Below are 48,234 nucleotides of genomic sequence, written 5' to 3'. Positions count from 1 at the left end.
AGGGCCGCTTTCGCTACCTTTAAAAGGATTGGTAGCGAAAGCGGCCGCATATTCTTGGCATATTGTCAAGTGATAATCTGAAAATAAAAAAAAGACCCACACCACGTATTTGTGATGCAAGTCTTTTCTTAACTTAATGACATTGGGCAATAGCCTTGGTACTTTTTCTTTTGAAAAATATCATAAAAAACTCAGTGAGTATATAATTAGAATGCTATAGACATATAATACAAAAGCTTTAAAATAAGAAGGAAAGTTAAAAATATAGTATTAATAGTACTTTGTACAAAATAAATATGGTGGTGATAATATCGATAATCATTTATTTAAAATAGTACCAGTTCGGTATATGATAGACTAAAAAGAAAAAATGAACTTCACTCTATAGGGCTTATAAACACCCTTAAGTTAGAAAAATATGATGAAGCTAATATTAGTTCCTTATCTGCGGTAGTAACTTCAAATAACAGAGATGCAAAAAGGTTCATAAATATGATTCTTGTAAAAGTCACAAGAGAGGAAGATATATCAAAGCTAAAGGAACATAATACATCTATAACTCCTGAGTGTATGGTATATAAAAATCATGTGGCAAGAGCAATTGATCCAGAGGTTTATAAAAGGCCTTATATAGGGGCAGAGGCTTATATATTACTACATGAAAAGGTGGAAGCTACAGCACTTAAAGCGTTGCTAAAGGAAAAAGAATCTTTGAGTAACGATAACACCTTTATTGAACTTAATATGAGACTAGGAGAGCTTAAAGAGCTACAATTTCATATAATAGAGATTATGAATTTGGTGATTCTGTAGGAGAAGAATGTATAAACACCTTTTTATCAGAATTGGAAAAGCTAAGAAAAAGTAGTATTGTAGACTACGAGGACAATGTAAAGAAAGCCAAATAAAGAGATGAGTCTGAATTTAGAGAATACTTTATATCAAAGACAAGTGGAAATATAAGTGGTGCAAGGAAAAAAGCGGAGGAGAAAACTTCTATAAAGAAATAACTAGATGTAGAAAATCTGGAGGAATGTAACCATATATTTTTAGCTATTAAAAATCTATTGATTGAAGAAGAAGAGATATTTATTTAAAAGAAACTTTTCGGAGCTTCAAAAAGATTTGAAACTATAGAAGGAGAAGCACTAAGGATTCTACCCTAACCTTAGAGGAATTTAATGTAGTAAGCAATCCAAGTTATGTATACTTTAAAGGAAATGCAGTGATTAAACTAAAATCAGCAGCCTTAGACAGATCAGAACTAAAATACCGCATAGGAATAAGCTCCAAGGAGTTAAGTGATATCGAAAGCATTGAGATAAATGCAGCTAAGATAATAAGTATAGAGAACTTAACTACCTTCAACACCTTTAATGAGACAGGTTTTCTCTATATATTTAGGAGGCTTTCATAATAATACCAGAAGAGAACTGCTACAAAAACTGAAGAAAAGCAAGCACTCAAAAGAATTTTATTACTTTGGAGATATAGACTATGGAGGTTTTAAGATACTTAGAAACCTAGTAGAGAAAACAGGCATAAACTTTGTTGCCTACAACATGAACCTAGAAACCTTAAAGCAAGGAAGAAACTACTGCGAGTCACTAACCTTAATTTATAGAAAAACCTTAGAGGAAATGTTAGAAGATGATTTACTGAATTTGGTGGCTATATTACTTCGATATACTATCATTAATAATGAGAAAGATTAGACAAACATAAACAATTAATACTTACATTTGGAATTAATACTATTTACAGTGAACTATAATAAATCGAGTGATTAGGAGAAATTAAATGATTAATGAATATACCATAAAGCATTCTAAAATGAAACACACAAAAAGCACTATATTAATAGCATTAATAATGATTGTTGTTTCATTTTATTGTGGACTTGAATTAATAAGTTTAAAAACTGCATATGGGCGATATCTTCGATTTACTGATCTATGCGAAATAATTATTAACTTTTTCATAATATATTACTTTTCCGTATTTTTACATGAAATGGGACATCTGATAGTATATAAAATATATAGATATCCTATTAAACTATTTGTTGTAGGTCCCTTTGTCTGTGCAAGAGAAGAGGTATCTTTTAAAATTAAATTTAAAATTACACCACTAGTATTAGGTGGATCTGTAATGATTGATTTAAATAATGTACTGACAGAAAAACTAGAATATAATACTTTCATTAAATCTATTAAAAGAATGTTATTAGGTGGTGTACTAGTAACAGGAATACTTGTAATAACTGGTATAGGGCTTATATTCTCTCAAAGTTTTAGAGAAACAGGAATTATTTTAGTTCTTTTAAACGTTTCTTCAGTGTTATCTTCAATGATAAAATTTGGGAACAGTGCTGGTGATTTAATATTAATAAAATATTTAAATAAAAATCCCCAAAATATGATTCCTTACTTTGCAGAAAATTTACGATTAGAATATCCAATAAATAAATATTGCATGCAAATTATAATAGATTATATAGATCAAGCATTAAAGCAAAGAGAAATCAATAGTTTAACATTAAATTTAATTGACGCATTTTTAGAGTACAATCAAATAGAAAATAAAAATTTTACTGAAGAAACTTTAAGGTTTCTCAATTGGTTGGTAAATAGTTTTGATGAACTAATACTGACAAAGTCAATTGCTATTAGAGTAGCAGCAATCAATTTAATAAATAGGATAGATGATTTTAAGACTGTTAAAGAAAATACTAAAAAAATAACATCTATTAATAGTTATAAAGTAAAAAAACATCCCTTATATAAAATTTATATTGAATTTGATAGTTATGCAAAAAAACAATGCTAAGTAGTTTTTAAATCATGGTTTAAATGAATATTTATATATGAGCTCATGCTTTCTAGCATGATTAATCTTATCAGATTTTTCGATAATAAGGTCTCTAGGTTGTGTTAAGAATTTCTTGTTAAGATGTATCTTATGATTGTATACACATGCATAAAGATTGTAGTTAGCATTCAGAGGAAACGCACTAAAATATCTTATATGTATATTTATAATCAAACACTCACAAATAGTTCTGAGAGGCAAATTTCTATAATTTCATAAATTCATTTTCCTACAACTTATAGTATAATATTCATATTAGAGGTGATAATGATTATGAAAATTATAGAGGTAGTAGCAGCAGTTATAAAACATGATAATAAAATATTTACTACACGTCGTGGTTATGGTGAGTTTGAAAATATGTGGGAGTTTCCAGGTGGTAAAATTGAAGCTGAAGAAACAAGAGAAGACGCTCTTATTCGTGAAATAAAAGAAGAATTAGAATTGGATATTACGGTTTCTACATATATAACAACAGTGGAGTATGACTATACTAACTTCCATCTTACAATGCATTGCTTCCTATGCGAAGTTTGTGGAGGAAAGCTGCAATTAAATGCACATAATGCTGTAAAATGGGCATGCTTGGAAGAACTAGACAATCTTCATTGGGTTCCTGCGGATATTTTAGTTGTAGAAAAACTTAAAGAAATATAAAAATTAATTTTAGCTATAAATATGATCATCCTATCATCACTCACTAAATATTTAAAATCTGAAGAATAACTAAGGGCAACTCCCTTTACATATATATCACTGATTTCAACGCAATGAAAGATTTTCTTCTCACAGGAAGCTTTTTTATTGACGGTGGAGTTAAAACATCTTACTTTTATGGGTCATTAAAATCAACAGAATATTAAAGTAAGCTTAACTTATATCCTATGAGTTTTACAGTACATTTACAAATCGTCCCATTGCAGACGGGTCAACAACTCAGGTGCTTCTGGCCATAGATGTGGGAAGTAAGGATACGGTAGATCAGATTATTAGAAATGCACTTAAAAATGGTGTAACACGCTATTTGGAGCCATCAGATGAACGATGGATGTATTATGATCGGTTTACAGATCTAGATGACCATCAATGGGAAGTAATGTATGCTGATGAGTCACTTATTAAATATTAGATAGTTTGAATTTCAGTAAAAGCATACCGGTGAGAAGCTGTCAATTCTTGTTTAAATGAAGGTATTCTACTTAAATATTTAAATATATTCCATTGATCTAATCATGCTAGCTACTTCTTAATAAAGCTAAAGACTTTTTAGGGCATACTGAAACACAGCGAGTACAACGCATACAAACATTGTGTTCAATATTCCAACTCTTTGGATCTTCTTTAAAAACTGAAATAGCCTCAACAGGGCATACTTTCTCACATAAACCGCAATAAACACATTTACTACTGTCATTCCTAATATGTCCTTTAGCTTCACTTATTTTCCTTAAGATTTTTAACTTAGCGATTTTTCTTTTAAAGTTCATAATAATACATTCTCCTTTTAATATAAGCGATTCTTAGAAATTTCAAAAAAACCGATTATACTCTTTCTTTTTCTATTTATTTTTAATCTAAACTAGAATTCTTTCACTTTATATTTACTCCCTTAAAAGTGATATCATAAATTATGTTTCCTGGAAACATAATTTATGATATCACTTGTCCTATTTCAATGTCAACACAATTGAAACCATTACTTTTATATAGTGTTTTAAAGGATTGGGTGAAAATGATTCGATTTAGACCATGTAAACAAACATACATACAATGCTTGTATCTAAGAATATTTGAACAAATCTAATATCTGTAATAACGATATAATAAAGATATGCTTTGATAATAAAGTTATTTTATCAGAATTAGTTATGATAATTAATACAATTGAAGGAAACTTGCAATCAATATTTCACAAAATGCGGATTCTTGTATATGGAAATACATAAAAAATGAAGGTTGTCCATTTTTATATTGCATAGAATGGTTAGTGATTGTAAGTTTATATATCTTTTTACCATGAAAATAAGTGTTAGAACTATGAAATTTGAAGTTTTAGTAGACGCCTTTGAGAAGATTTACTTCTGCAGAGGAACTATAGAATAGAGTAGTAGAAATAATAGAAACAAGTTATTTAAGAGATAAAGATACTTAGCCAAGCTTATTCCAAACTCATTGGCGCATAAACATTGTATTTAAAAGCTGGGTATATAACTTCATTCACCATTTTGCTTTCTTCCTTATTGGAACAATACGCCTTTATAGAAAGAGTCTTTGTCATCATCTGGTCATAGACAACACTGGTTTTTATGGCGATATTAGCACTTCTTAAAATATCTGCAAACTCTTTGCCACTGTGCATGTTGTCTGCTGTGATATCAAATATATAAAGTTTTTCCTTCTCGGATTTCTTAACTGCAAGTCCTGGAATTAACGTCCCGATAAATGTTGCAGCACATATAGCCACGATACTTAATATACCCTCTGATTTTGCCATCCTCACAACAGCAATCATGTATATAGTTGTAGATAGCGCAGCTAGTAAGCTAGAAAAGAAGAACTTTCCTCTGGCTAGATATATATTTTTCATTGTGCCCAGAGTGTTGTCCAGTAGTTTTAGTAAAAATACTATTAAAATTTCCATTTTTCCTCCTAATTTTTATTAAATAAAAATAAAAGACCCTTGCAATAAAAATCACAAGAGCCAAATAATATCTTATATTTATGGATAAAATTGTTTTGCGCCGTAAGGCACATTCTTCTGTAACTATCTTAGTATATCACAAAAAGAGCATCTTGTATACATCTACATTTTTACAATATATTTGAATAACTGTTTCTTTGCTCTGAATTATAGAGTTTCAACAATAGTTATTAATTTATACATGCCAGAAAATCTCTAAAAACCGATATTTTTGGGCAATAATAAATTAAATATCCGTAGAGGAACCCCATATTTACATTTACAATCAATAATGATATATTTTAATATATAAAATGGAAATAAGGTGCTGAGATGAAATATGCCGATTTGCATATACATTCTAATTACTCTGATGGGGTATTAAGCCCTTCAGAAATAATACATATCGCAGAACAAAAGAACATAAATACTATTTCTATTACGGATCATGACTCTATATGTTCACAATTCGGTTTAAAGGATTGTGAGACTTCGGTTAATATTGTGCCAGGAGTTGAGATAAGCACTATCTGCAATGATTCGGAGCTACATATATTAGGCTATTTTATAGATATCAATAATGTTGAACTTAACGATGCTATGAATAAGCTTAAGGACATAAGATTCGATAGGATAAGGCAAATAATATCAAAGCTGAATGAACTTTCTGTAGACATAAACATACATGACATTGAATGTTGTTGTAAGGATACTGCTGGAAGGTCACATATAGCTAAGATCCTTGTGGAAAAAGGCTATGTAGATAATTATAAAGCAGCTTTTAATAATTATCTTATAAAAGGTCGTCCTGCTTATGTAGAAAGATACAAATTTAATTATACTGAAACCTTAAGCTTGATAAGAAAAGCTGGTGGAATTCCGATTCTAGCTCATCCAGGAAAAATCTATAGAAATATAGATGTGGAGAAGGTAATTAAAAGATTAAAGGATTATGGTCTTTGTGGTGTAGAGGTTTTTCATCCTAGCCATTCAGGGATGCAAGTAAATAAATTTTTTAATCTTTGTAAAAAATACAAACTTTTAGTTACTGGTGGAAGTGATTGCCACGGAGTGTGCTCAAATGATGGTAGTAATTTAATTGGACAGTATGGAATTGATAAAGAATACTTAGATAAGATTATTAGATTTTATAATAAATTATAAAGGTGGGGTATCATGACATTATCAAAAAAAATAGAAGCTTTAACGCCTTCTATAACATTATCAATAACAGCAAAAGCAAATGAAATGAAAAAAACTGGGGTGAACGTAATAAGTTTTGCAGCAGGAGAACCAGATTTTAATACTCCTAAGAATATTATTGATTCTGCAATTAGTGCTATGGAAAATGGGCACACTAAATATACACCAGCATCAGGACTCTTAGATTTAAAAAAGGCTGTATGCAAAAAGTTTTTAGATGACAATGGATTAGAATACTTACCTTCACAGGTTATTATATCAAACGGAGCTAAACAATGCTTAGGAAACTTATTTTTAGCTTTATTAAATCCTGGCGATGAGGTGATAGTACCTACACCTTACTGGGTAAGTTATCCTGAACTTATAAAGATAGCAGATGGAGTTCCTGTTTATGTACAATGTGAAGAGGAAAATGACTTCAAATACACTATAGAAAAATTAAAGCAAAGTTTAACAGCAAAAACAAAGGCTTTATTACTGAACTCTCCAAACAATCCTACTGGAACTATATATTCTAAAGAAGAGTTAGTAGAAATAGCTAATTTCGCCAAAGAAAATGATCTTTATATAGTATCAGATGAGATTTATGAAAAACTAATATACGGTGGAGAGAAACACTTTAGTATTGCAGCTGCATCAGAAGATGCTTTTAATAGAACAATAGTCATAAATGGACTGTCAAAAACATATGCTATGACAGGGTGGCGAATAGGTTACGCTGCTGGTCCAGAAAACGTAATAAAGCTAATGTCTAGTATACAAAGTCATATGACATCTAATCCAAATACTATAGCTCAGTATGCCGCTATTGAGGCGTTAAATTCTCCTGTAAAATTAGTAGAGGATATGGTTTGCGAATTTGAAAAAAGAAGAAATTATATGGTAGATAAGCTAAATGAGGTAGAAAACATAAAAATAATCAATCCAAATGGAGCTTTTTATGTAATGGTAAATATATCATATTATTTAAAAAAGAATTTTGGAGAAACTATAATTGAAGATTCGAAGATATTCTCTGAACTTCTGTTGGAAGCTAGTGCTGTAGCCACTGTTCCAGGTATAGCTTTTGGACTTGATGACTATATTAGATTATCCTATGCCACTTCTATAGACAATATAGAAGAAGGTGTAAAAAGACTAAAATCTTTTATAAATAAACTAAAATAACCAACTTGTCCAAAACTTATTGATATTTTGTCCAAAAATTATTATAATGTAATAGTTAATGATATAAAATATAATTAAAGAGGTGGATATAATGGTAACTAAAGAAGTATTAGTTAAAAATTCAACTGGTTTACATGCTAGACCAGCAACATTATTAGTAAAGAAGGCATCATCATTTAAGTCTGATGTTAGCATCGAATTCAATGGAAAGAAAGCTAACGTTAAGAGTTTAATAGGAGTTCTTTCTTTAGGCGTAACTAAAGATGCTAACATAAAAGTAATAGCTTCTGGAGATGACGAAACTTTAGCTGCTGAAGAAATCGTTAAATTAATCGAAGGATTAGACGAATAATAAAAAAGGTTCCGAAAGGAACCTTTTTTATTTATGTTCAGCAACTTTTTTTGAAATTTGTTTTACTTCTTAGTAATACAACTATAAGGTTAACAGCACCAGCAAATACCAAAATATAAATTATTCTTTCGATATAGCAGTTGCCTAGAGATATTAGCTTAACTAGATTAAAATTAAGCAATCCTATTAACCCCCAATTAATTGCTCCTATAAGTACTAATAGAAAACTTAGCTTGTCGATAAGACTTAGCTTGTACACAATTTTCAACTCCCATCAAATTAAATTCCCATAGTATATATATTAAAATAAATGATAAAATATACCTGTAAAAAAAGAAAAAATATGATATAATACGAATGATAACTGTATTTTTTGACATTTTATTCGCAGGAGGAAAGAAAATGAGAAATTTGTATAGCACACCTTTAAATTCAAGATATGCATCTAAAGAGATGTCATATTTATTTTCTGATGATATGAAGTTTTCTACTTGGAGAAAGCTTTGGGTAGTACTAGCGGAGAGCGAAAGGGAATTAGGTTTAAATATCACTGAAGAGCAAGTTAATGAGCTCAAGGAGCATATATATGATATAAATTACGATGAAGCAATAAAGAAAGAAAAAGAAGTAAGACATGATGTTATGAGTCATGTATATGCGTACGGATTACAATGTCCTAGTGCTAAGGGAATAATTCATCTAGGAGCAACTAGTTGTTATGTAGGGGATAATACTGACATAATAATAATGAAAGATGCTTTATTATTAGTTAAAAAGAAGCTTATAAATGTTATAAATCATTTAAGTAATTTTGCAAATAAATATAAGGATTTACCTACACTTGGTTTTACACATTTTCAACCAGCTCAGCTTACAACAGTAGGGAAGAGAGCTACATTATGGATTCAGGATCTACTAATCGATCTTGAAAGTTTAGATTTTGTTATTGAAAAGTTAAAACTAAGGGGAGTTAAGGGAACAACTGGAACTCAAGCAAGTTTTATGACTTTATTTGATGGTGATGAAGAAAAAATAAGAACTTTAGATAAAATGGTTGCTGAAAAAATGGGGTATACTAGTAGTTATGCTGTAACTGGTCAGACATATCCTAGAAAAGTTGATTCTATAGTACTTAATACATTATCAGAAGTTGCTCAAAGTGCTTACAAGTTCAGTAATGACCTTAGACTTCTTCAAAGCATGAAGGAAGTAGAGGAGCCGTTTGAAAAAAATCAAATAGGATCTTCGGCAATGGCGTATAAGAGAAACCCTATGCGTTCAGAAAGAATGGGGGCTTTAGCTAGATACATAGTTGTAGATGCTTTAAATCCTGCTATAACAGCTTCTACTCAATGGTTTGAGAGAACGCTTGATGATTCTGCAAATAAGAGAATAGCTGTAGCTGAAGCTTTCTTAGCTTTAGATGGAGTTTTAAATCTTTATATAAATATAGCTGAAAACATGGTTGTTTATGATAAAGTAATATCAGCACATGTGTTTAATGAATTACCTTTTATGGCTACAGAAAACATAATGATGGAAGCTGTAAAAAGGGGAGCAGACAGGCAAGAAATGCACGAGAAGATAAGGGTGCATTCAATGGCTGCAGCTAGAAGAGTAAAAGAAGAAGGTTTAAACAATGATTTAATAGAAAGAATTGTTGCTGATGATAGTTTCTTATTATCAAAAGAAGAAATATACAACATAATAGACCCAATTAAATTTGTTGGTAGAGCACCAGGTCAAGTGGTTGAATTCTTAAGAGATGAAGTTTCACCAGTACTTGAAGCTAATAAAGAATTATTAGGTGTAGAAGCTCAAATCAATGTTTAGTAGAATTTAAATTAAAATTAAAAAGGTTAAGAAATCAAATTAGATTTCTTAACCTTTTTTTATTAATATCAACTTTACATAATGTTTAATATGTTATTATGAAAAAATTATTAAGAAGGGTGTCAGTAAAAAGTTCAGAGAAAATGATTCTCATTTATGAAATATATGAAAATATAGAAGTATATAAATATGAAGAAAGAAATAAGTTTAACTTTGGATGCTGGATGTTAGTTGAGATCATTTAGAAATAAAATTTGTTTATAAGTTAACGGATTAAGAGAAAGCCTAAAATTTTAAGTATATATTAAATATATGCATCATTAAAAATCTTTAAGTATTAAGAAGTTGTTATTAATTGTTCAACATATGTTATAAATGATTATTTGAATTTTAGCAAAATTGTATGATTAATTTGTAGAAAAATAAGATTTTTAGAAATTATATAAGATACATAGTAATGATTTTAAAAATTCTCCGTAGAAATTTTTCATCAAAATCGACGATTATTTTTAATAAAGATTTCATTGACAAAATATGTAGTTTCGTGACTGAAAAATAAAATTTTGCTGACAAATTAAAAAATATCTAATAAAGTGATTAAATTAAAATTATTTCAAACTTATTAAAATTTAAAGTGAAATCATCAATTATATAAATAAGTTTAAGGGGGCTGAGTGATAAATGATAATTTATATGATTAAAATCAGTAAAAACTCTTAAAAATGCGTAAAATTAATTTCGCTAAATGCTAATTTAGCGAAATTATGCTATAATTTCAAAGGGAAATATGGTATAATTTAATAATCACATATGATTAAGGAGATTTTTTAATGAAATATGATATAAAAGCAATTCAAGCATATAATAACTTACCAAATTCAGTTATAGATTTTTTAAATTACTTAGAAACAATAAAAGGTAAATCAGAAAAAACTATTGCTGGATATAAATTCGATTTAACAGTGTTTTTTAGATTTATAAAATTATATAAAGGATTATGTAATCCAGAAATTGATTTTAATGAAATTCCTTTAACGGATATAGATGAAAACTTCTTAAGAACTATAAAACTTACTGATCTATACGCCTTTATGAGTTTTGTAGAAAAACAAAGAATCAATGGAACTTACGCTAGAGCTAGAAAGGTTGCTGCATTAAAATCTTATTTTAAATTTATCTCTACAAAGGCAAAAATTCTTACTGAGGACCCTACTGTAGAACTCGAAACACCTAAGATAAGTAAAAGACATCCAGTATACCTTACATTAGATCAAAGCATTAATTTACTTAATTCCTTAGATCAGAAAAATAAAAACTACTTAAGGGATTACTGCATTTTAACATTATTTTTAAATTGCGGATTAAGATTATCTGAATTGTGCAATATTCAAGTTGATAAAATAAAAAACGACACTCTCACTATAATAGGTAAAGGTAATAAAGAAAGAACTGTGTATTTAAATGAAGCTTCTCTAGATTCTATCCAAAAATATATCGCTGCAAGAGATTCTTCTAAATGCGATGCAGAAAACAAAAAGTTCTTATTTCTTTCTTCTAGAAATAAAAAAATTGATAAAAGAACCGTTGAAATCCTTGTAAAAAAACATATTACAAATAGCGGATTAACACAAGACAAATACACTCCTCATAAGCTGAGGCACACTGCCGCTACCCTAATGTATAAGTACGGCAATGTTGACATAAGAAGCCTTCAACAGATACTAGGTCACGAAAGCGTTTCAACTACTCAGATATATACTCACATTGATGACGAAGGCTTAAGAGAAGCTGTAAATTCAAACCCACTTTCAAAAATAAACAAATATAAATAGAGCGTTCAAAATGAACGCTCTTCTACTCTCTTCTTTTAATTTTAATAAGACCAGGATAAACTTCTTCAGTTAGTTTTTGTATACTAACCTCATCATCTAATATATCTTGCAAGTCATCTATGTATTCTATATGATCCCAAGCGTCTTCGTATTCTTCATCTTCATAGATTACTTCTTCACTCTCAACATCAACGCCGTCTAGGTCTAAATCATCATAATCATCTTCATCTAACTCTATCAATTCTTCTTCAACAAAATCATTTTCATCGACGTTTCTAGCTATATCTTCAATCTTAATAGCTTTTAGGTCTACCCCTTCGTTTTCAAGGCATTTTCCGCAGTTATCACATACCTTGTTAGGGAAAATATCACATAACTCATCTGCTAGATTACCGTTTGTATTCATTTCTTCTCTCCTATCCTAAAGATTATAATATTAAGTTTACATTGCATAAGATATTGCTTACATAGATTATTGACTGTACAAATTAACTTATTCATTTATATATAGGAAATTTAATAGTTTTTTCTGAAAGTATTTCCGCTCTATTTTTAACTATTAATTTATAACAATCCTCAATTATCTATTTTTTACAATCTTAACTCAATAAAATAAAACACAAAGTTATAGTTCTACTAAAGTATACTATTCTACTTTGCGTGCGTTGTCAATATTATATATTAATATACCCAGTAATTATATCAAATCTTAGCAATAATATCAATAAATAGAGAACGTTCGTTTGATTACTACTACCATCTGTGATATAATCAAGTTAATTAGATTGAGAGGTGTAAGTTATGCTTGAAAATACTAAACAAAATGAGATATATGAATTCCTGAAAAATTATACTGAAAACAAAGGATACCCACCTTCAGTAAGAGAAATTTGTGAAGCTGTTTCATTAAAGTCAACATCAACTGTTCATGGTCATCTTAAGAGATTGGAAAAAAAGGGTTTAATAAAGAGAGATCCTACTAAACCAAGAGCTTTAGAAATAGCTGAGTTATCTACTCCTAGAAAAGAAATGATACATATTCCTATAGTTGGTAAGGTAACTGCAGGTGAACCAATACTAGCAACTGAAAATGTAGAAGATGTTTTTCCTATGCCTATAGACTACATCAAACATGATAATGAATTATTTGCTTTAAGAGTAAGCGGTAGTAGCATGGTGGATGTTGGTATTGAAGATGGTGATCTTGCTATAATAGAGCAATCTAGTCACGCTAACAATGGGGAAATAGTTGTCGCTTTGATAGAGACAGAAGCAACTATAAAAAGATTCTTCAAAGAAAATGGCCATATAAGATTACAACCCGAAAACAAGACGATGGATCCAATAATAGTTGATGACTGCGCTATCTTAGGACGTTTAGTTGGGTTATTCAGATCATATTAATTTACATACAAAACTTCTAAAACCATTTAAATAGCTAGGTTTAGCTAGTTTGAAAATTTTATAGTTTCGTAAATAGTAAAAAAGAACGGTTTAAACCGTTCTTTTTTTATTATCCTATATTAGATAAAGCAATTAATATACCTATTTTCGCATGATCAAAAGTTAAACCACCTTGCAAATATGCAATGTAAGGTTCTCTAATTGGAGCGTCCGCGGATAATTCAATTGATGAGCCTTGTATAAATGCTCCTGCAGCCATTATAACTTGATCGTTATATCCTGGCATATCCCACGGTTCGCATTCAACAAAAGAGTCTACAGGTGATCCTTTTTGGATTCCCTTACAGAAATTAATTAACTTCTCGGGATTATTGAATTTTATAGCCTGGATTATATCGCTTCTCTTTTCATTAAACTTTGGTAAAACTTCAAAACCTGCAAGTTCCATGATTCTAGCACAGAATACAGCTCCTTTTACAGCCTCAATAGCTACATGAGGTGCAAGAAATAAACCTTGGAACAATTGTCTCATCACTCCAAAAGTAGAACCACACTCTCCTCCTATTCCAGGTATAGTTAATCTGAATGCTGCTTGCTCTACATAGGCACTCTTCCCTGCTATATATCCACCAGTAGGTGCTATTCCTCCACCTATATTCTTTATTAGGGAACCAGCTATTAAATCAGCTCCAACATCTGTTGGTTCAATAGTATCTATAAACTCTCCATAGCAGTTGTCCACAAACACTATAACATCTTCTCTAATTGATTTAACAAGCTTTATAGCTTCTCCTAGTTCTGCTACAGAAAAAGAATTTCTCCAGCCATAACCAGTGCTTCTTTGCATATGTACGACTTTTATGCTTTTATCTTCTTTTAACTCTTTTTCTATTAAGGCAAAATCAAATTTCCCTTTTGAAGTCAAATCTGCTTGTTTATAATTAACACCATACTCTTTTAAAGAACCTATGTTTTCATTTCCGCTTATTCCAATAATATTATGTAAAGTATCATACGGCTTACCACTTACAGTAAATAGAGTGTCATTAGGTCTAAGATTGCCGAATAAAGCAGCTCCAATGGCGTGAGTTCCATTTACAAAATGTGGTCTAACTAAAGCACTTTCTGTATTAAATATTCTTGCATAAACCTTATCTAAAGCGTCTCTACCTACATCACCATATCCATAACCAGATGAATTAGTAAAATGTGTGTCGCTTATTCGCTCTTCTTGAAGTGCGTTAAGTACTTTTAATTGATTAAATTCTCTTATTTTATCATACATATCAAATTGCTCTTGTACATCTTCAATAGCCTTTTCATAAAGAGCAAAGGTATTTTCGCTAATATTGTAGCTTTTTCTTAAAAAATCTTTTGTAATATCAAACATGTATAAACCTCCAAATTTATCCTAACACAATAAAATTTATGTTAACACATAAATAAAAATTAGGCAAACAATTTGTTTGCCTATGCTAATACTTATAAATTCTCATCAACTTGTGGTGTATTAAATAGTATTGGCTTTGCTGGGGTTACTGTAGTTATCGCATGTTTATAAACTAGCATCTGTTTTCCATCTGAATCTAGAACAACAGTAAAGCTATCAAAACCCTTTACAAAACCTTTCAATTGGAATCCGTTAACTAAATGTATTATAACTAAAATCTTATTCTTTCTTGCACCATTTAGGAAAATGTCCTGTAAATTATTTGTTGACTTGTTCATAACCGTAACCTCCAAATTTTCTTAATCTTATATATTATTATAATGCTATTAAATATTTATGTCATCAACTATTTTGCTTATTATTTCATCCTCAGACAATCTATCCTTATCTAAATAAACAACTCTAGGATCTTTTCTAAACCATGTAAGCTGCCTCTTGGCATAGTTTCTACTACCTTGTTTTATCATCTCAATAGCTTTTTCTAATGTTATTTTATCTTGTAGATAGTATAAAATCTCCTTATAACCTATACCCTTCATCGATTGCATCTCTGGAGTAAGATCCATATCCATTAGCATCTTTACTTCATCAATTAGTCCATTTTCAAACATAATATCTACTCTTTTGTTGATGCGATTATAAAGCTTCTCTCTATCCATGGTCAAAATATAGTAAGAAAGATCATAATCACATTGGTAAATCGATTCTTTTTCTTTATACTCACTAAACTTTTTTCCTGTAGTTTTGTATACCTCAAGAGCTCTTATAACTCTTTTTCTATTATTGAAATGGATACTTTCATAGCTTTCCATATCAATAGCTTTAAGCATCTCATGAACATATTGGTTACCATGTTCGTCAGCCAAAGTTTCTAGATAAGCTCTATATTCCTCATCTTTTTTACTTTCAGTAAAGCTTAAATTACAGATTATTGAATCTATATATAAACCAGTACCACCAGCAATTATAGGCAATTTCCCTCGGCTGTATATATCTTCAATGTAGTTTTTTGCTAGAGCCTTAAAATCTGAAACACTAAATTCTTCTTTTGGATGAACTACATCAATCATATAATGTTTGACCCCATCCATCTCAGCTTCCGTAACTTTTGCAGAACCTATATCCATATATCTATATATTTGCATTGAATCAGCAGATATTATCTCGCCATTTAGCTCTTTTGCTAATTTTATAGATATATCAGTTTTTCCAACTGCAGTAGGTCCTCCAAGCACTAATAATTTCTTTTTTTCCATAAGTCTATCCTTTATTGTATTCTTCTAAATTTCTTTTCTAATTCATTAAGCGTTAATTTAATTATTGTCGGCCTTCCATGAGGGCAATGAAACGGATCATCTATGAATCTAAGGGTATTTAGTAGTTCATACATCTCTTCAGTACTTAATAAATCATGTGCCTTCACAGCAGCTTTACAGGCCATTGTGGCAATTCTGTTGTACTTAACTTCAGTAGTTTTACCAGAACCAAGATTTTTTAAATTATCAATAATATCTAGAAGCAGACTTTTAGGGTTCAGTTTATCCAAGAAGTAAGGAACTTCCTTTAACAATATACTATTATCCCCAAAATCTTCGATAAGAAAACCTGCTTTTTCAAATATTGATTTATTCTCTAAAATGATCTCATAGTCGTCCATAATTAAATTTATTACGCAAGGTACCAGTAAGCTTTGCACCTGTATATGGGAGGCTTCAATATCTTTTAAATACTTTTCGAAAAGTATTTTTTCATGTGCTGCATGTTGATCAATCAGGTACATAGTATCGTCATACTCACCTATTATATAGGTTTTATTAAACTGACCTATTATTCTAAGGTTAGGTATTTTAGCATTACTCTTTTCTTCTACAGAGTTATAAGTTTTTTTAACTGAACTATCAGTTTCAACACTTTCAATATAAGATTGATTTACTTCTGGATAGCTATTAGCACCCTCAGAATTTTTGTTATCATCTGTTACATCTTCCTTATTAAAAGAAATTGGCTTCAGATCAACTGGTAAATCTACAACTTGTTGTTTATCTTCATAAGTTGATTTCTCTTCATTTTCTTTAATTATATAGTCATTTTGAGGCTTTTCATATGGATGATAAACTTTATCAAAATTATGAAAATCTATATCCAGCGGAATATTTTCCACCTTTTCCTCCTGAACTTGCTCTTCAGGCAATTTAAAAGACTCAAAAACATCATCTTTTAATGCTTTATGAACACTGTCGAAAGCAATCTTATATATACTTCTATCATCCTTAAATTTTATTTCAGCTTTTTGCGGATGAATATTAACATCTATAAGCTCAGGGTAAATATCAATAAGTAAAATAAAAAACGGAAACTTATTTACTGTACTGAAAGATTTAAAAGCATTTTCAACTGCTACAGTAGCTAATCTATTTTTTACATAACGCTTATTTACAAAAAGGATTTGGTTATTACGAGAACCCCTGCTTATTTCTTCTTTACCAATGTAACCATAAGCAGAAGAAGTATCTGTATGACCTTCAAAGTATATAAGGTTATCAACTATATTCTTGCCAAATATTGTTCTGATAGCATCTAACATATTGCCATTTCCATATGTATTAAATATCTTTTTTCCATTGTTATGATATTCAATAGCTATATCAGGATTAGCTATTGCTATTCTGCTAATTATCTCATTTATCAAAGCAGCTTCTCTAGATTGAGATTTTAAAAACTTTTTTCTGGCAGGAACGTTGAAAAACAAATCTTTTACTTCTATTTGAGTTCCGTTAGGCATACTTACCTCTTCATTTATAACGGTTTTTCCACCATCAATTTGAAGCATTCTACCGGTATCAAACTCTGTACTCTTTGATTTTATGCTTATATGTGATATAGACGCAATACTTGGAAGCGCTTCTCCTCTAAAGCCCAAAGTATTTATATTATAAACATCCTCAATGGTTTGTATTTTGCTAGTAGCATGAGGCAAAAATGCCTTCTCAATATCATCTGGGTGTATTCCAGCGCCATCATCAGTAACCTTTATAAGCGTTTCTCCGCCGTTTTCTATCTCCAAGACTATCTTATTAGCTTTAGCATCTATACTATTCTCTATTAACTCTTTAACCACTGAAGAAGGCCTTTCGACAACTTCTCCAGCAGCTATTTTATTTGAAGTACTAGTATCTAGTAGATTAATTCTTTTCAAATTATCACCACCTATAATAGCTCCTTAGCTCTTTTCACCAAATCGTACAATTTATTCATTGTTTCTAGTGGTGTCATAGACATAATATCCATTGAAGCTATTGATTTTAACAAAGTTTCTTTTTCTATGTCTGTAAAGTTCAGCTGCATTTGTGGTTCATAGAAATCTTCTTTTTGTTTTTTACTTTTACCAGGTTTAAGAGGTAGGTCAGAAGTCTCTTTAATTGTATCTACAGCTACTTCTAACGCCTCACTCTTATGAGTATTATTACTTGTAGCTACCCCGTCAAGTTTGTCATGAATTTTATTATCTTCAAGGGAAGACAATATCTCTTTAGCTCTATCTATAACCTTAATTGGTAATCCTGCAAGCTTTGCAACCTCAATACCGTAGGATTGGTCTGCACCGCCTTCAACTATCTTTCTAAGGAATATTATTGTATTATTTACTTCCTTAACTGCAACCGAAAAATTCTTAACACCCTTAATATCTTTTTCTAATCTAGTAAGTTCATGATAATGAGTAGCAAATAATGTTTTGCATTTTAAACTATCATCTTTTGTCATATACTCTATTACTGACCAAGCTATGCTTAAACCATCATAAGTACTAGTACCTCTTCCTACTTCATCGAGTAGCACCAAGCTTTTTCTAGTAGCGTTATTTAGGATATTTGCAACCTCCCACATCTCTACCATAAAAGTACTCTTTCCACCAGCTAAGTCATCCGATGCTCCAATTCTTGTAAAGATCTTATCACATACAGATATGTTAGCGAAAGACGCTGGAACAAAAGAACCTATTTGTGCCATTAAGGTAATTAAGGCTACCTGCCTCATGTAGGTAGATTTACCTGCCATATTAGGTCCAGTTATAATCAGTAGCTGCTCATCATTAACATCTAGTTTTGTGTTATTAGATATAAATTCACCTTTAGAAATCACCTGTTCTACAACTGGATGTCTTCCATCTTTAATATCGATCACATCTTCTTCGTTTATGAGTGGCTTTACGTAATTATTGTTAATAGCCACATTAGCTAATGAACATAAACAATCAAGCTCTGCGATTATTTTTGCAGTATGTTTCATTCTATCTATTTCTGCTTCAATTTTATCTCTTATCTCAACAAAGATGCTATATTCTAAACTTGTTAGCTTTTCTTCAGCTCCAAGAATCTTTTCTTCCATTTCTTTAAGCTCTTGAGTAACAAATCTTTCAGCATTTGCTAAGGTTTGTTTTCTTATATATCTTCCTTCGGGAATAGATGAATAATTTGCCCTAGATATTTCTATATAATATCCAAAGACTTTGTTATAGCCGACCTTTAGAGATCTAATACCAGTAAAATCTCTCTCTTGATTTTCTAAAGCTGCAATCCACTCTCTACCATGTATTTTTGCTTGTCTTAGCTCATCTACTTCTATAGAATAACCACTTTTTATTATATTTCCTTCCTTTACAGAAAGAGAAGGTTCATCAGCAATTGAAATATCAAGTAGCTCGCTGACATCTTCTAATTCATCTATACTGTTATAGAATTTCGAAAGCATAGATGAGTTACAGTCTTTTAGTAATTGCTTTAAATTTGGTATCTTTTGAAGTGATACCTTTAAGGATATCATATCCTTAGCATTTACATTAAAGTTAGCTATCTTACCGGTGATTCTCTCTATATCGTATATATCCTTTAGTGTTTCTTTTAGCTGTTCCATTAGATATAAGTTATTATGTAATTCCTCTACCCCACTTAGTCTATCTTCAATTAATGATTTTACTATTAGAGGCTGGTCTATCCACCTTCTGATTTCTCTACTGCCCATGGCTGTAGAGGTTTTATCTAGTACCCATAAAAGAGAACCTTTTTTTGTTTTCTCTCTAATGTTTTCTGTAAGTTCTAGATTTCTTCTTGAATTAGTATCTATAGTCATAAAATCTACTATTGAGTAGGTATCAATTCTATTCAAGTTACTCAAAGACATCTTCTGAGCATCAATAACATATTTAATTAAACCTATAGAACTATATAAAGAGAATGGATCTAGTTTTTTCTTTTCATCACCAAATTGAGAATATAATAAATCATTCGCATCTTCTTCAAAGTAGTTTGCAGGCTTTCTTGTGATTAAAGCGTTACAACTATCTGTTATAGCAGAAATTAAACTTGCATCTTCTAATATATTTAATATTATCTCCTTAGGAGAGAATTTTGATATCTCATCTAAAATAATATTTTCATTATATTGAAAGCTTGTGGTTAAAAAATCACCAGTAGATATGTCGGTTGTACTTAGTCCTACAGTGTTTTTTGATGCATTCACAAATATACACATTATATAATTGTTCTTAGACTCATCTATGTAATTGGAATCACTATATGTACCTGGTGTAATTATTTTTATAACATCTCTTTTAACTAAACCTTTGGCTAGTGCCGCATCTTCAACTTGCTCACATATAGCTACCTTAAAGCCTTTAGCTATAAGTCTTCCAATATATGAATTTGAAGCATGATATGGTATCCCACACATAGGAGCTCTACTTTCGAGTCCGCAGTCCCTACCTGTAAGAACAAGCTCTAATTCTTTTGCTGCAACTTCTGCATCTTCAAAGAACATCTCATAGAAATCCCCTAATCTGAAAAACAGAATGCAATCCTTATAATTTTCTTTTATCTCCATGTATTGCTGCATCATTGGCGTTAATCCCATAGTAAACCTCCTTAAACGAAAAAGCTCTTATAATAAGAGCTTTATACTTCTTCACCTACAAGAGAGAATGATTGTGCTTTTGTTATTTTAACATTTACAAGCTTTCCTACGCTTTCCTTGCAACCGTCAAAATTAACAAGTTTACCATTTCTAGTTCTTCCCATAAGTCTGTTTTCATCATTTTTACTTGTTCCTTCAACTAGAACTTCAACAGTTTTCCCTTCATAAGTAGAGTTCTTCTTTGCAATAATTTCATTTACTGCATCTACTAACTTATTAAATCTAGCATGTTTTACTTCATCTGATATTTGGTTTTCCATTCTGTCAGCTGGAGTATACTTTCTTCTAGAATATATAAAAGTGAAGGCTGAATCATATTCTACTTCTTTTACTAAATCTAGTGTATCATTAAAGTCTTCCTCTGTTTCTCCTGGGAAACCAATAATTATATCTGTAGAAATAGCAACATCTGGTATTTCTTTCTTTATCTTTTTAACTAATTCTATATACTGTTCTTTAGTATAACTTCTATTCATTTCTTTAAGAACTCTAGAAGATCCACTTTGAACAGGAAGATGTATTTGCTCACAAAGCTTATCACATTCCTTTATCGCCATTATAACATCTTCAGTAAGATCCTTTGGATGTGAAGTCATAAATCTTACTCTTTCAAGTCCATCTATTTCATTTATTCTTCTTAAAAGACCAGCAAAACTAAGCTCTTCTTCTAAGCCGTTACCGTAAGAATTTACATTTTGACCTAGTAGAGTTATTTCTTTATAACCTGCTGCAACTAGTTCTTTTATTTCTTTTTCAATATCCTCTGGCTTTCTGCTTCTTTCACGTCCTCTTACATATGGTACTACACAGTAAGTACAGAAGTTATTACATCCATACATTATTGTAACAAAAGCTTTTATATCGCTCTTTCTATCTATTGGAATACCTTCTACTATTTGCTCTTCTTTATTAACAATTTCTTTTACTTGAACCCCTTGTTGCTTTACTGTATTTAAATATTCAGGGAACTTATAAGCATTATGTGTTCCAAATATGATATCTACATAAGGGAACTTACTAAGAACTGTATCTGCCATATCTTTTTGTTGCATCATACATCCGCAAATAGCAATTATAAGTTCTGGTTTCTTTGCTTTTAGAGCCTTAAGAGCACCTAAGTTTCCAAAAACTTTATTTTCCGCATTTTCTCTAACACAGCAAGTATTAAAGATTATTATTGATGCATCATTTTTTTCCTCAGTACGTTCATATCCAATTCTTTTTAGCATACCTGAAAGCTTCTCAGAATCTTCTTCGTTCATCTGACAGCCCCATGTTTCTATATAATATTTATCCATTACGTTACTCACTATTTTATTCCTCCAATTATTCAATTCTTTAATATTATACTGAATTTGTGAAGATTTTTAAAGTGTTTATAGGTAAGTTTCACTAAATTAATTACATATATTGTGGAAAAAGTAATTAATTTAGGTCATATAATACAAATTCGCTAAAACTTATTGACTTCATTTTCTATTTTAGCCGATAATTATAAATAATCAAATTGTAATAATTAAATAATATTAAAATGGAGGCATAATATTTATGAAATATTTCATAAAGAAGAAAAATAAAATTAACATTGGAATCATAGGAACCTTTTAAAAGAATATTATAAAGAAATTTAGTTGAATAAATAAAATCCCTTCTTATTGGAATAATAAATAAGGAGGGATTTTTTATGTATGATCTAAAGCAAAATCAAGAAAGTAATGACACCTCTAAGGAAACAGACTTAAACAAAGAAAATGACTCAAGAAATATAGGTGACAGAGCATATTACAGAAGTCATTTAACTGACAGTGTATTATACACTAAGGCATCCTATGTTCCAACAGAATCCCTATTCTAAAAAAAATGAGCAATAAGGTAGTAGTTGCTACTTTATTGCTCCCAGATGCTTACCGTATTTACAAACTTGAAACCATTATTTAGGTAAAGCATTTTAGCTATTTCATTCTGTTGATCAACTCTAATATAAATACTTTTAATACCCCTATCATAGCAAACATTTATCAAATGATTAAGCAGATGTGTACTAAACCCTTTGCCTCTTTGCTCTTTTACAATACCTAAATTAACAATAAAATAACTGTCATTATTGAGTATTATTTGCCCATAACCTACATATTCATCATAACTTTTTATAAAAACAGATGCATTATCTAAATAATAGTCTTGGCACTGATCATAATATATATCATCTATTGTTAATGGTATTCTGCTATCATCTTCAAATATATTGTTTTGTAAGTTGCATCTTAAGTTCTCATCTTTATTATTTACCATAAAAGTAAATGATATATTATTAGGAACTTCTTCTATAGTTTTATTTTCAATGTTTTTTTCCATAAGTAATGTTTCACCAGATTTTTTAAACCCTAGTGTATTTAATGTAATATTACTTAAGGTATTATCTTCGCACTCATATATAAAGAGACCCTTAGAGAAGAAACCAGGTTTTACTGTATTTTCTTCTAAGGATTTTGATAAATCAGCTGTTCTATCTACTACAAAATCCTTTATCGAATAAGTTTTTTCATATATCTGCTCAAACCAAAAGTAACCCACAACTTTTTTGTTTAAATATATAAATCTAATATTCCTTAGAAGAAACAATCTTATGATTGGAGGCTTAGATTTATAGAATTTAATAAAACTATTATTAAAGGAATTAAAGCTTTTTGAGCTTTCAAATAAGTCAGTTAGTATATTTTTATCAAAGCAAAGTCTCTTAATTTTAATCATACCATTATGTCCTTTACATTATTTACCTAATAATATTTTAATATTGTTAGGTAAATAAATCAACTAACTATATTGAAATATGTTATCTAAATCTTTATTATATCAGTTTCTATTCCTTGGCTTAAAATAGATTACTTTTTTATATAATAAAATATAATGCAACAAATTCCTTATAAAACAAAAAAGCAACAGAATTTTCTGCTGCTTTCCTTGCTATACGTCTTTAATACTTAGACCAATACGTTTATTTTCTTTTTCAACTTTTATTATCCTGGCTTTAACTAACTCTCCTACCTTTAGCACTTCCGAAGGATGATTAATTTTATTGAAGGATATTTTAGATATATGTGCTAATCCATCAACTCCGGGTTCTAATTCAAGAAAAGCACCAAAATCATTAAGCCTAGCTACCTTACCTAAAACTATACTCCCTTCAGGATATTTTTCTTCTATATCCATCCAAGGGTCTTGAACTAATGCTTTAACGCTAAGAGATACTTTTTTATTTTCAACATCTAAAGCTATAACTTTTGCTTTAATTTTTTCACCAACTTTTAATACATCTGAAGGATTATATATTTTTCCCCAAGAAATTTCAGATATATGAACCAAACCATCAATACCATTTACTTCAACGAAAGCGCCAAAATTAGTAAATCTTCTAACAGTACCATCAACTATATCTCCTACATTTAATGAGTCTAGAGCATCTTGCTCACGTTGATGTTTTTCTTGCTCTAATAATACTCTTCTTGATGCCACTATTCGGATATATCTTTCCTTTTCAACTTCAATAAATTTAACTTCTATCTCTTTACCAACAAAGTTATTGAATTCTCCTGTATATCTTATATCTAATTGAGATGCTGGAATAAATACCCTAAGCCCTTTAAAGGTTGCAACAACTCCACCGTTCACTACTTCAGTTACTTTTACAGTTACTATAGTTCCATTGTTGAATGCTTCCAAAGTTTCGTCAAATGCCTTCTCCTTTTCTAATTCAATTCTTGATAAAACAACATAACCTTCTTCATTTTGTAACCTTAAGACTTTAGCATCTACTAATTCTCCAACTTTAAAATGTTCTGATAGCTTTGACTTAACACCTTCATTAACTGAAATTTCTGAATTAGGGATTACACCATCAGCTTTATATCCATCAATAGCAACGATTAGCTCATTTTTAACTATTGATAAAATTTCGCCTTTTAATATTTCACCCACATGTATCTTCTTTGTAGATTTTCCCATCAATTCTAGTTGCTCATTATATTCGCTGTTATTCATAGTCATTTTATCAATAACCTCCTTAATTATCCAGTCAGGTGTAGAGGCACCTGCGGTTACACCTATGGCGCGGATAGAATTATCGTTTAGTAGTTCTTCAGGCAAATCTTCTATATTTTCTATGTGAATAGTGTTTTCGCAGTTACTTCTACATATTTGAAATAACTTTGTTGTATTTGAACTATTTTTTCCGCCAATAACAATCATTGCATCAACCTTTTTTGATATTTCTTCAGCACTTCTTTGTCTTACATCAGTAGCTGAACAAATGGTATTAAATGCAAGTACATCAGTACTTTTTTCATTAACCACATTTAATGCCTTATCCCAATTGGATTTTTTCTCAGTTGTTTGAGAAACTATACAAATTTTTTTAGGAAGATCATAATTGAATTCACCACTTTTTGTAACCATAGCTTCGTTATTGCACCATCCGTTGATCCCAACAACTTCTGGATGATCTTTATCACCTACTATGATAATATTGTATCCTTCATCATGATATTTATTTACTTTCTTCTGAATATTAGTAACATATGGACACGTAGCGTTTACTACAGTTAAACCTTTATCATTTAATTTATCAACCAGATCTTTGGGAACGCCATGTGAACGTATTACAACAACATCATCATTAGCTAAGGAATCAATATCACTTATATTAATAGCAAAAATATTATTATTTTCTAACATTTTAACTACATCATTATTATGTATTAAAGGCCCTATCGTAAAAATTTTCTTATTATATTGCTTTTGAACTTTTAGAGTTTCATCAACAGCTCTTTTAACTCCAAAACAAAATCCAGCGCTTTCAGCTAATAATATTTCCCTCATATTTTTACCTCATACTAATTTCTAATCCGTTATTTATATACTCGCAAATTTTGTCAACAACCTGATCTATATTTATTCCAGTAGTATCCACTTCCAATGCATCATCTGCCTTAGTTAATGGATCAACTTCTCTATTACTATCTAAATAATCTCTTTGAATTATATCCTTTAAGATATTACTATAATCTACTTCAAGTCCTTTAGATTTTAGTTCTTCATATCTCCTAATTGCTCTTTCTTCAGGACTAGCTGTTAAGAAGAATTTAAAAGAAGCATCTTTTAAAACTACAGTACCAATATCTCTACCATCCATTATTACGTCATACTTTCTAGACATATCTCTTTGAAGTGTTACTAGTCTAGTTCTAACTTCCCTAATTGATGCGTAGGCTGAAACATTCTTACTAATATTAGGTATAGTCAACTGATCATTTATATTAATACCATTGAGATATAATTCATCATTTTCAAAATGCATTTCCATAGTGTCTATTAAATTGCATAAAGCCTCTATGTTTTCAGGAGGTATATCCTTTTCTAAAGCCTTATATGTAACAGCTCTATACATCGAGCCAGTATTTATATACATTAAGTTATATCTTTTAGCCACAATTTTAGCAATAGTGCTTTTGCCTGCACCAGCTGGGCCATCAATAGCAACTGATAATCTCAATTAAATCGTCCTCTCTTTATGTAGTTTTTCTTCTGATTATACCACATTTTATAAAATTCAATAAATATGTTTTCTGTTATATAAAAAAACGTTTCTAACTAGTCATTTACATGAGTTCCAGCTATATAGCCTGTTGAAAGTGCAATTTGAACATTATATCCACCAGTAAATGCATCAACATCAATTACTTCACCAGCAAAGGATAAATTAGAGATAATCTTTGATTTCATAGTAGATGGATCTATTTCTTTTGTATCAACCCCACCAGCAGTAACTATAGCCTCTTCAATAGGTCTTAGACCTCTAACGGTAAAACTGAAATTCTTAAGAAGATTTACAAGTTTCTTTCGCTCTTCCTTAGTCACTTCATTTACCTTTTTATCACCAGATATATCACTTAAATGAATTATTGTTTCTATAAGTCTCTTTGGTAATAAATCAACTAATGAATTTTTAAAATCTTTATTTATATATTTTTGAAAATCTTTCTGTATTCTTAAATCCAATTCCTTGTCATCTAAGGCTGGTTTTAAATCCAAAGATGCCGTATATGTAGTACCATCGTTTTTAACAAATCTGCTACCACTAAGTACCACTGGTCCAGATATCCCGAAATGTGTAAAAATCATCTCACCAAAATCTTTAAATAAAACCTTTTTACCATTACTTACTGTAAATTCAATGTTTTTAAGCGAAAGTCCTTGTAATTCCTTTACCCATTCTTCTTTAATCTCTATTGGAACCAACGATGGTTTTGGATCAATAATCTTATGACCTAATTTTCTTGCAAAATTAAACCCTTCTCCTGTAGAACCAGTAAGGGGATATGATTTACCACCAGTACACATAATAAAACTATCGCCTTCTATTACTTTACCATCAGTCAAAACAACTGCCTTTATAATGTCTCCTTCAGTTAGTATCTTACTAACCTTAGAATTAAGCATTACTCTTACTCTAGCTTCATCCAGCGCCCTGCTAAGGCCACTTATTATATCTGAGGATTTATCTGATTCAGGAAACACTCTATTTCCTCTTTCAATCTTTAGCTTAACTCCAAGTTTTTGAAAAAAATTCATAGTATCTTCATTTGTAAAAGTATATAAAGAACTATACAAAAAATGTGGATTGCCAGGAATCATATCGAAGAAATCACTGATGTCCTTAGAGTTAGTAACATTACATCTACCTTTTCCAGTAATAAAAAGCTTTTTACCTAATCTATTATTGCCTTCTAATAAAATAACTTGATTATTTTTAGCAGCAGAGATAGCTGCCATCATTCCCGCTGGTCCAGCACCAATAACAATAACCTTATGCATGTGTATTACTCCTTCTATAAAAATAGCTAATTTATTTTTATTAATAATTTTTACGCTTATGTCTTTCCGGATGTGTATGAGGAAAACTTAGCAAGCTAAAAAATTTTATTATTTACAGTAAAAAGAGGCTTTTATGCCTCTTTATCTAGATTCATTACCACTTTTATTATATGAGTATACATGATACTCTTTCCAAAGACTTTCAAGATCTGCAAAAGTTTTGGATATTTTTTCTTTTTCTCTCATTCCTACAGCTATTATTAAAGCATTTATAATACTTAAAGGTGCTACAAGAGAATCAACAAAAGAAGCCATGTTACTTTGTGCGATTAAAGTATAATCAGCCTGTGACGCCAGTGGTGAAAGTAAACTGTCTGTTATTGCGACAACCTTTGCGTTTCTTGATTGTGCAAATTCTAGTGCGTCTATAGTTTTTACCGCATACCTTGGAAAACCTATGCCAATTACTAAATCACCATCTCCAATATTAATCATCTCTTCAAAAACATCACTTATACCATTACCAATTATTTTAACATTATCTAATATTAAATTTAAGTAGAACCCTAAGAATTCTGCTAGTGCAGAAGAACTTCTAAGACCAATTATATAAATTCTTTTAGCTGTAAAAATATTATGAACAACATCTTCAAAGGTTTTATGATTTATTTTTTCTAAAGTTGCTCTTATATTTTCCATATCAGCTTTTAAAACACCTTTTAGAGCATTTTCTTCACTTATATAATCATTAGAAAGCTGTAGTCTTTGAACTGAAGTTAATTTGTTCTTTATAAGTTCTTGAAGTGCCTTTTGTAGCTTTGGATAGCCACTGAAGCCTAATTCATTTGCAAATCTAACAACTGTTGATTCGCTAACTCCTACGCTAACTCCTAATTTTGCAGCAGTCATAAAAGCTGCTTTATCATAATATTTAAGTATGTATTCAGCAATCAGTTTCTGACCTTTACTTAAACGTGGAAATTTTATTTGTATTAATCTCATTAAATCGTGATTATCGTTGATACTCATACTAGCTATCCCTTCTTCCATTGCTGATGATAAAATGCAATATTTATTTCATTTTATCATCAAATATGAAGATGTTCAATATTATAGAAACTTATTTCTTTTCTATAACAACTAGTTCTGGTGGGCAATTAGTACGATTAAGATATTTATGATGCATCACGCCGAAGAACTTTTTATCAAGATTTCTTGCAAAATTTATTACTTCTGAACTTTCTTTTTTTCCTTCTGTATGTCCGTTATATAAAGCAATAGTTATTATACCTCCAGAAGACAAAATATTAATTGAAGCCTCTAAACTTTTAAGTGTTGAATCTGTAAGTGTCGTAATCTCTTTTGAGCCTCCAGGTAAAAAGCCAAGATTAAACATGATACAATTAACCGGCATTGTCACATACTTTTCTATGTATTCATGAGAATCCAATATAAGCTCTACATTCTCTCTTTGTTTTAATTTGTAATTATTTATAGCTTCTTCTTGAATATCAAAGGAATATACTTTATTAAAGTTATCACTTAGGAAATCTGAATCATAACCATTGCCTAAAGTTGCATCGATAGCAATAAGCTTTTCATCTACAAAATTACTCACTATATAGTGGGTAATGCTGCTTATATCTCCAACATACTTAAACATTCAATCACTCCTATAGAGATTTTATGTAATTTAATTCAGTTTCAGTTAGTTCTCTAAAATTACCTTTTTCTAAAGTACCAAGTTTTATTTCCCCAATACTTTCCCTTGTTAGTTCGAGGACTTCATGATTTAAAGCTGCACACATTTTTCTTATCTGCCTATTCTTACCTTCATGAATTTGAAGTCTAATCTTTGAACGATCTTCCTGAATTTCAATAACTTCTATCTTAGCATCAGCTGTTATATAACCACCTATATCAATACCATTTTCGAATTTCTTTATATCATCCTTTGAGAACATTCCATTTACTATAGCAACATATGTCTTAGTTATTTTTTGTCTTGGATGAATAAGCTTGTTGTATATTTCCCCATCATTAGTAAGCAGTAAGAGACCTGAGCTATCAAAATCAAGCCTTCCTATAGGAAATATTCTTTCTTCTATCCCAATCAAATCAATTACTGTCAATCTATCGTGTTCGTCTTTTACAGAGGAAATATATCCTTCAGGCTTATTAAGCATGATATATCTCTTTTTCTCCTCAGGTCTTATTTCTTTACCAGAAACTTTTACTATATCTTTATCACAATCAATTTTTGTTCCTAATTCTTTTATAATTATATCATTTACACTTACTATTCCTGAAAGTATAAGTTCCTCACACTTTCTTCTAGATGCAACTCCACATCTAGCCATAAACTTTTGAAGTCTTTCTTCCATAATTATCACCTCTAATAATCCATTCTAATAAATAACAAAGAGGATTTCAATAAATATTATTTAGTTTACATTTCCTGGAAAATAATTTGCAGGGCTTCATTTGGTTTTGATATACTGAATATATATCTATAAGAGAGGATACATCGTATGTAAAGATGAACCACTTCGAACTGAAATCTATTTTTAAAACTCTCACGGCTTTTGGTGAGAAAATTTAAAAATATAAATTTTATTACGAAGTGGTACATCCAAATCAATATGATATTTTTTAAAGATTTAGGATAATCTAAAGTTAATTTTTATTAAATATTATTTATTGAGTTCGCTTATCTAAATTAACTGCTCTTATTGTTGAAACGAAAGGATTACTAACATGGAAAAATTATTATTTGGAATCTCAGGTTTGCCCATTGGTGATGGTAAAAATAAATTCACTTACAAGTCTGGGATAGAATATCTTCATTCATTAGGACTTGACGCAATGGAACTACCTTTTGTGCGTTCAATTAACGTAACTGAAAAAAATAGACAATCTATTCTAGATATAAAAAATGAAAAAAACTTTTACTTATCTGCTCACGGATCATATTTTATAAACTTAAATGCTATAGAAGAAGAGAAAAGAGAGAAGTCAAAGGAAAGAATAGAAAATGGCGCAAACGCACTGAAAAAAGTAGGAGGAAGAAGCCTTGTGTTTCATCCTGGGTATTATTTAGATTCTACCAATGAAGAGGCTTTTAATAATATAAAGGAAGAACTTGAAAACTTATCATATGAAGGTGTAGATTTTAGACTTGAGACAACAGGAAAACCCACTCAATTTGGTTCTTACGATGAGCTTGTAAGGCTTTGTAAGGATATACCCACCTGTAAAATATGCGTTGACTTTTCTCATGTTCACGCAAGAGGTAATGGTATATTAAAGGACTATGATGATTTTGCAAAAGTCCTAGATCTTATAGGAACTGAACTTGGTGAAGAAGCAATAAAAGATATGCATATACACCTTTCAGGAATTGCATACACAGTTAAAGGTGAAAAAAATCACTTACCATTTGAAGAAAGTGATTTTAACTATAAAGCTTGCTTAAAAGCATTTGTGAACTTTAATGTAAAGGGATGTATCATTTGTGAAAGTCCTATATTAGAAAACGATGCGTTATTGCTAAAGAAAGTTTATGAATCTCTATAATTGTAATTAAAGCCATAGGCAAATGCCTATGGCCTTTTACTAGCAGCGGAATGAACCTAACAATAATAATAAAAATAATGGATTATTGTAGTAATTACCAAAACCACCGCCACAGCCACAATTATTAAATCCAGCACCACATCCCATTGGGCCATAATTGAATCCATTGCCACAGCAGTTATTACCACAACAGTTATTTCTACAGCAATTATTGCCTCCACAGCAACATCCGTGTCTTCTTGACAAGTTAATCACCCCATCTCTTTTGTATAGTACATAGTATTCAATTATGTTATAAATTGACAGTGATTTTAATATTATTTTAAATACTGTTTTCATAGGAATATCATATTTATAGAGTTCTTAGCTTAAAATTCAATTATTAATTGTTCGAGAATTACAGGTTGTAGAGCTTTTTTTATTCATAAATTTAAAATTAAGTTAGAAATACAATAATATAAAAACATAAAATAAATCATATAAAAATGGTTATATTGATAAAGGCGTACATATGTTTTATAATTAGTATTATTGAAATGAGGTGTTTTTATGTCACAGAGCCGTAATAGGATGGTTGCACCAAGAAATGTTGTAAACATAAAACAGATATATATTTTTTATATATTGAAGGAATTAGCTAAAGGTAAAGAAGTTTTTGGCAATAGAATTCTAGAAGATTTTAGAGAAGCTTTTGTAAATAACAATCTCCCACTGCCAGTATCATCAAGCACGGTTTATGATACCTTGTACGACTTGGAAACTAGAGGTTATGTGAAAAGTAAATGGGAAGGTGATGAGTTTCTCAATAAGAGAAGTAAGAAGATATATTCTATAACTGATGCTGGCTTGTTATATTATAACACTCACGTTGCAGATTATATTGATAATATTAAAAAAACAAAAAGTCTACTAGATCAGCTTATTTATATGCTTCAAAAATAAAATACTATGAAGTTCTTATTTAATACATTTTGAAAAGTTTCTACTCAAAAAATCGCTGAAAGATAACTCCAGCGATTTTTTTATATTAAGGTGTATAGAATATTTGTGTTGCCATCACCTTACCGTTCTCATATGTAACACCTATGCCTATTTGTGTATAGTTTTTATTTAGTATATTAGCTCTATGTCCTGGTGAATTCATCCAAGATTGTACAATTTTTTGACCACTTGTTACATCTTCCACTCTTTGCCCTGTAAAACTCATTGTATAAATATTCTCGCCTATATATGAATATTTCCAATTATTCTTTTGAGCAATATCAGATATATAACCGTTTACCGGTGATTTGTGTTCAAAATAATTAAGTCTAGTCATTTCTTCGCTCTTACTTCTAGCATATTTAGCAGCAGTTGCATTTGTAGTAAGAGGTGCTAAACCATTTTTCTGTCTTTCTTGATTTGTATACGTCCAGATATCAGCTTCTATTGTTGACATATATTGTACACCAGTGCTGCTTTGATTAGGTTGAGCTTTATTTGTTCCAGAGCCGTCGCCATTTGTTGTAGAGCCGCCAGAGCCATTACCACTTGGTCCATAGCCGTTGCTATTTGTTCCATTTGAATTATTTCCAGATGATTGCGTATTATATTGTGCTCCGTTTTGTGCTCCGTTTTGTGCTCCATTTTGTGTTCCACCATTTTGTGTTCCTTGTTGATTAGGAACAGGTTGTGTTGAAGGTGGAGTGTTTGGAGCTGTTTGAGTTTGAGGTGCTTTTGTACCAGAATTGTTATCCATTCCACTAGTATTATTTGTTCCATTATTATTACCTAGTTTGTTATTTGTTCCATTATTATTCCATAGCTGATTATTTGGTGCACTATAGGTGCCTCTAGGCTTTTGGGCAGTTGTATTATTTTTAGTAGCAGTACATCCAGTAAACATAACTACAGCCGATAGAAGGCAGCTAATAACTATAAACTTTTTTCTCATAAAACACCCTCCTATTAATTTGAAATTATTTATCCTTAAGTATTTTGCCCTTTTTTTATCACTATATGTCCTTTTATTAATAGGGAGTTATATAAGTAATTTCTAATATCTAGCGGAATTTAATGTGTTTTTCTTTGAAAGATTATATTTACTATATAGGAATATTTAAAACTTTTTAAAAAGTTTATTATCTTTATATAATGTTGCTATTGTCATGAATAGATCCATTGAAATTGACAACAGTATTAGTATTATAAATACAAAAGAAATATCTTTATAAAATAAAAAAAACTTATTTATTATAGGATGGATAAAAAACATCCCAAGTAAACTCAATATCATCCAGTAAAACGAAAACTTTGCACATACTAATCCATTATAATTTGCTATTTCATTCGAATAATCCCAATAAGTCTTATTAAAAAACTTTTTTAGATAATACCCGCTTAAATATTCTATAAAGGTAGGAATTATTAAACAGATAACCATTGCCAATATAATGTTGTTATGTATAAAATCGTTGAACAAAACTAGAATAGAAAAAGCAAAACCATACATAGGCTTATATGGCCCATATAAAAATCCATCTTCTTGGAATCTCTTAAACAAATGATAGCAGTATAAGTTTTCAATGATCCATCCAAGAAAAGAATAGATTATAAAATTAAACCCTGTAGAAATAAAAAAATTCATTAATTTTGCCTTCTTTCTAAAATATAATTTAACTTATTTTGGACAAAAATCAATGAATTTATTTACTATTTTATAAAAATATTTTCATATTTTAAAATGTACTTATTATAAATTAACTTAATAAAGATCTTTAGTGTAAAAACTCCTTAAATTAATAAATTTATATCACAAACTTTTCTATAACCTCTGAGATTGCATCGTGATCATTGTCTCTTATAGTTATATAGTTTGCTACTGATTTAACATAATCTTTGGCGTTACAAACAGCAACTCCTAGTCCTGCTTTCAATATCATTTCAATATCATTTTCATCGTTACCAACTGCAATACACTCCTCGAGAGAATATCCGTAATGTTTAGCCAAAACTTCAAGTGAGCTACCCTTACTTAATCCTTTATTAGTAATTTCTATTCCATTTATTCCAGATGAAACTATTTCAATATCAAACAAGTTTTCAAACCTATCTCTAATAGCATTTATATTATTTGTGTTATCATCGTAGATTTCAAATTTAGATATCCTTGGATTAGATCCCAGTATAAAAGTCCTAGCATCGCTTATCATTTTTAATTCCATCCTATACTCAACTGGTAAGGTTAAATTGTGTTCATTAAATTTTTCAGCAAATGGGTGAAGCTTCTCAGAATAAATAATATCCTCTGAAAAAAAACTGAAAAAAGTATCTTTGAAATCTTTTTTGAGTATATCAATCATATTGATTAATGATTGATTATTCATTGCGCCATAAGCTATTTCATTATGGTTATGATCTAGAATTATACTTCCGTTGCAAGCTATAATAGGTTGGTTTTTGGGCATATCTTTTATAATATATTTCAAAGCAGATGGGATTCTTCCAGATGATATAACCACTTTAGTGCCGAGTTCTGCAGCCTTTTTTACCGCTTTAAGGTTTCTTTCTGTGATTTGTCTTTCTTCATTCAAAAAAGTACCATCCATATCTATTGCAATTAATTTATATTTCATTTACTTTCCCCCTTGTATAACGTTTATAAAATATTAAAATATCTATTTCGCTGATAAATCAAACTCCCTCAGTTATTAAAGATTATAATGAAATTTTAAATATAAAAGAAGTTATTTTCTAATAAAGAAAAAAGTAAAGGCTATAACACTATTTAAGTAATGTTATAGCCTCCTAAATATTAACTTATAGTTATCTTCTAGCTTTTCCTGTAACTTTAACTATCTCAATACCAACTACCTTAGTTCTATCCTTGGCTTTTTCTATATATAACTTCCCTTGTTCAAGAAAATCTTTGGAGTATTTTTCGATAATCTTATATAAAACCTTCTCCTTTATTTCTCCTGTCACTAGGGATGCTTGTCCGTAAGCGACTACACTTTTAAATCTAGTACTAAACTCACCTGGTAGAACTTCAGTGTCAGAAACAACGCAAAAAGATACATTACTATTTCTTTGTATATTATCAAGCTTCTCTCCATCTGTAGCACTATGGAAGTATATATAATTATCAATATATACATAACTTAAAGGTACTGTTACTGGGTATCCATTTTCAGATAGTGTAGCTAAAACCCCGTATTCTCCATTTTTTAATATTTCTATTACTTCTGTTTTGTCTACTTCTCTATCTTTTCTTCTCATTTCTCTAAACATAACATATCTCCTCTTTAATATAATTTTATAAATAGATAGATTTTAATTATTATCTTATTTTTATCAATGTTTTATAGTTTTAATAGTTTTTATTATACTTTCTATATCCTATTCTTATAGTTTTTTGTAAATTAATTATAATGTATTTTTCACAAATAAGAAATTACAACAAATAATTTTCTTCAAAAGTTATTTTATCATTTCAATACTTGTGATATAATTAACAATAGTGTGTTTATAAGTATATGAATATACTAACTTAATTGTAAAGATTAAGCCTCTTCTCAGTTTGCAGAAGAGGCTTTGAGTATGTTTATTTTACCTAAATACAATATTTAATTATAAGACTATATATTACACTTGAGTTTGTATTTAACCCTCTGCTCAAAACCCAGTACGCTTTAAGATAGACTTAGGTTTAGAGCTATTAGCTTTATAAACACTACTAACTAATCTAACTTTATATTTATTAATTATTCGAAATAAGGAAGGCGATCAAATGAAGAAATATTTAATGTTAATAGGATCTCCACCAGCATGTGGAAAAACTTATGTGGCTAATGAAATAGCAAAAAGACTGCCTAATCCAGTTTATTTGGACAAGGATACTGTAATTCCATTATCAAAAATGATATATAAAGCAGCAAATGAGCCTTATAATAGAGATTCAGCTTTTTTTAAGGAATACGTAAGAAATGCTGAATACGAAGCAATAATGGATATTGCTTTTGAAGCACTTCCATTTAACACTCATGTTATGGTAAATGCACCTTTTGCTAAAGAATTTAGAGATGAAATATACATAAATAACTTAAAAGAAAAATTAAAAGCTCATGATGCTGAACTTGTACAAGTATGGGTACATTGTGATATTGAAGTATGTCATCAGAGAATGATAGAAAGAGCATCAGACAGAGATACTTGGAAACTTGAAAATTGGGATGAGTACGTAAGTGGACAAGATTTCTCAAAGCCAGAAGTACCAGGAATACATATAGTGGACAACTCTGGTTCAGAGAAAGTACAAAATGACATAGAAAAGCTATTAAAGGTATTATAGGATTCTTCCTATAATACCTTTAATTATTTTAGAATAAATTTTTATATAAAGCTTTAATTAAATCTGTTTCTTCTGCCACTTCCCTTTTCTATATACAATATATGCATATATACATACAATTAAATTGCTAAAGGACATAGAGAACCATATTCCTACAGGACCAGCTGATGTAATGTATTTAAACAGAAGTATCATTGGTAATCTTACAAGCCAAAGTCTACCTATTTCCATATTCATTGAATATTTAGTGTGTCCTGCACCTTGAAATATACCTTGATAAATACTAAATAACCCCATCAATGGCATTGAGAATGAAATGTATATTAAATATGTTATCCCTTGAGTTATAACTGAAGGGTCATCCTTAGATTGAATAAAAAAGTTAATAATAGGCTCGTCCTGCCATATCATAATAATACAGCCTATTATTGAAAAGGTCATAGTAAGCTTTACTGCTTTAATAAAAGCTTCTTTTACTCTATGTACTTTATCTGAACCTAAGTTTTGTCCAACAATAGCTGTAAGAGCTGCTCCAACACCCATAGACGGTTGCATTATTAAGGAGGTTATTCTATTTACCATTCCAAAAGCAGCAATAGTAGCTGTCCCATAAGAAGCTATAAATCCATTAATAACTATAAATCCTAAAGCAGAACCAGATTGTCCTATTGCAGATGGAATAGCTACTCTAAAAATTCTTTTTATTAACCGTATATCAAACTTAAAATTCCTAAAATTAGGTTTTACTTCAGATTTAGACTTATGAAGTATATATAAACCTACAAATGCAAGCACAGCCTTTGCAATTAAAGTGGCAATAGGAGCCCCTGCCATTCCGAGATTAAGATTAAAAATTAGTATAGGATCAAGAATTACATTCAATATTACACTACATCCACTTAATATTGTGGACATCATAGTATTACCTTGTGAATTCATTATTGCATTGAAGCTAAAGAATATAAAGGTAAAAGGCATATCTAAGAAAGTTATTTTTAGAAATATATTACTATAGTATGCTAAATCCCCACTTGCCCCCATTAATTTTATTATTATAGGACTTATTAAATATCCTAGTGCTGAAAAAATAACAGCGCATATAACTGAAATTACGATCAATTGAGATGCATATTTTGATGCTTTCTCGTATTTTGATGCTCCAATAAGCTGTGATAATAAAGAAGTTCCAGCAATAGACATTCCTGATCCTATTGAGATAAATAGAAAAATAACCGGCCAAACAAAAGATGTTGCTGCAAACTGCACAGAGCCTAGCTTTCCTACCCATATTCCATCAACCAAATTATACAATGTTTGTATTAGGTTACTTATCATTATAGGTAGTGATAAAGTTAATATGACCTTATACATACTACCATTTAGTATTAGTTTTTTACGGCTGTCTGTATTCATTAATATGCCCCCCTAAGCTTTTTACAATAATCAATTTTATCAAACTTAGGTAACTTATTCTAGTACTTCATTCAATTAATTTTATTATTAAAAATATTTTATTTTACAAAGATGTTAACATGTCTAAAATCGTTAAGAATGTTACTATATTATTATTCTTAAATTTTCCTTAATTTCTGTCATTTTCGATAATAACATTAGTAGATATGCTAATATAATATATGGATGGTTATAAACAAATAGCGCTCTAATTTAAGTTTACTTATTACGAAGTAGTACACTATAAAAGTCTATAATTTATAACTAAATTTTAATGAATGGTGATATAAATGATTTTAGGATTTATTTTAATGGTACTTGTATTAGGATTCGGGCTAATTATAAGTTTAACAAAGTTTGTCTTTGGAGCTGTATTCGGAGTAATTGGAGCTGTTATCGGAACATTAGTTTTAGTTTTCATAGGACTTAATCTAATGTTTGCTTTTATTCCAATAGTTGTTATAGTATTTTTAATTTTATGTTGTCGTAAATTAATTAAATAATAAGCAAAAGGCTTAAACCAATTAGTTATAATCGGTTTAAGCCTTTTTACTATATCGAAACTGTAAAACTTTCCTTATATTTATTTGTATAGGCAGAGACGTAAAAAAGTTCGCTGAAGAAGATCTCTGAAGTCACTTTTTTATTAATAATTTTTTAACGCTAATCTTCAAGCTTTAAATTTTTAAGACTTAAATCGAGAATATTTGATGAATGAGTTAGCGTTCCAGAAGAAATATAATCCACTCCAGTCATAGCAACTGTTCTTATATTATTTAAAGTTATATTACCAGACGCCTCAGTTAAAGCCCTTTTATTTACAATCTGAACTGCTTTCGTCATAGTTTCAATGTTCATATTATCAAGCATTATTATATCTGCACCTGCATCTAAGGCTTCTTGTAGCTGAATCAAATCTTCAACTTCAACTTCTATTTTTCTCACAAAGGGAACAGCATCCTTTACTAGATTAATAGCTTTACTTATCCCCCCTGCAGCTGATATATGATTATCTTTTATAAGTACGCCGTCGCTAAGTCCCAATCTGTGATTAATTCCACCTCCAACTTTTACAGCGTATTTTTCAAACACTCTCAAATTTGGTGTAGTTTTTCTTGTATCCAAAAGCTTAGCATTGGTTTCTTTAATTTCATCAACATACTGTTTTGTTATAGTGGCTATACCACTAATACGTTGAAGAAAATTCAAAGCCACCCTTTCACCTGTTAAGATAACATCAGACTTACCATGAAGTTTTGCGATTACTTGTCCCTTTTTTACAGGTTCACCATCTTTGATATAAAAATCTATTTCAATAGGTCCTAGAATTTCAAAAATTCTCTTAAATACGCCTAGTCCAGCTATCACTCCATCCTCTTTAACTATTAAGTCCGCAGTGCATTTTTTTGACTCATTAGTTATAGCCATTGTGGTTATATCACCATAGGGTGCATCTTCTTTAATTGCATTTTTAAAAATATCATCATAAAGCGACCAATTCATTTATAATATCTCCTCTAACCTTTTTTATTTCCTGTTGCAATATAATAGATAGGCTATTATTATAATAAGCTTTATCTCCTTCAAGTTTCTTTATTAAATTTTTATAAATTACTGAATAAGGAGCAATTGCGTTATTTATATGTTCTACAGCTCTATTTGAAAAAACTAATGATTCAAGAAGTGAATTACTTGCGAGTCTATTAGCGCCATGTAAACCAGTAGAACTTACTTCTCCCGTAGCATAAAGATTTTCCATGGAAGTTCTGCAATACATATCAACCTTAATCCCACCCATAAAATAATGTTGTGAAGGTGTTACTGGAATGGGATTTTTTGTAATATCTACTCCTCTCTCTAAACAATTTTTATAAATATTAGGGAATCTCTTTAAAATAAAATCCTTTTCTAAAAAGCTTATATCTAAATATACATGTTTACTTTTATACTTAAATTCTTCTTTGATAATAGCTTCAGTAACTTTATCTCTAGGAAGAAGCTCATTAACAAAGCGACTACCTTCTTTATTTAATAACCTTCCGCCTTCTCCTCTTACTGCTTCAGATATTAAAAGACGTCTTTTATCTTCTATATCTTCATAAAAGGCTGTAGGATGAAACTGGATATAATTTAAGTTTTCAACTCTTATATTGTTCTTTATAGCTATTGCTATACCGTCGCCGCTGATAGAATGAAAATTAGTTGAATTCTTAAACAACCCTCCTATTCCTCCTGTAGCAATTATTGTTGTTTTAGCAATTATATTAAGCTCTTTACCTTCGTTAATTGCCAAAGCTCCAATGCATTTATTTTTTAGAGCTAATAAATCTGCGAAGAAACAGTTTTCTATAATTTTAACATTTGTCTTTTCTCTAACCTTTTTCTCCAAAACTTTGTGAAGTTGCTCGCCAGTATTGTCATCACAGTGTACTATTCTATTAATGCTATGAGCCCCTTCTCTTGTATAAATAAGTTCTCCATTCTTATCTCGATTAAAAGGAACTTTTAATTGTTCTAGCCTCATTATTGCATTTCTTGATTCTTTAACTAAGATTTCAACTGCTTGTCTTCTGTTTTTAAAACCTCCAGCAGTTAAAGTATCACTTATATACGCTTCATAATCATTTTCACTCCTAAGTACCGAAATACCTCCTTGAGCTAAATAACTATTACATTCTTGTATACTATTTTTAGCTAGAACAATTATATCAAGATCATCTCTTAAATTTAATGCGAAGTTTAACCCTGTAATGCCTGCACCAATTATTAGAACATCAGTATTTAATATCATACCCTAACCTTCCTTCAAAAATAAAACTTTGGAGATAGAAACATACTGTTTCAAATTTTATAAAATTTTTTAAACTCTATGCATTCTCATCAGGCAATCAAATGCATTGATTCTTAATTGTTCATCAAGTAAAATTTCATTCTTTTCAAAAAGTAATGCATCTCTTACATCATTAAGAGAAGTCTTTTTCATGTTAATACACATTAAGCCTCCTCTTGGGGTGAAGAATTTTTTATTAGGATTTCTCTTTTTTAATTCATGGATAACTCCTTCTTCTGTAGCTATTAAAAAATTCTTATTGTTACTTGAAGTTGCATAATCTATAATTTCTGAGGTACTACCTATAAAATCTGAAAGATCCCTTATTTCCTTTTCACATTCAGGATGAGCTAAAGTTAATAAATCGTCAATTGCATCCTTTGCAGCAAGGATTTCTTCCACTTGAATTCTTTTGTGAGTAATACAGAATCCAGGCCAAGCTATTATTTCTTTATCTGGCACCTTCTCTTGAATATAAGAAGCTAAATTTTTATCAGGTAAAAATACAATCTGCTCATTGTCAATTGAGTTAATTATTTTTAATGCATTAGATGAAGTACAACATATATCACTTACGGCTTTTACTTCTGCAGAGGAATTTATATAACAAACTACAGCAGCCTTAGGGTACTTACTTTTATACTCAAGTACTTTTTCAGCTGTGGCCATATCTGCCATAGGGCAGCCTGCATCTAATGCTGGTAGAAGTACTTTCTTATGTGGAGATAGTATTTTTGCGCTTTCAGCCATAAATTTAACACCACAAAATACTATGGTGTTTTGATCAGAATCTTTAGCTATTTTACTTAAATAATATGAATCTCCTATATAATCAGCAACTTCTTGTACTTCAGGCCTTTGATAATAGTGTGCAAGTATTATTGCATTCTTTTCTCTTTTTAAAACTTGGATTTCTTCTATTAACGACATAATGTTCACCATTCCTTTACAGATGTATATACACTAATATATATAAAATATACCATTATATAACTTCCTTTTCAAGAATAACATTGTACTGCGTCTCAATTATATTTCTTTTAAATTAGAAAATTATATTAGTTCATCTCATAAAAAAGTTGTTTTTTATGCATCAATTCTTTATAAACGAGATTATAATGAAAATTATATTAACTTAATTAAGGATAAATAACCAATGATGCAGAGAACAGCTGTTATAAGAGAAAATATGGTTACAATTTTAGTTTCGTGAAATCCTGACAATTCAAAAGAATGATGTATGGGGGTCATCTTAAATACTCTTTTTCCTGAAATCTTAAATACTATTATTTGAATAAATGTAGTCAAGGTTTCGATTAGATATATAGCTCCTACTATTGGTATAATAAGCGGCAACTTCAATACAATTGCTATAGAAGCCACAAAACCTCCTAAAGCTAAGGAACCTGTGTCTCCCATTATTATTTTTGCTGGAAATATGTTGAATCTTAAAAAACCTAATAATGATGCAAAAAGCGAACCACAGACTACGGCTAAGTAATTTTTACCTAAAAGAAGACAAACTGATGTAAAAAAAATTGCTATAAGCATCGTTACTGTACCAGCTAATCCGTCTAGGCCATCAGTTAGATTTACAGCGTTTGTCACACAGGTATAGAAAAACAAAATAAACGGAATGTAAAATATGCCAATATGAATATTTTTAAGTGTAAACGGAATCACTAATACATCACTCATATTTAAATTTTGATCTGCAAAATATATTAGGTAACTTGCTCCTATCAATATGAGAATAAGTTTTCGAAGTACACTTAACCCTTCATTTTTCTTTTTGAAGGTTTTAAGCCCATCATCGATAAATCCAATAGCGCCAAAAATTAAAAATGATAATATAATAAACACTACTTCATTGTTAAAATCCTTTATGACGATAACCGAAGTAACTACTGTTGAAATGATAAATATAAATCCTCCAAAAATTGGTGTTCCAGCTTTTTTTAGATGTTCTTTAGGTTGTTCTTCTCTTATGTATTGCCCTATGTTTTCTTTTTTTAAAATAGGTATAATTAGCCTTCCAATTGCAATTGAAAGCAAAAATGAAAAAAGTATAGATGTAATAATATCAGTCATAATAACAATCCTTTCTTTAAGTTTGATAATTAAAATATTTATTGCAAATCCATTATTATGGTAATATATAAGATGTTAATACTCAACAAATCTATAAAAACATGTGATTAAATTGAAAATATTATAATCTAAGTTGAATAATATTCAACTTAGATCGTAAAAAGTACTAGAAGGAGGTTTTTTCTTGAATAAAGCGGCGAAAAATACTAAAGAATTGTACTATACTGACAATGAAAAACTTTATACAATAAAAAAAGATTCTTTAGATGAAATTAATATTGTCAAAGCATCTAAAAATAATTTGTTTGAAAATATCTCAAATAACTTCATATATAATTTAAAAAAACTAATCCAACTTGAAGGAACTCAAAAAAAATTAGCAAAAAAAATTGGAGTATCAGAAGATTTGCTTTCAAAATATAAGTCAGGTGATGCATTTCCTTCTATTGAAACATTAGCTTATATCTGTAATACATATAAGATCAAGATTGATCGATTTATAAATCTAAGATTATCAGCACTAGAACTAGAAAATATTGAGAAAGGGCTTTATTCAAATAGTAATATATTTTTCGGTAGTTACTATTGCTACTTTTTTGCTACTAATATAGGAAAAGACGACTCAATTCACGAAGGAATTTTAGAATTTCATGAGGAAAGAGTAAGTTTTAGGATACTTTTAGGAGATTCTATTATGAAGGATTTTTCAGGGAATATTAATAACTCCGAAAAAATTATGAGTTTTAATATGGAGAGCACTGAAGATGGCATAGCCTATCTTAGTATGGCAAAACCAAACATAAACAAAGGAAAATATGTTGGTGGTCTTGCTATGCTTTTCTTACCTTCTGATGCTAACAGTAAGCCATGTTGTCAGAAGTTATTAATAAGTAATATCAGAATCGATAGAAATATATATTATGAAAATCTTAAGAAACTCTTAACACTAAATTCCAGTAAACTTGAACTTAGAAATGTGAAGCTTTCTACTTTCGAAGATGAAACTGCCTATAATTTTATAGAATCCTTACTTTAGATTACTTTAGACTTGTTGGTGAACGTAAGTTTGTTATCTCAGTAATTACTAATGGATATACAACTCTAAGCTTATATTTTTAAGTTTAAAGTTGTATATCCATATTAAGCTTCTATTGATTCAGGCATATAAAATTTAGAGCTGTAAAAATATTAAATTAAATCCTACATTTACTAAGTATTCAATGTTGAAAAAAGGTTATATTAATACTGTAAGGAACATAGTGATGAAAAGAGTCAGTTAATTCTATTAAATTTTCAAAACTATCAATTTTGTATTGATATAAGATGAAATAATTTGACTAGAATGATTGAATTTCTTTAGTCTATACTTATTATAATAGTATTTCTATTTGATATAAGTAATATCCAAGTTATAAACTTTTGGATAAGATTTTATATGGTTAGGAAAAGCTTTATTATAGTCAGATAGTTTTAGTATCTTGATTATAATAAGGTTCCAACTTATCATATAAGGTCGAGATAAGATTTTATTAGGTGTTGTAATGGTTATATATAGCCGAAAGGTTATATATAGTTGTGTAAATATCTAATAAGGTCGAGTGAACCATTAATATTTGGTAGTGATGTGCTTATTTATAGTCGAAAGATTATACTTAGGTAATAAATTATCTTTATTGGTGCTAACCGCATCACTATGTTTCTTATTTAAAATTAAATCACTTCTACACCTTCTTATCTTGTACAATAGTAATTTAAAATTACTATTGTGTTTACTGTAAAAAGATCTATAAGATTTTAATTAATTGCTGAAATAAGCTATTTACACAGATTTAATATAATTATTGATACAAGGAAAATAAAAGGCATAATCACATAGTTCATGATTAAGCCTTTTTATTGTATAGAAAATCATAAAATAATCTTATAGTAGCTTTTCTATATCAGTACTAGAAATAGGTTTTGAAAATAAATATCCTTGTATTTTATCACATTTATGTTTTTGTAAGTACTTCAATTGATCGTCAGTTTCAACACCTTCTGCGATAACTTCTAAGTTCAGTTTGTGTGCCATAGAAATTATATCTTCAATAATTATTTTTGTATTTTCAGTTCTGCAAATATCATCGACAAAACTTTTATCTATCTTTATTACATCTAACGGTAGTTTTATTAAATAAGATAAGGATGAATACCCTGTACCAAAGTCATCGAGAGATATACCGATTCCCATTTGTTTTAACTTATTTAAAATACTAATATTGTTATCAAAGGATTTTATAACTGTTCCTTCTGTAATCTCAATTTTTAAATACTTAGGATCTAAATTTGTTTCTTTTAGAACATTATTAACTCTCTCAACAAATAAAGGAGACTGAAATTGATGTTCAGATACATTTACGGCAACTGGAATTTTCTTTAAGCCTTTATCCTGCCAAATTTTATTTTGTAAACAACACTCCATAAGAACCCAATCACCTATTTCCTTGATTAAACCAGTCTTCTCAGCTAAAGGAATAAACTCACCCGGTGGAATTATACCTCTTTTTGGATGATTCCATCTTATTAGGGCTTCTACTCCCTCTAATTCACCACTTATTGCATGGAAATAAGGCTGATAATTTAAGTAAAATTCTTTCTGAATTATAGCTTTTCTTATACTCTTTTCAAAATCACTTTCTAATTGTACTTTCTTAGACATTTCTTCATCATAAATTTTAAATCTTCCTTTGCCTTCTTCTTTAGCATTGTACATAGCTATGTCGGCCTTCTTTAAAATTTCAACTGATTCTATTCCATGTTCTGGTATAATTGCAACTCCAATACTTGCTGCAACATGAAAAGGCTGGTTATTAATTAAGATAGGTTTATCAAAAATTTTTATTATTTTTTGAGCTGTGTCGTTGAGTTCATTTTCTTTATCTAATTTGTGTTGAATTATTATAAACTCATCCCCACCAAATCTAGCCACAGTATAGTCTTCCCCTAGTACCGACAATAATTCATTACTAGCGCATTTTAGAACTATATCACCATAGTCATGTCCAAGTGTATCATTGATATTTTTGAAGTTATCTAAATCTAGAAAATAAACAGCAGCCTTTCCACCTTTTTTAGTAACATTTTTTATTAATTCGTCTAATTTGTCATTTAAATAAGTTCTGTTCGGTAGATTTGTTAAATTGTCGTAGTATGCCATTTTAAAAATTTTTGACTGATAATTTCTTTTTTCAGTGATGTCAGAAATGGATCCTGCCATTCTCACAATGGAACCATCTTCATTTCTAAAAATTCTTCCTTTACACTGAATCCATATAAATTCGTCTCTTTCTAGATTTAATCTGAAGAAAACCTCATATGAATTAGTTTTTCCCATGAAATATTCTTCTAAAGAACTTAACACTGACTTTCTATCTTCTGGATAAACAATTTCACGTAAAAACTCAAAATAATTTTCAATCTCTTCTGCTTGAACTCCTAGTAATTCTCTCCAAGGCTTTGAGATGTAGCCTATATCATTCTCTACGTCCCAATCCCAGACACCATCATTTGATGCTTCTAAAACTAAACGATATCTTTCTTCACTTTCCTTTAGTGCAATTTGGTTTTTATATAATTGTTCATATTGCTTTTCCAAGTTTGTCTTTGTTTCAGATAATTCAATATTGACAACCGCTAACTCATCATAATTTTTTAAGACAGTAGATTTAAGTCTATCTATATATATCTTTAAAAAGATAAATATTATGACAATTATAACTATAGCAAATCCTAATAATACCAAATAGCTTTTATGTTGATTATCATGATACTCCTCAGAATTAGAGTAGAAGTACTTTTTATATAGTTCTTCAAAGACACCTGATTTTTTTAATTGATCAATTCTAATATTAATATAGGCAACTAGCTCAGGTTTGTCTTTACTTACAGCATAAGCTTCTTCTACAGGAAATAGATTTGTAATTTGAGGTGTTATCACACCTTTTAAATTTTTGTGCATTAGCATATAATCCATTAACTGTTGATTCTCAAAAATTACATCTATTTTTTCATCCTCAAGGTCTTTAATAGCATCTTCCATATTATCGTACGCTATATAATTATTAACTCCAAGTTTGTCTCTTAAAATATCTTCAGTAAAATAATTTTTACCTACCCCAACTCTATATTCGTTTAGCCTATTTAAATCAACTTTTCTATAATCATGACGAGTATATACAGCAGAATATGCTTTAAATAAAGGCTTAGAAAACAACACTTCTGTTTTTCGGCTGTCAGTTATTCCCGCTATACCACCTATATCTACTTTACCTAAAATCAATTTGCTATAAACAGAGCTCCAATTATCTGCAGATAGATTAAGATCATATTTTTCACGGTCAAATATTAAATTAATTAAATCTATATCAAAACCATGCAAATAGTTTTTAGATGTAAATGTATACGGAGGATAATTCTTATCAACTTGATAGATAACTTTTGTCGCAGCCTTAACTCCAAAAGAAGTAAAGCAAATGAAATATACTAACATTAGTATAAATAATCTTCTCTTTTTTTTAATCATATCACGACTCCCTGCAAAGTTATTGTAAACCTTACATTGACTTAACATTATATTTAAAGTTGTTTACTAAAAAGCTTTAGATCCTCAGAAATCATGTGTTGATCTAACCATGAATATATAAATTCAAACAACCTTTGCAAAGTTTCCTTGTTAGTAATAATCTCATCAAAATCATAATAACATAATCTTTTAATAAAAAAATAATGTTCTCGCCTATGGTCTACAAATCCTGTATATTCAATCTCAGACATATAATCTTCTTCAATTGAAAAACTGAATTTTGCATAGGTTATAAAATCTTTAAGAGCATTATTGAAATAGCTTGTATCAATTTCGTTGCTTGCCGATTGTGTGCGCATTAATATATCACAGCCAATTTCAAACAACTTTTTATGATTATCATCTATAAAACCTGAGCCTGTTTCATACTTTTTAGACCATTGAAACATTTATGTTCTCCCTTCTGCTGATTAAAATAAAGTTAATTAAATTTAGTTATTTAAAAGGAAATCAGCATTGCACTTATGTCGTATTTTGATGTTTTTTGTAATATATATTTATCGGTTATAAAAATTAGAACTTAAGAAAATCATTAATTAAGTTTATAAATTTTTACAATAAAAAAAGCCCCTGTATAGATCAATGTCATTAAGTTAATATTTTGCCACAGCAAAATTAAAGTCAATTGAAAGTGTATATGCTTTCAATTGACTTTTTTCTTTTCTTTGCCATATTTTTTTACATGCAAATAAAACAGAGCCGTATC

The 48,234-nt window shown here is 29.7% G+C and carries 49 protein-coding genes; 20 read left to right on the top strand and 29 right to left on the bottom strand.

All coding sequences use genetic code 11. The features are described from left to right. Positions 1–492 precede the first annotated feature (492 nt). From JHL18_RS05820 to JHL18_RS05795, 6 genes are all read left to right on the top strand, one after another. Complete coding sequence (locus JHL18_RS05820) at positions 493–813, top strand: hypothetical protein (protein WP_200267083.1); 321 nt, start codon at positions 493–495, stop codon at positions 811–813. A 412-nt stretch (positions 814–1,225) separates the two neighbouring features. After that, positions 1,226–1,417: a hypothetical protein gene (locus tag JHL18_RS05815; protein WP_200267082.1), complete on the top strand. Its 192-nt coding sequence runs from the start codon at positions 1,226–1,228 to the stop codon at positions 1,415–1,417. Beyond that, the gene (locus tag JHL18_RS05810; protein WP_243277809.1) at positions 1,377–1,715 is read left to right on the top strand and encodes a Wadjet anti-phage system protein JetD domain-containing protein; all 339 of its coding nucleotides are present in this window, start codon (positions 1,377–1,379) and stop codon (positions 1,713–1,715) included. The genes JHL18_RS05815 and JHL18_RS05810 overlap by 41 nt, the downstream gene beginning before the upstream one ends. An 85-nt stretch (positions 1,716–1,800) precedes the next feature. After that, on the top strand, positions 1,801–2,829 hold the full coding sequence (locus JHL18_RS05805) for a site-2 protease family protein (RefSeq protein WP_200267081.1): 1,029 nt from the start codon (positions 1,801–1,803) through the stop codon (positions 2,827–2,829). A 315-nt stretch (positions 2,830–3,144) separates the two neighbouring features. Continuing rightward, positions 3,145–3,528 carry a (deoxy)nucleoside triphosphate pyrophosphohydrolase gene (locus JHL18_RS05800; RefSeq protein ID WP_200267080.1) on the top strand — a complete coding sequence of 128 codons (384 nt, stop codon included), beginning with the start codon at positions 3,145–3,147 and terminating at the stop codon, positions 3,526–3,528. Positions 3,529–3,829: 301 nt separating this feature from the next. Further along, complete coding sequence (locus tag JHL18_RS05795) at positions 3,830–4,000, top strand: VOC family protein (protein WP_200267078.1); 171 nt, start codon at positions 3,830–3,832, stop codon at positions 3,998–4,000. 106 nt (positions 4,001–4,106) lie between these two features. On the opposite strand, the gene JHL18_RS05790 is transcribed toward JHL18_RS05795, so the two are convergent. After that, complete coding sequence (locus JHL18_RS05790) at positions 4,107–4,358, bottom strand: NADH-quinone oxidoreductase subunit I (protein WP_200267076.1); 252 nt, start codon at positions 4,356–4,358, stop codon at positions 4,107–4,109. Positions 4,359–4,851: 493 nt separating this feature from the next. Between JHL18_RS05790 and JHL18_RS26180 the strand changes: the two genes are divergently transcribed. Further along, positions 4,852–4,974, top strand: coding sequence for a hypothetical protein (locus JHL18_RS26180; protein WP_274600937.1), 123 nt, complete (start codon positions 4,852–4,854; stop codon positions 4,972–4,974). A gap of 55 nt (positions 4,975–5,029) precedes the next feature. On the opposite strand, the gene JHL18_RS05785 is transcribed toward JHL18_RS26180, so the two are convergent. Then, entirely contained in the window at positions 5,030–5,512 is a 483-nt protein-coding gene (locus tag JHL18_RS05785; RefSeq protein ID WP_200267074.1) for a hypothetical protein, read from the bottom strand. A 372-nt stretch (positions 5,513–5,884) separates the two neighbouring features. Here JHL18_RS05785 and JHL18_RS05780 point away from each other — a divergent pair, with 372 nt between their 5' ends. The 3 genes from JHL18_RS05780 to JHL18_RS05770 all read left to right on the top strand — a co-directional run bounded on the left by JHL18_RS05780 (position 5,885) and on the right by JHL18_RS05770 (position 8,273). Further along, positions 5,885–6,715 (top strand): PHP domain-containing protein, encoded by an 831-nt coding sequence (locus JHL18_RS05780; RefSeq protein ID WP_200267072.1) that lies wholly within the window; start codon positions 5,885–5,887, stop codon positions 6,713–6,715. A 12-nt stretch (positions 6,716–6,727) separates the two neighbouring features. Further along, a complete protein-coding gene (locus tag JHL18_RS05775; RefSeq protein ID WP_200267070.1) occupies positions 6,728–7,921 on the top strand; it encodes a pyridoxal phosphate-dependent aminotransferase in 1,194 nt (397 codons plus the stop codon). A 91-nt stretch (positions 7,922–8,012) separates the two neighbouring features. Next, positions 8,013–8,273, top strand: coding sequence for an HPr family phosphocarrier protein (locus JHL18_RS05770; RefSeq protein ID WP_200267068.1), 261 nt, complete (start codon positions 8,013–8,015; stop codon positions 8,271–8,273). Between the two features lie 37 nt (positions 8,274–8,310). Here JHL18_RS05770 and JHL18_RS05765 read toward each other — a convergent pair whose 3' ends face one another. Next, positions 8,311–8,532, bottom strand: a complete 222-nt coding sequence (locus JHL18_RS05765) for a DUF378 domain-containing protein (protein ID WP_200267066.1) — start codon at positions 8,530–8,532, stop codon at positions 8,311–8,313. A 143-nt stretch (positions 8,533–8,675) separates the two neighbouring features. On the opposite strand from JHL18_RS05765, the gene purB reads away from it, so the two are divergent. The 3 genes from purB to JHL18_RS05750 all read left to right on the top strand — a co-directional run bounded on the left by purB (position 8,676) and on the right by JHL18_RS05750 (position 11,938). Continuing rightward, on the top strand, positions 8,676–10,106 hold the full coding sequence (gene purB, locus JHL18_RS05760; RefSeq protein WP_200267064.1) for an adenylosuccinate lyase: 1,431 nt from the start codon (positions 8,676–8,678) through the stop codon (positions 10,104–10,106). A 98-nt stretch (positions 10,107–10,204) separates the two neighbouring features. Beyond that, positions 10,205–10,351, top strand: a complete 147-nt coding sequence (locus JHL18_RS05755; RefSeq protein ID WP_200267062.1) for a hypothetical protein — start codon at positions 10,205–10,207, stop codon at positions 10,349–10,351. Positions 10,352–10,936: 585 nt separating this feature from the next. Continuing rightward, entirely contained in the window at positions 10,937–11,938 is a 1,002-nt protein-coding gene (locus JHL18_RS05750; RefSeq protein ID WP_200267060.1) for a tyrosine recombinase XerC, read from the top strand. A gap of 22 nt (positions 11,939–11,960) precedes the next feature. Here JHL18_RS05750 and JHL18_RS05745 read toward each other — a convergent pair whose 3' ends face one another. Continuing rightward, entirely contained in the window at positions 11,961–12,344 is a 384-nt protein-coding gene (locus JHL18_RS05745) for a hypothetical protein (protein WP_200267059.1), read from the bottom strand. A gap of 395 nt (positions 12,345–12,739) precedes the next feature. Here JHL18_RS05745 and lexA point away from each other — a divergent pair, with 395 nt between their 5' ends. Then, positions 12,740–13,342 carry a transcriptional repressor LexA gene (gene lexA, locus JHL18_RS05740; RefSeq protein ID WP_200267058.1) on the top strand — a complete coding sequence of 201 codons (603 nt, stop codon included), beginning with the start codon at positions 12,740–12,742 and terminating at the stop codon, positions 13,340–13,342. Positions 13,343–13,451: 109 nt separating this feature from the next. On the opposite strand, the gene JHL18_RS05735 is transcribed toward lexA, so the two are convergent. From JHL18_RS05735 to miaB, 6 genes are all read right to left on the bottom strand, one after another. After that, positions 13,452–14,732, bottom strand: coding sequence for a methionine gamma-lyase family protein (locus JHL18_RS05735; RefSeq protein WP_200267057.1), 1,281 nt, complete (start codon positions 14,730–14,732; stop codon positions 13,452–13,454). A 92-nt stretch (positions 14,733–14,824) separates the two neighbouring features. Then, entirely contained in the window at positions 14,825–15,070 is a 246-nt protein-coding gene (hfq, locus tag JHL18_RS05730; RefSeq protein WP_200267056.1) for an RNA chaperone Hfq, read from the bottom strand. 48 nt (positions 15,071–15,118) lie between these two features. Further along, positions 15,119–16,048: a tRNA (adenosine(37)-N6)-dimethylallyltransferase MiaA gene (gene miaA, locus JHL18_RS05725; RefSeq protein ID WP_200267055.1), complete on the bottom strand. Its 930-nt coding sequence runs from the start codon at positions 16,046–16,048 to the stop codon at positions 15,119–15,121. An 11-nt stretch (positions 16,049–16,059) separates the two neighbouring features. Further along, on the bottom strand, positions 16,060–17,988 hold the full coding sequence (gene mutL / locus JHL18_RS05720) for a DNA mismatch repair endonuclease MutL (protein ID WP_200267054.1): 1,929 nt from the start codon (positions 17,986–17,988) through the stop codon (positions 16,060–16,062). A gap of 11 nt (positions 17,989–17,999) precedes the next feature. Then, positions 18,000–20,699: a DNA mismatch repair protein MutS gene (gene mutS / locus JHL18_RS05715; protein WP_200267052.1), complete on the bottom strand. Its 2,700-nt coding sequence runs from the start codon at positions 20,697–20,699 to the stop codon at positions 18,000–18,002. Positions 20,700–20,740: 41 nt separating this feature from the next. Then, entirely contained in the window at positions 20,741–22,057 is a 1,317-nt protein-coding gene (miaB, locus tag JHL18_RS05710; protein ID WP_200267091.1) for a tRNA (N6-isopentenyl adenosine(37)-C2)-methylthiotransferase MiaB, read from the bottom strand. A 386-nt stretch (positions 22,058–22,443) separates the two neighbouring features. On the opposite strand from miaB, the gene JHL18_RS05705 reads away from it, so the two are divergent. Continuing rightward, complete coding sequence (locus JHL18_RS05705; RefSeq protein WP_200267050.1) at positions 22,444–22,614, top strand: hypothetical protein; 171 nt, start codon at positions 22,444–22,446, stop codon at positions 22,612–22,614. 32 nt (positions 22,615–22,646) lie between these two features. On the opposite strand, the gene JHL18_RS05700 is transcribed toward JHL18_RS05705, so the two are convergent. The 7 genes from JHL18_RS05700 to JHL18_RS05670 form a co-directional block, all read right to left on the bottom strand. Next, positions 22,647–23,510 (bottom strand): GNAT family N-acetyltransferase, encoded by an 864-nt coding sequence (locus tag JHL18_RS05700; RefSeq protein ID WP_200267048.1) that lies wholly within the window; start codon positions 23,508–23,510, stop codon positions 22,647–22,649. A 213-nt stretch (positions 23,511–23,723) separates the two neighbouring features. Beyond that, complete coding sequence (locus JHL18_RS05695) at positions 23,724–25,634, bottom strand: bifunctional 4-hydroxy-3-methylbut-2-enyl diphosphate reductase/30S ribosomal protein S1 (RefSeq protein WP_200267046.1); 1,911 nt, start codon at positions 25,632–25,634, stop codon at positions 23,724–23,726. Between the two features lie 4 nt (positions 25,635–25,638). Further along, positions 25,639–26,307 carry a (d)CMP kinase gene (gene cmk / locus JHL18_RS05690; protein WP_200267044.1) on the bottom strand — a complete coding sequence of 223 codons (669 nt, stop codon included), beginning with the start codon at positions 26,305–26,307 and terminating at the stop codon, positions 25,639–25,641. Between the two features lie 98 nt (positions 26,308–26,405). Further along, a complete protein-coding gene (locus tag JHL18_RS05685; protein WP_200267043.1) occupies positions 26,406–27,629 on the bottom strand; it encodes a BaiN/RdsA family NAD(P)/FAD-dependent oxidoreductase in 1,224 nt (407 codons plus the stop codon). Between the two features lie 141 nt (positions 27,630–27,770). Continuing rightward, positions 27,771–28,658: a MurR/RpiR family transcriptional regulator gene (locus tag JHL18_RS05680; RefSeq protein ID WP_200267041.1), complete on the bottom strand. Its 888-nt coding sequence runs from the start codon at positions 28,656–28,658 to the stop codon at positions 27,771–27,773. A gap of 91 nt (positions 28,659–28,749) precedes the next feature. Beyond that, positions 28,750–29,292 (bottom strand): tRNA 5-(aminomethyl)-2-thiouridylate-methyltransferase MnmM, encoded by a 543-nt coding sequence (gene mnmM / locus JHL18_RS05675; RefSeq protein WP_200267039.1) that lies wholly within the window; start codon positions 29,290–29,292, stop codon positions 28,750–28,752. Between the two features lie 10 nt (positions 29,293–29,302). After that, the gene (locus JHL18_RS05670) at positions 29,303–30,013 is read right to left on the bottom strand and encodes a pseudouridine synthase (RefSeq protein ID WP_200267036.1); all 711 of its coding nucleotides are present in this window, start codon (positions 30,011–30,013) and stop codon (positions 29,303–29,305) included. A gap of 373 nt (positions 30,014–30,386) precedes the next feature. Between JHL18_RS05670 and JHL18_RS05665 the strand changes: the two genes are divergently transcribed. Continuing rightward, the gene (locus tag JHL18_RS05665; RefSeq protein WP_200267034.1) at positions 30,387–31,205 is read left to right on the top strand and encodes a TIM barrel protein; all 819 of its coding nucleotides are present in this window, start codon (positions 30,387–30,389) and stop codon (positions 31,203–31,205) included. 39 nt (positions 31,206–31,244) lie between these two features. On the opposite strand, the gene JHL18_RS05660 is transcribed toward JHL18_RS05665, so the two are convergent. Next, positions 31,245–31,544: a hypothetical protein gene (locus JHL18_RS05660; protein ID WP_243277808.1), complete on the bottom strand. Its 300-nt coding sequence runs from the start codon at positions 31,542–31,544 to the stop codon at positions 31,245–31,247. 210 nt (positions 31,545–31,754) lie between these two features. On the opposite strand from JHL18_RS05660, the gene JHL18_RS05655 reads away from it, so the two are divergent. Further along, positions 31,755–32,147 carry a PadR family transcriptional regulator gene (locus tag JHL18_RS05655; RefSeq protein WP_200267032.1) on the top strand — a complete coding sequence of 131 codons (393 nt, stop codon included), beginning with the start codon at positions 31,755–31,757 and terminating at the stop codon, positions 32,145–32,147. 85 nt (positions 32,148–32,232) lie between these two features. On the opposite strand, the gene JHL18_RS05650 is transcribed toward JHL18_RS05655, so the two are convergent. From JHL18_RS05650 to JHL18_RS05635, 4 genes are all read right to left on the bottom strand, one after another. Then, positions 32,233–33,138 carry a CAP domain-containing protein gene (locus JHL18_RS05650; protein ID WP_200267030.1) on the bottom strand — a complete coding sequence of 302 codons (906 nt, stop codon included), beginning with the start codon at positions 33,136–33,138 and terminating at the stop codon, positions 32,233–32,235. Between the two features lie 165 nt (positions 33,139–33,303). Then, on the bottom strand, positions 33,304–33,831 hold the full coding sequence (locus tag JHL18_RS05645; protein WP_200267028.1) for a putative ABC transporter permease: 528 nt from the start codon (positions 33,829–33,831) through the stop codon (positions 33,304–33,306). 160 nt (positions 33,832–33,991) lie between these two features. Continuing rightward, positions 33,992–34,819 (bottom strand): Cof-type HAD-IIB family hydrolase, encoded by an 828-nt coding sequence (locus JHL18_RS05640; RefSeq protein ID WP_200267026.1) that lies wholly within the window; start codon positions 34,817–34,819, stop codon positions 33,992–33,994. A gap of 190 nt (positions 34,820–35,009) precedes the next feature. Then, the gene (locus tag JHL18_RS05635) at positions 35,010–35,474 is read right to left on the bottom strand and encodes a pyridoxamine 5'-phosphate oxidase family protein (RefSeq protein WP_200267024.1); all 465 of its coding nucleotides are present in this window, start codon (positions 35,472–35,474) and stop codon (positions 35,010–35,012) included. 499 nt (positions 35,475–35,973) lie between these two features. Between JHL18_RS05635 and JHL18_RS05630 the strand changes: the two genes are divergently transcribed. After that, on the top strand, positions 35,974–36,534 hold the full coding sequence (locus JHL18_RS05630; RefSeq protein ID WP_200267022.1) for a P-loop nucleotide/nucleoside kinase family protein: 561 nt from the start codon (positions 35,974–35,976) through the stop codon (positions 36,532–36,534). A gap of 57 nt (positions 36,535–36,591) precedes the next feature. On the opposite strand, the gene JHL18_RS05625 is transcribed toward JHL18_RS05630, so the two are convergent. Next, positions 36,592–37,947, bottom strand: a complete 1,356-nt coding sequence (locus tag JHL18_RS05625; protein ID WP_200267020.1) for an MATE family efflux transporter — start codon at positions 37,945–37,947, stop codon at positions 36,592–36,594. Between the two features lie 329 nt (positions 37,948–38,276). Here JHL18_RS05625 and JHL18_RS05620 point away from each other — a divergent pair, with 329 nt between their 5' ends. Next, positions 38,277–38,489 carry a hypothetical protein gene (locus JHL18_RS05620; RefSeq protein ID WP_200267018.1) on the top strand — a complete coding sequence of 71 codons (213 nt, stop codon included), beginning with the start codon at positions 38,277–38,279 and terminating at the stop codon, positions 38,487–38,489. Between the two features lie 160 nt (positions 38,490–38,649). Here JHL18_RS05620 and nadC read toward each other — a convergent pair whose 3' ends face one another. The 4 genes from nadC to mraY form a co-directional block, all read right to left on the bottom strand. Beyond that, positions 38,650–39,489: a carboxylating nicotinate-nucleotide diphosphorylase gene (nadC, locus tag JHL18_RS05615; protein ID WP_200267016.1), complete on the bottom strand. Its 840-nt coding sequence runs from the start codon at positions 39,487–39,489 to the stop codon at positions 38,650–38,652. Beyond that, positions 39,470–40,777 (bottom strand): L-aspartate oxidase, encoded by a 1,308-nt coding sequence (locus JHL18_RS05610; protein ID WP_200267014.1) that lies wholly within the window; start codon positions 40,775–40,777, stop codon positions 39,470–39,472. The genes nadC and JHL18_RS05610 overlap by 20 nt, the downstream gene beginning before the upstream one ends. A gap of 69 nt (positions 40,778–40,846) precedes the next feature. Then, on the bottom strand, positions 40,847–41,746 hold the full coding sequence (gene nadA / locus JHL18_RS05605; RefSeq protein WP_200267013.1) for a quinolinate synthase NadA: 900 nt from the start codon (positions 41,744–41,746) through the stop codon (positions 40,847–40,849). A gap of 195 nt (positions 41,747–41,941) precedes the next feature. Next, entirely contained in the window at positions 41,942–42,907 is a 966-nt protein-coding gene (gene mraY / locus JHL18_RS05600; protein WP_200267011.1) for a phospho-N-acetylmuramoyl-pentapeptide-transferase, read from the bottom strand. Positions 42,908–43,091: 184 nt separating this feature from the next. Here mraY and JHL18_RS05595 point away from each other — a divergent pair, with 184 nt between their 5' ends. Next, positions 43,092–43,943 carry a helix-turn-helix domain-containing protein gene (locus JHL18_RS05595; RefSeq protein ID WP_200267009.1) on the top strand — a complete coding sequence of 284 codons (852 nt, stop codon included), beginning with the start codon at positions 43,092–43,094 and terminating at the stop codon, positions 43,941–43,943. An 885-nt stretch (positions 43,944–44,828) separates the two neighbouring features. Here JHL18_RS05595 and JHL18_RS05590 read toward each other — a convergent pair. Together JHL18_RS05590 and JHL18_RS05585 are read right to left on the bottom strand one after the other, a co-directional pair. After that, entirely contained in the window at positions 44,829–47,468 is a 2,640-nt protein-coding gene (locus JHL18_RS05590; RefSeq protein ID WP_200267007.1) for an EAL domain-containing protein, read from the bottom strand. A gap of 53 nt (positions 47,469–47,521) precedes the next feature. Next, a complete protein-coding gene (locus tag JHL18_RS05585) occupies positions 47,522–47,917 on the bottom strand; it encodes a bacteriohemerythrin (RefSeq protein WP_200267005.1) in 396 nt (131 codons plus the stop codon). Positions 47,918–48,234: the final 317 nt, after the last annotated feature.

Origin of the sequence: Clostridium yunnanense, from assembly GCF_016595795.1 — a bacterium.
Taxonomy (GTDB): Bacteria; Bacillota; Clostridia; order Clostridiales; family Clostridiaceae; genus Clostridium_AR; species Clostridium_AR yunnanense.
The sequence above is the reverse complement of the archived record's forward strand: the minus strand, read 5'-3'. Positions and strand labels throughout refer to the sequence as shown.

What these genes read in the sequence shown, in the direction of transcription:
- JHL18_RS05820 (WP_200267083.1), top strand. Translation starts at nt 493, where the DNA reads ATGATTCTTGTAAAAGTCACAAGAGAGGAAGATATATCAAAGCTAAAG.
- JHL18_RS05810 (WP_243277809.1), top strand. Translation starts at nt 1,377, where the DNA reads ATGAGACAGGTTTTCTCTATATATTTAGGAGGCTTTCATAATAATACC.
- JHL18_RS05805 (WP_200267081.1), top strand. Translation starts at nt 1,801, where the DNA reads ATGATTAATGAATATACCATAAAGCATTCTAAAATGAAACACACAAAA.
- JHL18_RS05800 (WP_200267080.1), top strand. Translation starts at nt 3,145, where the DNA reads ATGAAAATTATAGAGGTAGTAGCAGCAGTTATAAAACATGATAATAAA.
- JHL18_RS05790 (WP_200267076.1), bottom strand. Translation starts at nt 4,358, where the DNA reads ATGAACTTTAAAAGAAAAATCGCTAAGTTAAAAATCTTAAGGAAAATA.
- JHL18_RS26180 (WP_274600937.1), top strand. Translation starts at nt 4,852, where the DNA reads ATGGTTAGTGATTGTAAGTTTATATATCTTTTTACCATGAAAATAAGT.
- JHL18_RS05785 (WP_200267074.1), bottom strand. Translation starts at nt 5,512, where the DNA reads ATGGAAATTTTAATAGTATTTTTACTAAAACTACTGGACAACACTCTG.
- JHL18_RS05780 (WP_200267072.1), top strand. Translation starts at nt 5,885, where the DNA reads ATGAAATATGCCGATTTGCATATACATTCTAATTACTCTGATGGGGTA.
- JHL18_RS05775 (WP_200267070.1), top strand. Translation starts at nt 6,728, where the DNA reads ATGACATTATCAAAAAAAATAGAAGCTTTAACGCCTTCTATAACATTA.
- JHL18_RS05770 (WP_200267068.1), top strand. Translation starts at nt 8,013, where the DNA reads ATGGTAACTAAAGAAGTATTAGTTAAAAATTCAACTGGTTTACATGCT.
- purB (WP_200267064.1), top strand. Translation starts at nt 8,676, where the DNA reads ATGAGAAATTTGTATAGCACACCTTTAAATTCAAGATATGCATCTAAA.
- JHL18_RS05755 (WP_200267062.1), top strand. Translation starts at nt 10,205, where the DNA reads ATGAAAAAATTATTAAGAAGGGTGTCAGTAAAAAGTTCAGAGAAAATG.
- JHL18_RS05750 (WP_200267060.1), top strand. Translation starts at nt 10,937, where the DNA reads ATGAAATATGATATAAAAGCAATTCAAGCATATAATAACTTACCAAAT.
- JHL18_RS05745 (WP_200267059.1), bottom strand. Translation starts at nt 12,344, where the DNA reads ATGAATACAAACGGTAATCTAGCAGATGAGTTATGTGATATTTTCCCT.
- lexA (WP_200267058.1), top strand. Translation starts at nt 12,740, where the DNA reads ATGCTTGAAAATACTAAACAAAATGAGATATATGAATTCCTGAAAAAT.
- JHL18_RS05735 (WP_200267057.1), bottom strand. Translation starts at nt 14,732, where the DNA reads ATGTTTGATATTACAAAAGATTTTTTAAGAAAAAGCTACAATATTAGC.
- hfq (WP_200267056.1), bottom strand. Translation starts at nt 15,070, where the DNA reads ATGAACAAGTCAACAAATAATTTACAGGACATTTTCCTAAATGGTGCA.
- miaA (WP_200267055.1), bottom strand. Translation starts at nt 16,048, where the DNA reads ATGGAAAAAAAGAAATTATTAGTGCTTGGAGGACCTACTGCAGTTGGA.
- mutS (WP_200267052.1), bottom strand. Translation starts at nt 20,699, where the DNA reads ATGGGATTAACGCCAATGATGCAGCAATACATGGAGATAAAAGAAAAT.
- miaB (WP_200267091.1), bottom strand. Translation starts at nt 22,057, where the DNA reads ATGGATAAATATTATATAGAAACATGGGGCTGTCAGATGAACGAAGAA.
- JHL18_RS05705 (WP_200267050.1), top strand. Translation starts at nt 22,444, where the DNA reads ATGTATGATCTAAAGCAAAATCAAGAAAGTAATGACACCTCTAAGGAA.
- JHL18_RS05700 (WP_200267048.1), bottom strand. Translation starts at nt 23,510, where the DNA reads ATGATTAAAATTAAGAGACTTTGCTTTGATAAAAATATACTAACTGAC.
- JHL18_RS05695 (WP_200267046.1), bottom strand. Translation starts at nt 25,634, where the DNA reads ATGAGGGAAATATTATTAGCTGAAAGCGCTGGATTTTGTTTTGGAGTT.
- JHL18_RS05685 (WP_200267043.1), bottom strand. Translation starts at nt 27,629, where the DNA reads ATGCATAAGGTTATTGTTATTGGTGCTGGACCAGCGGGAATGATGGCA.
- JHL18_RS05680 (WP_200267041.1), bottom strand. Translation starts at nt 28,658, where the DNA reads ATGAGTATCAACGATAATCACGATTTAATGAGATTAATACAAATAAAA.
- mnmM (WP_200267039.1), bottom strand. Translation starts at nt 29,292, where the DNA reads ATGTTTAAGTATGTTGGAGATATAAGCAGCATTACCCACTATATAGTG.
- JHL18_RS05670 (WP_200267036.1), bottom strand. Translation starts at nt 30,013, where the DNA reads ATGGAAGAAAGACTTCAAAAGTTTATGGCTAGATGTGGAGTTGCATCT.
- JHL18_RS05665 (WP_200267034.1), top strand. Translation starts at nt 30,387, where the DNA reads ATGGAAAAATTATTATTTGGAATCTCAGGTTTGCCCATTGGTGATGGT.
- JHL18_RS05660 (WP_243277808.1), bottom strand. Translation starts at nt 31,544, where the DNA reads ATGAAAACAGTATTTAAAATAATATTAAAATCACTGTCAATTTATAAC.
- JHL18_RS05655 (WP_200267032.1), top strand. Translation starts at nt 31,755, where the DNA reads ATGTCACAGAGCCGTAATAGGATGGTTGCACCAAGAAATGTTGTAAAC.
- JHL18_RS05650 (WP_200267030.1), bottom strand. Translation starts at nt 33,138, where the DNA reads ATGAGAAAAAAGTTTATAGTTATTAGCTGCCTTCTATCGGCTGTAGTT.
- JHL18_RS05645 (WP_200267028.1), bottom strand. Translation starts at nt 33,831, where the DNA reads ATGAATTTTTTTATTTCTACAGGGTTTAATTTTATAATCTATTCTTTT.
- JHL18_RS05640 (WP_200267026.1), bottom strand. Translation starts at nt 34,819, where the DNA reads ATGAAATATAAATTAATTGCAATAGATATGGATGGTACTTTTTTGAAT.
- JHL18_RS05635 (WP_200267024.1), bottom strand. Translation starts at nt 35,474, where the DNA reads ATGTTTAGAGAAATGAGAAGAAAAGATAGAGAAGTAGACAAAACAGAA.
- JHL18_RS05630 (WP_200267022.1), top strand. Translation starts at nt 35,974, where the DNA reads ATGAAGAAATATTTAATGTTAATAGGATCTCCACCAGCATGTGGAAAA.
- JHL18_RS05625 (WP_200267020.1), bottom strand. Translation starts at nt 37,947, where the DNA reads ATGAATACAGACAGCCGTAAAAAACTAATACTAAATGGTAGTATGTAT.
- JHL18_RS05620 (WP_200267018.1), top strand. Translation starts at nt 38,277, where the DNA reads ATGATTTTAGGATTTATTTTAATGGTACTTGTATTAGGATTCGGGCTA.
- nadC (WP_200267016.1), bottom strand. Translation starts at nt 39,489, where the DNA reads ATGAATTGGTCGCTTTATGATGATATTTTTAAAAATGCAATTAAAGAA.
- JHL18_RS05610 (WP_200267014.1), bottom strand. Translation starts at nt 40,777, where the DNA reads ATGATATTAAATACTGATGTTCTAATAATTGGTGCAGGCATTACAGGG.
- nadA (WP_200267013.1), bottom strand. Translation starts at nt 41,746, where the DNA reads ATGTCGTTAATAGAAGAAATCCAAGTTTTAAAAAGAGAAAAGAATGCA.
- mraY (WP_200267011.1), bottom strand. Translation starts at nt 42,907, where the DNA reads ATGACTGATATTATTACATCTATACTTTTTTCATTTTTGCTTTCAATT.
- JHL18_RS05590 (WP_200267007.1), bottom strand. Translation starts at nt 47,468, where the DNA reads ATGATTAAAAAAAAGAGAAGATTATTTATACTAATGTTAGTATATTTC.
- JHL18_RS05585 (WP_200267005.1), bottom strand. Translation starts at nt 47,917, where the DNA reads ATGTTTCAATGGTCTAAAAAGTATGAAACAGGCTCAGGTTTTATAGAT.